Here is a 57,671-nt window from a genome sequence, read left to right as displayed (position 1 = left end):
AAAGGGACATACCGTCGGTAACCAGCAAATAATTCATCGGCACCATCGCCGTTTAAAGCTACACTAAGGTGCTGTTTTGCCGCTTTTGCTACATAATAACTAGGGATGGCGGAGTTGTCACAATTCGGTTCTCCATGTGCGGAAAGGATGTTTTCTATGTCGTTTCTAAGGTTTGAAAAGTCCAGCTCAATCAAGGTATGTTTGGTGTCGTATTTTTGTGCGACCTGAGCGGCAAGTTCCGATTCATCGTAAATTCCTGGGACTTTAACGGTAAAAGTATGCAGTTGATTGACCTGTCCGGCAGCCATTGCCGTAACCAGTCCGCTGTCAATACCTCCGCTTAAAAAAGAACCAACAGGGAGGTCCGAACTGTGCAGGCGGCGGGCAACTGCGATATTCAGCAATTCATCCAGTCTGGAAAGTGTTTCTTCCTGGTTCAGCCGACTGCTCTTTTGATAAGCTGCTTCCATATTGAACCATTGGATATCTTTTGCGGTTTGCTGCTGCGTATCGATCTCCAGATAATGTCCGTTCTCTAATTCGGAAACATTTAAATAGGGGGTAGCTGCCCTGTAATGATAACCGAGATATAAATAATCTGCCAGTGCCTGATGGTCAATTTCTGGCTTTGCAATCCGTGCTAAAATGGAAAGTTCCGAAGAAAAAATATAGCATTGACCCTTTTGGTAAAGGTACAGCGGCTTTTTTCCTGCACGGTCGCGGGCAAGGAAGAGCTTCCGGTTTTTAAGGTCATATAAGGCAAAAGCAAACATCCCGTCAAACTCCTCCAGCATTTTCATACCCATTTTTTCAAACATCATCAGGATCGTTCTGGTATCAGAGCCAGAACTAGCTTCCAACCCGTGTTTTGTTCTCAATTCCAGGTGATTGTAAATCTCTCCGTTGAATACCATCAGTAAGCCATTGTATTCCATCGGCTGTCTGCCCGCCGGACTAAGGTCCTGGATGGCCAGCCGGGTATGGTACATCACCAGCTGGTCGATAGTTTCGAAAGCCTGTTCATCCGGTCCGCGATGCGCTAAACCTTCAAATATGACTTGCTCATTTACCTGGAGCTGGTAATTTAAGGTTCCAAATATTCCGCACATGATGATTTGATAAGGGATATGATCAACTAATGATTTGATAATAGATTTCCTGATGCTTTAATCAAGGGGCTGAGAAGCCAGACTAACTATAGTTTAAGTATGGTTGATTAGATGGATCCACTGCGCCATGATCTTCTCCTTATTGAAATACTGAGCGAGGTATAGTTTTCCTTTTTCCCCGAGTATTGCCCTTTCTGCCGGACTGAGTGCCATCATTTTTCTCATTTTATCAGCCAGGTCTTTTGGATTTGTTTTCTTGGTTAACATGCCGCATCCTGCCTCAGCAAGCAGCTCCGTAATGCCGTCAATAGCAGTCGCCACAATCGGTTTTCCATGAGCCATCGCCTCCATAATGGCATTGGGCATTCCTTCTGAATGAGAGGAAAGTACAAAAGCATCTGCCGAATGGAGATATAAAGCAGGTTCATGCTGAAAATCCAATATTCTAACATATTTCTTGATTCCAAGGTCAAGTATCATTTGATAAGGCCAGGAAGCTTCATTTAAAGAGCCAATAATATCCACCCGGAAGGAACCCGGTTTCAGTAGTGCAATGGCTTCAAAAAGTGTGACATAATCTTTATTCCATCTGAAATGTGCCACACATACCCAATTGAAAACGGCATGCTTTTGTGGAACAATCAAGGAGGGGCGAGGGATGGAAATCAAATTGTGGATCACTTTACTTCCTTTTTTGACCAGGTTTAGTTTTTCAAAACTGGCCTTTGCAGCCTCAGAATTAAACACCACCTCATCATCCATTCCTTTGGATATCCTCATGAGCAGGTGCCATTTTGCCGGGATAACAGAAATCCTGATAGAAGAAATCAATTTGAATTGGTATTCTCGTTTTAACATCCTGGCAAATAAGATGGCCGCAAACATAAAGGCAATCACCAGGTCTGGTTTATAATCAGCAAACAACCTTTTTAGCCTTTTCCAGTTTCGGTAAGGCTGGCTGGTCCAACTGTTTAAAGTCACTATTTTTAAACCCATTTGTTTGAAAGTCAAGTCGAATTCATTATTGGGTTTTAAGGAAATGATCAGTAGCTGAAAACCTTTAGATTGCAAGTCCGTTGCGATTTTTAACAATTGTGTTTCTGCCCCCCCCTTGCTCAATGATGGACTGAGGAGGATAATTCTTTTTTGCGTGGTCATATCCTGAAATTAAATAGGGTATTGTGGATGGATTCTATTGTGCCGGCGGATCAGCGCCTGGTGGATTTTTTTATGATAGCAGGTACGGTAATTACGGGCTGTAATACGGATGTGGTAATTCAGCCAGAAGCTCTGTTTACATTGGTACCGGATTTGGATTTTATTTGGATGATATAGTGCCTCCTTAATCGCTTCATAATAACTTTCTACGCTTTCATCTTTACTCAGAAAACCGTTCTTTCCATGATGGATCATCTCCCGGAGTCCTGGTGCCGGACTGCAAACTGGAATGCAGCCCTGAGAAAATGCTTCAATCAGAGAGATAGGCATTCCTTCATGTAAGCTCGACAGGCAAAACGCGTCCGCTAAGTCTAAATAATCAGTAATATTGTCTTTCTCTCCAAGAAATATAATCTGCGGATCCGAAGCGGTTAATTCCTGTAAATCCTCATACAGCTGCTCATCTTTGACAGCTCCGATCAGCAGCAGCAGACATTTTTTTGGTTCCTGGATATTGAAGAGCTGTACTGCCTTAATGAGTAATTTCTGGTTCTTTTGTGGGGTAATTCTGGCCACGTTGACCAAAAGGAAGGCATCGGAATCCAGGCGATAAGTATAGAGTAGATGTTTGAATGCCGGACCTGTTTTCGATTGTGGACGGCCATTAGGAATCAAATGGTCTACTGATAAACCGTAATACTTTCTAAACGAACTGCTGCCTTCCCTGGAAACAGTGATGGGCTGCACTTTCCCATTTTTATACCAGTATTTTCGGAAGGTTTTGATCAGCATATTTCGGCATTCATGCTGGGCAATATTGTGTAGGGTGTGAAAAAATAAGGTGTTGCTGCGTTTCATCAGATTAAAAATGAGGTATTCAAAACCATTCAAATGAGAATGGACGATATCTGGCCGAGCAAAAGACAGCCAGGCATTCAGGTCTTTCAGAACTTTAAAGCTGAAACCTTTGCCTTTGTTAAAAGAATGATACCTGACCGTATGCTGGAGGTCTTTTAAAAAACTCTGACTGGGATCGTTGGTACATAAAGACAATAGTGTGATTTCACAATGTGGATCTTTCGCTAGTTCATTACATAAATCAACTACAAAGCGTTCTGCTCCACCTTTGGAAAGAGAACCAATCAGGTGAGTGATTTTTAAGATGGAAATCATTGGTGGTTAGAAGATAATTCAAATGGTGGATGGTAATTTCGGATGGTTCATCGTCCAGGTTTTTTTTAAAGCTGCGCTCTGGAAGTCGGGTTTTTGCTGTGCGGGTTCTAAACTCTGCTGCCTGCTGCGCCGGATAAAGTCTAAATGAAGAATCGCGAAATAAAGAAAAATAGTAGGCCCATTGGCGCTCAGCATCCAGGCATTGTGAGATAATGAGTTGATGGAGACAGCCAGAAATGAGCAGCACAAAGCTACCATCAAAGCATTTTCCCGTTGCCGCACTTTTTTCCAGGCATGGAAAGCAATTCGAATCACCTTCTGGTACAGCAATATCAATAATGGAATGCCTAAAAATGGGCCCAGGTACGTGAGGAACATGAGGTAAGCATTATGTGAGGTAATACCAGAAGAAAATACGCCGTTCCTATAAATTACATCTCCCCATGTTTTTCCATAAAAGATGAGCCCATATGGATAATCTGCCATGATGTTTAAATTTTCTGCACTCAGCGTAGTTCGGTTGTATTCTACTGCATTATGCTCGTTTTTAGCAACAATATTGTGGTAGCTATCGAAATTATCTTTTAATACATAAGTATATAGTAAACCAGCAGCAACAACGCCCAATACAATGATCAATACCGATTTAAATCTAAAGTACAAGCTCAAAAATAATACTGCAGTCACTAAAAAACCGACCAGTATGGAGCGCTGCATCCCCAGGTAAATGAATACCAAAGCCGCAAGTAATACCAGGATCTTTAGAAAGATGGAGGTCCTAAAAGTATAACTGGCTACAAATAGGAAGGAAACCAGTGCGGCCAGCTGATATCCGAAATTAAACTGATAAATGGCAATTCCAGAGGGACTTTGCTGCACCGGTTCGCCCATGAGTAAAGTTCTCAGGTTATTGATTTTCTCCGGATAAATAGGGTTGATGACCATAATCAGTGCCGATAACAACAACCAGCCATAGAATATAAGGATCGCGGTATGGAACCTTTCTTCTTGCCTGCCTACAAAATAATTGAAAAACAAAGCACACATTGTAATGGTCATGATGCTGGACAAAAACGGTTTATACTCCGCAAGACCAACCACGTCGTATAAGAAAATTGCAATTCCAATGATCAGCAACTCCTTTAAATAGAGAAAATGAATCTGCTCCTTTCTAAAGAATAAAAGCAGGGGCAAAGCACTCCATACCGGGATGGGGATGCGAATAGATGCCGTTAAAAACAGCCCGAAACAGATCGAATACAAAAAGATCAGCACAAAAATAAGACTTAGGTTTTTCATGGTAATTTCTTGGAAAGGTTGGATATATGGAGCTTTAGAAGCTATTGCAGGATTTCTAAAAGCTGATGAATAAATGCTTCCCCATCATGTATGGTACTCCGGTAAAGCGATTGCCCGTTTTCTGCAATTTGCTGGTAATTCTGATAGTGTTCCAGGATCAGGCAAAGCTGCTCCTCCATATCTTCCATGTCCCATCGAATGGGTACATAAGTTTCCCCTGGAATATATAGATTTGGATAGGTCTGCAGATGCTCCATAGAAGGTTTTACCAATACTGCGCCGGCTATAAAAGTTTCGAAATCGCGGTAGCAAATCTCTCCCCATCCAAAAGGACTGAGGCTAACCCTTGTCTTTCTCATTTCCTGCCAATACCTGGATTTTGGTATTTTGCCGAGTTCGGACTGTGTCCGGTTTAAACGTTCAAATAGGTGGAAAATCTGCCGCCGCTGGAAGGATAATGCCCCTTCAGGATCTTGATTGGCCGGCGACTGCGGGAGTTTCCCCCGAAAACTAAGGTCGATTGAACGTGCTTTTGTCACCGGACTAAAGGCTAGCGGGTAAAGATAATAACTCAGGTAATTGCTGAGTCTGGCCGTTTTAAAACCAAAATAACGGTAGTCGTTTAGTCCGATGTTCCAGGCTAGTTTTAATTTATGTAATTGGTGCGGTCTGCAAGGTTTAAAAGCATAGATGTCCGTATTTATAGGGTAGTCATTGAGCCAGATCCGCAGGTTGTTTGCCGAAGTATAATAATTCAGGTCTTTCATCAGCTGTTTCTTTAAAAAGACATCCACAAAATCAAGTAACAGAAAGTCGAAAGAACCACTGGAATCTGCCGCATCAAACCAAATCAGCTTTCCGGTACTTCTTTTCATTTCTGAAAGGAAGAACAAGAGCTCATATTCATTTTCAGGGTTTCGTTGATGGATATCCTGCCAGCCGCCATTGAAATACCTGGAATGTATTAAAAGGAAATCACTGTTTCGAAGGTGCTGATCCCGGTGATCAGTATAAAATTCCAGCTGTATGCCATTTTCCAGAAGTTCTGTCCTCCATTTATATAAAGGATGAGTTTCTGAATTAAAACGCTGTGCAGGCCAATCCAGGATTTTCAAAGTTCTCATTAAATCAAGCTTTTTAAGATGGATTTAAGGGTGGACAGCATAATATGCAGGTCTGTCCATAAACTCTGATGGTCGATATATTTCAAGGCCAGCTGGGTTTTCATGGGAATCAGTTCTGTTTTATAAAAATTTTCCGGGTCATCGGCTTTGGCCAAAAGCTCCGCTTCATGCATAAAATAGATAGAGGCCCAGTCTGTCAGCCCCGGTTTAACACTAAATATTCTTTGCTGCTGCTGGTTATATAAGGCCACATATTTGTTCACCTCAGGTCTTGGACCCACAAAACTCATTTCGCCATTTAGGATATTGAACAATTGGGGCAATTCGTCTACTTTATATTTTCTCAGCCAATAACCGGCCCTGGTGATACGTAAATCGCGATTGCCAACAGTGAGCAAGCCCTGCTGATCAGACCCTTCCCGCATGGTTCTGAACTTCAGGAGCTGGAAGGGCTTTTTCCCTCTTCCGATACGAACCTGGCGGTAGTACACTTTGCCGCCAGAATCCAGCCAGATCCATGCCGATAGGAGTAAAAAAACAGGTAACAGCAGCAGGATCATCAGGAAAGAAAGAGCAGCATCAAAAAAGCGTTTCAGAGCCATTGGTTTAGGGTTTTCAATAATTATCTTTCATTTTCAAAGTGTGATTTACGGTTCGGATCACAGCAGCAATGATATAATCCACTTCTTCGGTACGCAGCTGCGGATAAATCGGCAGAGAGATTTCGCAGGCATACTGCCGGTAGCTATTCGGGAAGTCGGCAATTTTATAACCGAGCAGTCTGAATAGGCTGAGCATAGGCATAGGGATGAAATGTACGTTCACAGTGATGCCCAACTCCACCAATTGTTCAATGATCTGATCTCTTTCTGTCTCATTGATCCCCCGAATGCGGAGCGGAAATACATGGTAAGAAGATTCCCTGTCCTGATCCATTAAGGTGGGGGCGATAAACCATTTATGACGGTTAAAATGACTGCAGTATTTGAGGGCAATGTGTTTTCTGGAAGGCTGCAGGAGCTCTTCATATTGACGGATTTGTGCCAGCCCAATCGCCGCACAGATGTCTGGCATGTTGATTTTTAAACCCTGATACAGGATGTCATACTTCCAGTTTGCCCCCTTTGACTTCGCATAGGCATCTTTGTTCTGGCCGTTTAGCGCAAATATTTTTAGGAATTTGTACTCTTCTTCATGGTCGAAATTACGGGGAAGATTTAAACAAATGCAGCCACCTTCTGCAGTGGTGATGTTCTTTACGGCATGAAAAGAATAGATGGTGACATCACTTTTTAATGCTGCAGGGAGGCCATGATAACTGGCGCCAATAGAATGGGCTGCATCGGCCAACAATAAAATTCTGCCCAGTGCCTGTTGTTTTTCAGAAGAAGGGTTGAAATATCCCCTTACCGACTTGCTTTCCAAAATAGTTCTGATGGCTTCATATTTAGCGGGTAAGCCAGCGATATCTACCGAAATGACAACTTTAGTTTTTGCAGTAATTGCTTTTCTGAGCGCAATCGGATCAATGGTCAGGTCGTCTGCAATGTCAACCATTACCGGTGTTGCCCCGCAATGCAACACGCATAGGGCGGTAGCACAATAAGAATAGGCAGGGATAATCACCTCATCACCCGCTTTAATGCCAAACCATTTCAGCATCATAATGGCCCCAGAGGTCCAGGAGTTGATACAAATTGATTTTTTACATTGGCTGAGCTTTGTCATTTCTGCTTCCAGTGCCTGTACTTTTGGACCTGAGGTGATCCACCTGGATTCCAGGGTGTCTACCACTTCGTCAATTACATTCTGGTCAATAAAAGGGGGGGAAAAGGCTATTTTCATCATCGTAGATTTAAGCGTTAAAACCGTTGATTTGCTGGAAAAGCTCCGTCCATTTTTCGGAGGTATTGGTGATGGAATGGCTGTGCCGGATACTTTTGGCATTGACTGATATTTTAGCTTTTAAAAGTGGATCTTTTAGAACCATAGCCATGGCCGAAGCCAGCTGATAAATGTTCTCCGATTTCACCAGTATGCCATTTTTACCGTGATCAATGAGGTCTGAGGGGCCGTACTCACAGTTGGTAGCAATACAGGGACTTCCTAAACTCAATGCTTCGAGCAGTGCATTCGGATATCCCTCATTTCTGGAAGAAAGGACAAACAGGTCTGCCTGACTATAATAATCCTGGATGTTTTCCCGGAAGCCAATCAGTTTAATCCGCTGAGCTAAACCCAGCTGCTCAATCTGAGCTTCTAAGGCTTCGCGCTGTTCCCCTTCACCGGAAATTAACAGGTGCAGGCTTTTTTCTTCCAGCCTTCTAAAGGCAGTGATCAATAGATCAAACCCTTTTTGTGTGCTCAGCCGGCCCACTGCCAATATAAACCGATGCGGGTAAACCGGACTGATCTGCGGATCCGGAAATAGGGTAATGGGGTTGTTGATGATTTCAATGTTTCTGAGCTGCTGGAAGGTCTTGCTCTTTCTAAATCCATCCTGCATGCTTTTTGAAGGTAAAACCACCGCTTTTGCATTTTTATAAAGTAAATAAGTAAGGCGTCGCATCAGCGGATTGAACTTGTTAATGGTTAGTGCAGGAGTGATGCGCTCCGATACGATATAGGGAAAGTTTAAAATAGAGCAGGTAAGAGCAGTCCATAAATTGGCAGAAGTCATAAATGAAACCACACAAAATGGTTTTTCGCGTTGTAACAGGTAGGAAAGTTTAGCAAATACCTGCATGGAATACCAGAAGCGATAGAGTAAGCCTCGCTTTCGTGTTGATTTGATCAAATTAGTAACTACAATACCAGCTGCCAGCGGATAAGCTGGTTCAGCAGGATTGAGGCACACGAGCTGGACCTCATGTCCTTTTTGATGATGATAATTGGCAAGGTTGCAAATGACCCTTTCCGCACCACCACCATGTAAGGTATTGATCACAAAAATGAGCTTTTCAGAAAGTTGATTTACCATAAGGAGCGTATGATTTGAGCGGTTTGATGAAATCGGAAGTAACGCAGGTTAAAAAGGAGGTATTGCTGGAGGTAGATTTTCAATAATGCTTTCTTTTGATCTGCGTTGTATTGGAAATGATTGATCATTAACTGGAAGTCGCTGATCGTCCTTGATTTTCTTAACTTCGGGTCAATCATGCTCCATATGCCCCCGGTATGAAGTCGGTAGCAAGCCATGACCCTTGGGATGACATAAATTTTCTGGCCCGTATTGGTGGCATAGAGCTTGAAAAACGTATCAGATCCATAGGTTTTATGGTACCAGTCTGTTGATCCGATCGCCCTTACTGCTTCGGTGTTCCGGATCATTAAGGAGCAGATTCGGGTTTCATCTCTTCTGCCCAGTAGCACGTCTTCATAAGAGAATTCTAAACTTTGAGGTCTGGGATTCAGGTATACTGTATGGCCTGTTTGATTGATCACCTGGGTATAATGACAGCAAATGACATATTCAGAATGTGCTTCGAGAAAATCAACCTGTTGCTGCAGTTTTTGTGGGTCTGTCCAGAAATCGTCCCCGTCGCACATGGCAATGTATTTCCCTGTTGCCGCCTTCATGGTGAGCACCTGGTTTTTAATGGATCCAACGTTAGCTTCTGCGCGTACAACCTTCAGCAGTTCTGGATATTTCTTTTGATAATAAGCTAAAATCTGACCGGTGTTGTCTGTAGAATGGTCTTCTCCAATGATGATTTCTATCTGGAAATTACAGCGCTGCATCAAAAAGCTTTCTACCGCCTGTGCAATATATTTCTCATGGTTGTAGGTGACACAGCACACACTTACCAATACGTTTTTTTTGACTTCCATATAGAATTAATCAGGTGAAAACAGGTAAAAGAGGTTATCCCGGAAAGGAATGCCCATTGATAGGGTTGTTGTGCTTACTGATGTTAATATTGACTTTTCTCTTTTTAATGACCACCGGTTCCTGATAGTTTTGTACACGCCACAAGATGCGGCAGATCAGGTCCAGCTCTCCGGTACTCAGGGTATGGTACATAGGCAAACAAAGGATTCTTCTGGAAACGTCTTCACATATGGGCAGATTGGCTTTAATGACATAGGGCAGTGATTCTGATAAAGGCGGATAGAAGTAACGTCTGCAGTATATTTTGGAACCTTCCAGTCTTTTCAAACACTGCAGCAGCAGGTCTTCGGTTTCAAAAAGTACGGGGAAATAGGCGAAATTATAATCCATATTGTCATTCAGCCTGGGAAACCTGACTTTAAAGTTTCTTAAGCGCTTGTAATAATGATAGGAAAGCATTCTTCTGCGTTCCAGGATTTCTTCAATATGTTCGAGGTTACATAAACCCATTGCTGCATGAAACTCCGTGTTTTTGCCGTTGATGCCCGGTCGTTTGTCGTAAGTTTCAGGACCATTATGCCCAAAATTTCTCATGCCGGCGAGTATTTTCAGCAGGTTAGGATCCTGAGTGAAAACGGCCCCTCCTTCAACGGTATGGAATAGTTTGGTGGCATGGAAACTGGTGGTACTGATGTCGCCATAGGCATAGATGGATTTGTTTTTATAGGTGGTGCCAAAACAATGGGCCGCATCATAAATTACTTTTAGTTTATGCTTGTCGGCAATGGCCTGAATGGCCTCAATGTCACAAGGATTCCCAAAAGTATGTGTAGCAAGAATAGCCTTCGTTTTTACCGTAATTGCCGCCTCTATTTTAGCCGGATCGATGTTGAAAGTTTCTGGATCAATGTCTACATAAATAGGGACACAGCCTTCCCAGGCAATACTGCTGCTGGTGGCAACATAAGAGAAGGCAGTGGTGATGACCTCTCCGCGAATACCCAGGGCTTTTATGGCCATTTGCAGTGCAATAGTGCCATTGGATACAAATAAAAGGTGTTTGATATTCAGGTATTCCTGAAGTTTTAACTCTAATTCGTTCACCAAAGGCCCATTATTGGTGAGCCATTGACGCTCCCAAATGCTGCTCACATAACGATTGAAATCTTCCATTTTCGGAAGAAAGGGTTTTGTTACCTGTATCATTTTCTGAAGATTAGTTGTTTGAATTCTGTGATGGCGCTCAGCTTAAAAAAAACGCTGGTAAAAAGGTAGGTACTGCTGTAAACCAAGCCGGTCATCAAGATCCTCCAGCCATCATTTGGTTGGAGAAAATGAACCATCAAATTGTCCAGGAAGTAGGTGGCAGCGCCGGTGATTCCGGCAATGGCCAAAATCGGTAAGAGATCTGCAACCTGTTCCTTAGCCGGATAATTGATCAGCTTCCCGCTATAAAGGGAATTGAGGTAGTACCCTAAAAAATTGAAATACAATTGAAAATATAGTAAACCATAAATCCCGAAGGAGATCACGGCAATAATCCCCAGCAGACTAACGGCCTTTTTGATCATTTCCAGCCGGAGTAAAAGATCGCTTCTACCTTTAACTTTTAAGATGTTCAGGTTATAGGCATGCAGGGGATAAATGATGCCTGCCAAGCAAAGGAGCTGAAAATAAGGTACTGCGGTCAACCATTTATCACCCAGTAAAAAACGAAATAATGGCGATGCAATAATGCTTAGAAAAATTAGTAATGGCGCATTCCAGAAAATCACCTGCTGCATGATTTTCCGGTAAATCATTTTTAATTTTACGGTGTCTTCTGCAATTTCTGAAAACATCGGATAAGTGACTCTATTGATGGCATAAGAAAGGTTTACAATCGGTAGCTGGCTCATGGCTTCTGCCCTGGCATAAAGGCCCAGCGTATTCAGACTGTAAAATTTCCCGATCAGCATGGTATATATATTTTGATGGAGGCTATCCAGAATGCTGGAAAGGGCGATCTTATAACCAAAATTAAAATGGAACTTCAGTCGCTGATGATCCATTGAAAAAGAAGGCCGCCATGAAGAGAAGGTCCAATACAGCAACACCGTTAAAAAGGCATTGCAGATGTTCATCCAGACCAGGCTCCAAACGCCATAACCCATTTTTGCCATCACTATTCCGGTTATTCCACCAAGAATGACCGCAGGAATCTGGATTTGTGTTTGCCGCCGGAAGTTCATTTCCTTGGTGAGGATGGTATGCTGAACAGCAAAAAAAGCGTTTAAAATAATCACGGTTCCATAAACACGCAGGATCGCTGTTAATGCTTCCTGTTTGTAGAATTGTGCCACAAGCGGAGCAGTAAAAAAAAGCAGGAGGTAAATCAGGCTGCTGCCCATCAGGTTGAAATAAAATACGGTAGCGTAGTCCTTTTGATCCGCTTGCGATGTCCTGATGAGAGAGGAAGTCAATCCCGCATCCATCAATACATGGCCTACAGATACAAATATGGCCAGCATCGCAATCAAGCCAAACTCTGCAGGGGCAAGGATCCTGGCCAGTAAAACCGTAATTGAAAAGTTCAGTATTTTGATGCTGAACTGCTGGGCAAGAGACCAGCAGACGGCGATGATGGTTCTTTTTCTCAGTTCCATTGAAACAGCCGTTTTCCTGACCTGTATAGATAGGTCGTGACGGGCTTTTCAAAACAGATGGTGATCAGATAAGCCAGTAGTATCATTAGCAACATCGGACCAAAGAGCAGCAAAAAGTAATTGGTCAGGCCACGGTGAATAAGGAGGAGCTGTATGCTATGGCCTATGTATTGATGGGTCAGAAACAAAGCATAAGAAATCTCTCCCAAAAATACCAGAGGAGGGAATTTTAATACACCTGTTTCTCCATAAATGAAAAAGTAAAAAATGATCAACCATACTGCCATTACGATAAAATCCATACGGTTGGGGGAAAATAAAGTAAGGAATAAACAGCTAAAAATGAGCACATGCCAGAACCATCCGCGGTCGGAGCGCCAGATCCTGTAAAATGAAATACCCAGCAGGAATAAACTCCCGTAATACCACTCGGTAATAAATTTAAAATCGTAGCAAATGAAGGCATAACAGAGTAGGTAAATAACCGCTACATATTTCATTTTACGGTGTAAACGAAGCAAGAGCAGCAGCAAAATGAAGATGTAAAAACACCATTGCACCAGTAAAGACCAGTAAACATCATCAATAGCCCTGGTACAAAATAAAGAAGGGAACATGCTGATGTTGACGTAAAATTCTTTCGCCGTTCTCTGGTAAATATCCGGGCCGAAATACAGCATAGAAACATAGGTAAGACCTAAGCAAAGCCAGAAAGTGGGGTATAGCCGAACGATGCGTCTATAGAGGAATTCTGCTGGAGAATGGACTCTTTCTATCATTTTATATATGACAAAACCGCTGATGATAAAAAACAGCTCGACACCATAACGTCCGCAGGAAAATTCCCAGACGCTGGTGCTGAGTGTAGTGTTAAACTTTTCTCCAAATTTCGTGGTATAATGGTACAGCAGCAGGGACAATATGGCAATTCCCCTAAGCCCATCTAAGGCCGGAATTCTGACTGCTGGATGTTTCATCTGAACCTAGTTATAGGAGATCGGGCTGGTATGGAAATTATTTAACATCACATTGCTGAGTGGAAAATTGCTGACCAGCGCGCAGTTTAAATGATCAAAAACAAGGATTACGTTTTTGCCCTGAACCCTGATCACGGTGCCTTCCTGATCAAAAAACAACCCTTTTTTTACTCTGATCCGATCACCGGTATTGATGTCCTGAAGGTTTACTACTTCTACATCCGGACAGTTACGGGTATATTCTTTGATTTTTTCAATCACCTGATCTTTGACTACCGCAGGCTTAGCCATGTAATAAACAAAGTTCATGACGCCCAGTGTTTGTTTTACTTTATAGGCTTCCCGTTCATTAATACGCACAAAAACGTAGGAGTTGAAGAGGGGGAGGCTGACTTGCTTTTTACGGTCTGCCCATTGATTGGTTACTGTTTTTACCGGACAATAAGATTCTATGCCCTGCATTTGTAATAGACGGTCTACTTTTTTCTCCCATCTCGGACGGGTGTAAACCACCAGCCATTGTTTGCGCCATAACGCTTGGTGTGTGTCATGTAAATCCATAATGAAACATTAAAAAAAAGAGGTGATTAGAATTGTATTTGGGTACAGCTTCGCTACCTCAGTTACATGAGTAGCGGTGTTTATTGCATTAAAGGCATTTTTATATTGGTTTGCTTGGTAATCGGTGCTGAAAAAACTAACGCTTTAACCTCAATGGATAACTATTGTAACCATATCCATAGCTTTGTTTATTGTCATTTTTGGCATCGTTAAATACCACCATTGGATTAATGAGTCTGCCATGATCGTAGATGTCACGCAGGATGTTCAGGTGGAATTTATCGGTATAATTGTACCTCACCAGATAAATGCTGGCATCCGCATAAGGAGCCAGACTGAAGGCGTCTGCTACTTGTCCAACGGGTGAAGTATCCATGATCACATAGTCAAATCTGGTCCTTAATTTTTTAATGAGCAAGGCAATTGCCGGATTCAGCATTAAATCTGCTGGGTTATCATGTGGGGCTCCACAACCAATTACATAAAGGTTTGGAGAAATTCCTGAGGGCTTAATCAGCGCTTCCAGATCAGTTTTTTCTTCATTGAGGTATTCGGTAATGCCTGGTCCCGGACTGATTTTCATCCTTTCCAAAAGGTCGGGTTTACGCAAATCAAATTCCAGCAGGACTACCTTTTTCTGAACTGCGGCAAGGGTCATTCCCAGATTCAGACTGAAAAATGTCTTGCCTTCCGCTTGCATACAAGAGGTCACGAGCAACACCTGGTTGGGTAATCCGTAGCTCAGAAAATGGAGGTTACTCCTGATGTACCTGAACAGTTCAGAAATGGTAGTCCTGCTGTTGTTCTCTAATATTTTTTTTTCGTTTTCATTGACATGGTTTAAAATCCCCAGGATTCTAACGCCAGTGAGCGCGGTGATCTCCTGAACATCTATTACTTTATTGTTCAGTACAGATTTTCCATACAATACTGCTGCGGGAATAAAACTGCCGAAAAAGAAAGCCAGAAGATAACTGAGCTGCTTTTTTGGTGAAACAGGCACAGAATGATAGGCAGGCTGATCAATTACCTGTGAAGTTGGCACTGTGCCAGATAAAGAAAGGGTAGTTTCTTCTCTTTTCTGGAGCAAATAATGATACAAACTTGTCTTTACGCCTTGTTCCCTGCTTCTTTCCAGTAAACCTCTTTCTACAACTGGAGCGGCCATGATTCTGCGGTTGAACCTTGAAGACATCGCGGCCAGGTTGCTGCGTTCAATCAGCATACCTTCTTTAATGTTTTGCAAATTCTCTTCTATATTGGCCTTTAAAGTCTGTAATTGGTCTGTTAAGTTAAGTACCAGGGGATTGTTTGGGTTTGAAGTGCGTAACATCCGGTTCCTTTCCTGCTGTGTTGCATTAAATTTGCTGCTCAATTCATTTAAAGTCTGGTTGTTGATCGTTAACGAACTGGGTACCATTTTGAACTGGTTGTCTGGTTTGGAAAGATAGTTCTGCAATGCTTCAATCACGCGGAGCTGCACTTCTGAACTCGCAGTCTGCTGCTCATATTCACCTGATTTGAGCACATTGATCTGGGCATCCTCACTGAGGTCGGTCACCATATTCGCTCTTTTATAATTTTCTACATCTCCCTCTACAACTGATAAATCTTTGCTGAGATAAGCCAGTCGCTTGTCAATAAAGTTAATGGTGTTGACTGCAATGGTGTTTTTCCTCGCCACATTTTCTTCATTATAGGTTTTGATCAGGCTGGTTAAAATGTCAATCCCACGCTGTGGAACTGCATCCTGTAAACTAAGTACAACGGTATTGGCATCTTTGATGACCGGTAAAACGCTTAATTTTTTCAAGCTATAGGCCTCGGCCATGGTATACAGGTTATTAAATTTTAACCGGATCGGATTGGAGGTTTCCCATGCAGCAGGTCCTTGCTGAACAGTAATATGGAAACCTGTTCTTCTGATCTCTTGTCCATATTTAAATTCCCATTGCTGATCACCTTCTACCAGGTAAAAAGCATCCTCATTTAAGGGGGCTATGGCGATCTTTTTCTGATAAGCAAGCGGACTGATGGCGATGACCCTAACCTTAATCGGCAGCTGACCGGCATACAGTTCTTTTTCATTCCATCGATCTTTCTGAAAATACGAAGTTTCTAAGGAAAGGCTTTTTAATACTTTGTAAATTAAGTCCCTGGAACGAAGTACCTCTATTTCATTGTCTACTTTTTTATCTGTACGAAACATGTTCAGGTCGTTAAAAGCAGTACCTTTCAGCTCTCCATCTCCTTTTTTATCATCCTGAACCAATAAAGTGCTGCTCACCTTATAACTTGGTGTGGCCGTATTCAAATAAATGAACGCAGCTGCCAGACAAACCAGTATACTGATCAGAAAGACATACCAATATTTCAGGTATTTCATCATCAAAACTTTAAAGTCCTCTGGAGATTTAGGGTTCATCATCTTGAAATTTATTAACGGATTAATGCGGTAAGCAGGACAGCAACGGCAGAGATACAAGCGGTGATAATCGGGAGTGCACGGTTGTTTGGACTGAATTCTTTTTCTTTTGACTTGTCGGGTTCTACGTAAACAATATCATTCTGTTTCAAATGAAAATATGGAGATTGGAAAACGTCTTTTTTATTGAGGTTGAGTCTGACCATACTGCGTGTTCCATTAATTTCCCTGATGACCAGTACATTTTCACGTTTTCCATAAACTGTCATGTCGCCTGCCATACCCAATGCTTCCAGCAGGTTCAGCTGTGTGCTGTTGACGGTAAATGAAGCCGGTTGGTTGACTTCCCCAATCACTGTCACCTTGAAATTAAGCAGCTGTACTTCAACAATCGGCGATCTCATATACTGGTTTAGTGATTGGGTAATCAACTTTTGCGCGTCTTCAATGGTTAATCCTTCTAATTTGATATTGCCGCTGAGTGGGAGGGTCACCATGCCTTGATGATCTACCTGATAACTTTGCACATTGCGGCTTTCTTCCGTATTGGTTCTTGTTGTTGGTTTAATAAATAACGCATTGGATTCAGGGCTTAAACTGTTCACTGAAATACGTAGCCGATCGCTCTTTTGAATCTTAAGTTCAGCCTCAGCACTGCTGATCTGATCTTTAGCCAATTCAGATAAATCGCTGAAATAAACCAGGTTTCGCTGAGGAACACATGCGCTGAAGAAGAGCACACATAACACTAGAATGTAGGGTCTTTTTTTCATGATGATACGGCTGATTATTAGAATAGTTAAAGTTATCTATTTAAAATTCAGCAGTATATCGTTTTTTTAAGTTGTAAGTAAACTGTTAATCTGGGCATCGTTATTGACAGTAATTTCAGCAGGATCTGGTGGGAATTGACAGATTGTACAAGCAGAATTACAGAAACAACAGAGGTAATTGTTTTTTCTACTCCATTAACTGAGTTAATTTGTAAGATGGTTTCAAAATTTTTATATTGGGATAACGCGATTGAAAAAACGATCGGGTTTTAAAACTCTTAGATCTATGTTTGACGAATTGAGTAAATACAAGCAGGGCAATTTCTTTTTTCAGGCAACGGACAGTTTGGTAGAAGTTTGCAATGTAGCGTCGCATAATTATGGGCTATATTTGGTGTATGCGCTAAGAAAGGGGAGGGTGGAATTGGTTTATATCAATAAATCTGGTCCACCTGAAAAATCAAAAGAGCTGAAACCCAATCCAGATATTGTGGACGATCTACGGGAGAACTTGCTCAACGGTTTTCAATTTGGGGAGATTGAACGCAAGAATTCCTGGCCTGTACAAATGATGATCGAAGACATAGAAGCTTTACACATCCATTGGTATGTGACTTATGATCATAAGAACAAGGACTTGCCTGCGACTATGAAATCGAAAATCCTGCAGATTTATCAGGGAATTTATGGTCAGTTGCCCCGATGGAATCAAGTCTAGTCCTTATTGGATATAGACCGTTTTAATGTTTACAAATTCACGAATACCAAAAGAACTGAGTTCTCTGCCATAACCACTTTGGTTGATTCCACCAAAGGGTAATCTTGAATCTGATTTTACCAGACTATTGACAAAGCAGGATCCTGCGTTTAATTTCTTCGCCGCAATTTCTTCTCCTCGTGCTTTTGAAGCTGTAAAAACTGCTGCTCCTAATCCAAACGGACTATCGTTCGCAATCTTAATCGCATCTTCCTCATCCTTTGCCGTGAATATTAAAGCTACCGGACCAAAAAGTTCTTCCTCGTACGCTGGCATTCCTTTTTTTATTCCAGTAAGAATCGTAGGGCTGTAAAATGCATGTTCACCTTTAAATTCAGGGATTTTGCCACCAAGAATACATTTTGCCCCAGCTTTAATATTGTCCATTACCTGATGATGTAACTCATCACGCAGGTCTTTCCTGGCCATAGGGCCAAGGTCAGTCTGCTGATCAAATGGGTCTCCGGTAATTTTTGACTGCATTTTTTTAAGGAAGATTTTTATGAAATCTTTTTCTATCTCTTTTACGAGAATGAATCTTTTTGCAGCAATACAACTCTGACCATTGTTGATCAGCCTGCTTTGCATGCAGATTTCCGCCGCCTGCTCCAGATCTGCATCTGCTAATACCAGATAAGGATCGCTTCCACCCAATTCCAGTACTGTTTTTTTCAAATGAAAACCTGCTTGCTGTGCAACTTGTTTGCCGGCTTCCGTACTCCCGGTTAAAGTAACCGCTTTGATGAAAGGATGGGCAATGGCTTGTTTTACTACTTTACTATTGATCAGTAAAACATGGAAAAGGTCTTTTGGAAAACCTGCTTCTTTAATGACCTCTTCGATTGCCAATGCGCAGCCGCTCACGTTGGAAGCATGCTTCAATACGCCCGCATTACCTGCCATTAATGCAGGAGCTAAAAAACGAAACAATTGCCAGAAGGGGAAATTCCAGGGCATCACCGCCAGAACCACGCCTAATGGCTGAAAGCTGACATAACTTTTACTGGCTTCGGTGGCAATGAGCTCATCTTTTAGAAAATTAGCGCCATTTGAAGCATAAAAATCGCATACAGCTGCACATTTTTCAATTTCGGCAATTCCTGCAGGCAATGGTTTTCCCATTTCTTTAGCCATTAAAGTGGCCAGTTCAGTTTTCCGTTTTAACAGTACTGCGGAAGTATTTCTAAGGAACTCTGCACGCACAGAAAAACGGGTTTCTTTCCATTTTAACCAAGCCTGATGTGTCTTTTCTATTTTCGTATTGACCTGCTTTTCTGTGTCTTCTATATAGGTTTTTATCGTTTTTCCATTCGTTGGGTTCACTGAGATCATACGCTTCTGATTTTGTATTTAGATTATAACAGCAATTAAACAGGGGGAATTGTTTTATTATTTTTTTGACAGGAATCTCCCTTAACTGTTTGGGAAGATAAATAGCTTATGGCATTAAAAAAATGGTTGGTCTAAAATCAGGTATTTGTACCTGAATTTTGTTCTGCGGGCTTACCGGGCAGGTGTTCCAGCTGCGCTTTGAGGACTTTATATTCTTTTTCCAGCACTTTGAACGCTTTGTGGTCTGGACGATGGTGATCATGGTCGGCAATTTGCTTTAAATAACTTGCAGCTACCTGGTCAAATGCAAAAGCGGCCTATGGTAAATCAGTATTGAAAAAATTAGCTCAGCAGCTTACGCTGGAGTTTGGAAAGGGCTTTGATGAGCGTAATTTGAACAATATGAGGGCATTTTATAATGCTTTTTCAATTTGGAACGCAGTGAGTACCAAATTGAGCTGGACACACTACCGCATCATTAGCCGAATTGAAAGCAATGATTTAAGAGCCGAGTACATTCGGTTTGCTGTTGAAGGAGGCTGGGACACGCGCACCTTACAGCGAAACATCAGGTCGCAGTATGTGGGGCGGGTGCTGGAAACAGGGAGGAGGAAATTCCAAATGCTCAGGAACTCATCAAGGACTCTTATATCTTTGAATTTTTAGGTTTGCCTACGGATACCAAAACTTCAGAAAGTACCATAGAAAGCATACTCATCAATCATCTGCAGCAATTTTTAATGGAACTGGGAAAAGGATATGCTTTTGTAGGAAGACAAGAACATATCGTGACAGATACTGCTGATTTTTTTATTGATCTGGTCTTCTACAACTATTACCTGAAATGTTTTGTATTGATTGACTTGAAAACAGATCAGCTTACCCACAGTGCGATTGGGCAAATGGATATGTATGTCAGGATGTACAATGACTTGAAAAAAGGAAAGGATGATCATCCCACTATTGGCATCATACTTTGTAGTGAGAAGGATGAAACTATCGTTAAATATTCTGTGCTGGCAGAGAATGAAAAATTATTTGCCAGTAAATATCGATTATACTTACCTAAAAAAGCAGAATTGAAGGAATTGATAGAACAAGATCGCATCCGGCTGGAGTTAGACCATATTATACCAGCTAAGTCATATAAAAATGACAAACAAATGAAGGCTTAAGTAGCTGATATTCTGAGTTTTCTTTGTGTGAATTATAGGGTAGTAAAAGAAAGTATCCTATCAATTTAGGTAATAAAATTAGAGTAAATGAAAATTTACCTAAAAATGGGGAGGATTTCTCCAGTCTTTACCTCATTTATCAAGGGTATTTTTTGGATTTCTGAAAATTGATGGAAATAATTCGTAAAACATCTTGTTTTCTTAAGGATTATTTGATAAGGTATTGTATTTTTGCATAAAAATTCAAATAAATGACTCGTAAGAATAGTAATTCGGAAAAAACTGCGGATGTTGTATTGATTGGAGCAGGGATAATGAGCGCCACATTAGGTGTATTACTTAAGGAACTGCAGCCGGATATCACCATAGAAATTTTTGAAAGACTGGATGTTGCTGCGGCAGAGAGTTCTGATGCCTGGAATAACGCCGGCACCGGACATTCTGCATTTTGTGAGCTAAATTATACGCCACAATTAGCAGATGGTTCAGTAGAAACTGGAAAAGCGGTAGCTATTGCAGAATCTTTTGAAGTATCCAAGCAGTTTTGGTCGTTCCTGGTTAATCACAACCTGGTAGGATCACCCGAAACATTTATTAAGAGCATTCCACATGTAAGTTTTGTGTGGGGAGAGAAAAATGTTGCGTTTTTACGTGAACGTTACGACAGATTACAGGAAAATCTTCTTTTCGAAGGAATGAAGTATTCCGAAGATCCTGATCAATTGAAAAAGTGGATGCCTTTAGTGATGGATCAACGTGATCCTAAAGAAAAAGTAGCTGCAACAAGAATGACCATGGGAACTGATGTGAATTTTGGGGCATTAACCAGAATGATGTTCGACACGCTTCAGAAAATGGAAGGGGTAAGCATGCACTTTTCTCATGATGTGAAGAAATTGAAGCAAAAGAATGGGCTTTGGGAAGTGAAAGTAAAAGACGAAGCTACTGGCGATAAACGTATAGTGAAAGCTAAATTTGTTTTCATCGGTGCTGGTGGTGGCTCATTGCCATTGTTAGAAAAATCTGATATTCCTGAAGGTAAAGGTTTTGGTGGTTTCCCGGTAAGTGGACAATGGTTGAAATGTATCAATCCAGATGTAATCGCCAGTCATGATGCTAAAGTATATGGTAAAGCTTCGGTTGGTGCACCACCGATGTCTGTTCCTCATTTAGATACCAGAATGATCGACGGTAAAAAAGCATTGCTTTTTGGTCCTTATGCAGGGTTTTCTACAAGATTCCTGAAAAATGGATCTTTAATGGACCTTCCGATGTCAATTAAGGTAAATAATATCCGCCCGATGATTTCTGCCGGACTGGACAATTTACCACTCACAAAATATTTAATCAATCAAGTGCGTCAATCTCCGGAAGACCGTATGACGGCTTTAAGAGAATACCTGCCAACTGCTAGAATGGAAGATTGGGAACTGGAAACTGCTGGTCAGCGTGTTCAGGTGATCAAAAAAGATGAGGAACATGGTGGTATCTTAGAATTCGGAACAGAGGTAGTTACCGCTGCCGATGGCTCTATTGCTGCTTTATTGGGTGCTTCACCAGGTGCATCTACTGCGGTTTCTATTATGATTACCTTAATGGAACGTTGTTTTGGAGAACAACTGAAAAGCAAAGAATGGCAGAAAAAATTGACTGCTATGATTCCTTCGTATGGCCATGCACTGAGCAAGAACATGAAAATGACGGAAGAAATCAGGTCGAATACCACAAAGACTTTAAATTTACGTGAAGCAGAATAGTGCTGATCTAATTACAAACTGGTATTAATTAAATACTGGCGTATTTTATATATAAATGGCTTTTAGTGTAAAAACTAAAAGCCATTTCTTTTTTCTTATCAGATTTATGGCGATTGCCGCTGCATTATTATTGTAAATGATTATTTATTGAGCTTCTAAGATCCATTGTTGATTGGCAGTACCTGTAGTTCCATTCATAGTATACAAAACAAGCCTTTGACCATTGGTGCTGCTGCTGCCTGGATTATCCAGGATATAATGGTTGGACATATTGCTCTGAATGACATATTTATTAGTACCAACAGACACCAGGTTCCATTGCTGGTTGATGGCATTGCTGATCGTATATTGGATTACATTGGAGCCAATGGTTTGAGTTCCTCCAGAAATGTCTATGGCTTTATTACTGTTACCATTGATCAGCACAGTTGCCCCATTTTGTGAGCTTAACTTCCATTTTTGTTCTGCGCCTGCACTGCTGATCGATTGTACAATATAGGCGCTATTTGCTGTGCTGTTTGCTTCTACAGATAAGTATAACCCACTGGATGCATTTTTCAGTCTGTACCAGGTAGCAGGTGGATCCCCCGGAACTAGTGCCGAACTGATTGCAGGAGCGACCTGGTTAAAAATATCGGTGATGGTTACCCTGGCGGTGTAAGTTCCGCTGCCAATCGTAACATTGCTGAAGGTTGCCGTTCTTTTTTGTGGAAGCACTTCATTAATTGTCTGGACAACATTTCCGCTTGGATCTAGTAATTCCACTTTTGAAGAAAATTGCGGAGTTTTTGTGGCATTGTTGGTCCAGTTGATGTAAACTGTAGTTCCAGCGTAAATTGCAGATACTGATTGAGTTTCTCCAACTGTAATCACTGGCGCAGTTCCCTGATTGGTTTGTGCAGGAAGTGCTAAAGTCCGCCCAGTGCCAAAAGCGGCATCAGGTTGTACACTGCCTCCATGTTCCATAAAATAGGCATCTTCCGCTGCATCATATCCGGAATTAAAAGCACGGTCGTAGATGCCATTTCTCCCTTCATCACCAGCATTAGCACTGAAACTTCTGCTGGTATGTTTTTGCCATACGTTAGTAGTGCTTAGGTTCCAGCAGTCCTTGAAAAAAGCTTTTCTAATGAAACTGCCATCGTAAGCTGGATTGCTGCCTGTCCAATTTTCTAGAAAGGAATCATTCCCGGAGCCTAAAAAGGTGGTGCGCTCTGGAATGGCGAGGGTGGAAGTGTGGAACCAGGTTCCGGTACTCATGTTTTGGATGAAGGTGCCAATAAATAGCTCTCCATTGAGTTTCCATGACCTAATGGCAATATTGTACCAGGTATTGAGTGCCCATTGATAGGGATTAATCGTTTTGTAGCCATCACCTTCACCACCGAATCTACCACTGAGGGTGTTTGTTGCAGTATAGGCTACTCTTGAGAACACGCCGCCTGCAGTATTCGGATCCCAATGTGAAGCAATCAGAATATTTGGTGTGCCAAATGAATTGTCTGGGGTTTGCTGTAAACCATTGTAGCCGCCAGAGTAATTGTGAACAGAAAAATATTCTGCATTAGCGGACTGTGTAATCTTAATTTTGTGAATTTTTGCAATGGCATCTGAAGGAAAAGAAAAGAAAATGTGCTGCGATGGTGCGGCATTTTCTGTACCAGCAAGCGCTAAGGTTTGATTTTGTTCCCGCTGTTGTTTCTCCATGTTTTCCGTCAGCATAGACTTTTGACAGGAAGTTAGGGAGGTAAATAGCAGCAGCAGCAGTAAAACCGGCTTTAAATAGAGGTTGGTTAATTTCATAAAGATTGGGTTTAGAGATGAATTTAATTCTCTATAAGTTCAGAAGAAGGTTTGATACTCAGTTGGTTTACTGTTGCGCAAACGTTTGTGTAGTTTGGTTTGCTCTGAATACAGATTGTAGGAAAAGTATGCTTCCTTTCTTAGTCCTGTCTCAGGACGTGGTTCAGCTTTCAGATCGCCATTTATAATTTGAAAGATATTTTATGGCTTTTTATCTTTTTGATAGCTTATGCAAACGTTTGTGTAATCTAAGGTAAAGGTGCTGGTAGAGCAGGCTTGTCTTCCGGAACTTTAGTCAGAGTTGGGAAGTATATGGTTAAGGAGATCGGATTTTTGAATTCTGACCTCCTTAACATAATCATAACATTAATTTAACTTATTTATACTGGTTAGATTCGATTTGTCATCGCTTTTAGAGATTTTGAATTCTTAAGTTTAACTACTGAAAATGAGGATTTTAATTCCGTTTTAATCTGGTTTTAATCTCATGTTAAGCCTTCTTCGTGTTCATGTTAATTTAATATTAACGTGATCCTGCCAAACTAGTTTTGATAAAAATTTAAACCTAGAAAATGAAAAAAGAATTCAGCAATTATGTGGTTTACCTGGCGTTGATGTTCCTTGTGTTTATAGGACTTGGAGTTCAGGCTCAGGTGACTACCTCCAGCATGAATGGTAAGGTTCGTGATGGTAAAGGGATGAGTATCCCCGGCGCAAGCGTACTCATTTTACACCTGCCAACTGGCACAAAATATGGTGCTGTAACGGGTAAGGATGGAGCATATCGGGTGAACAACTTAAATCCTGGTGGGCCTTATCAGGTGACTGTAAGTTATGTAGGTTATAGCCCCCAGCAGCAAAAAGCAATTACACTAAACCTGGGCGTAGACTTGCGCCTGGATTTTATGCTGCCCGAAGAAGGTCAGCAATTGAATGAAGTGGTGGTAGCAGGTACCAAAGGTGGTGCAAAACTGGGAGCGGGTACTAAAATCGGCGAACAACAAATTAAAACACTGCCTACGGTGAGTCGGAGCCTGACCGATTTAACCCGTTTAACCCCTCAGGGAAGTAAAGATAATTCCTTTGTAGGAACGAATTTCAGGTATAATAACGTAACCATTGATGGTGCCATCAATAATGATGCGATAGGATTCAGTCCTTCTCTCGGTGGTCAGAGTGGAAGCTCAGGGATGCCTGGCAGCAGTACACGTACTAACCCTGTTTCTTTGGATGCGATACAGGATGTACAGGTCTTACTGGCGCCATATGATGTGAAAATAGGAAACTTCACAGGGGGAAGTGTGAATGCGGTGACGCGTTCTGGTACCAATGATGTGAGTGGGTCCGTGTATGGATATGGTAGAAATGCAGCACTGATCGGTAGGAATAAAATTGGAGATAATTCCAAAGAACCCGCTGCCTTTCATGATTATCAAACGGGCTTTCGCCTGGGGCTTCCAATTATAAAGGATAAACTTTTCTTCTTTACCAACGAGGAACTCACCAGAAGACAAGATCCCGTTATTTTAGGTGCTGGATCGCCGGATATGAAACTCATCACCTCTGATGAGGCCAAATCGATTACTGACCACATGATCAATGCCTATGGAATTGATCCAGGTACAGCAGGAAATTACAATATCTACTCGAAATCCAACAAGTTTTTTAATCGTTTAGATTGGAATATTGATGATAAAAATCAATTGACGATTCGTAACAACACCATCCATTCAGAGGCGACAAATTTAGAAAGAGACCAGGCCAATTTCAGGTTCTCTGGAATCGACTTTAAGCAGACGAATAATCAGAGTTCTACAGTTGCCGAATTGAAAAGCAGGCTTTCTAATAATTCTTCCAATAGTTTGGTGATTGGCTATTCTAATATTCATGATTTTAGAGACCCATTAGGAAACCCGGCAGTACCGCAGATTGAGATCAGTTCTCGTGGTGGAACGATTTTCCTGGGCACCGACCGCGAAGCGAGTATCTTCAATATGAAACAAAAAACCTTTGAGTTTACAGACAATTTCACCTTTACAAAAGGAAAACACACCATCACATTTGGTACACATAATGAACTGTATAACATCACTTATGGTTTTGTGAATGCCTGGAATGGACGTGTGGCTTATGGCAGTATCGACGATTTTTTGAAAAACCAACCATCCCGTGTACGCACCAATTACAACTATACCAACAACAGTAGGGATTACATTATGACCAATCCTCCGGCTGAATTTAAGTTGAACATGTACAGTGTTTATGGAGAAGATCAGTTTCAAATCACAGATAGATTTAAGCTGACTTATGGTTTGAGGTTAGACCTTGCTGATTTGCCAAATAAACAGCCTTTAAGTGATAAGACGATTAATGCACCTGCAGATCCTAATTATGGAGCCACTTTTACCTACACAAAACCAAAAGATATCAAAAATGATTACCTCGGACAAGTTCAGGTGTCGCCAAGAATTGGCTTCAATTATGACATCAATGGTGATCAAAGAATGATTTTAAGAGGGGGAAGCGGATTGTTTACCGGAAGAGTTCCATTTGCCTGGTTAGGCTATGCCTATTATAATAATGGCGTGACCTTTGGTGCTTATGATCAAAAATATAATTATGACCCGGCAAAACCATTGGTTAAACCAGCTGCAGGATCTGATCCGATTAAAGATGCGCTGAATGGGAATGGAGAGGCAGGATATGTAGCAAAACAAGGAGTAAATGTGAATGATGCCAATGGCGCAACACAAGTCGATCTGATCGACAACAATTTCAAAATGCCTAAAACATGGAGGTCAAGTTTAGCTTTCGATTATAAAACTGATGATCTATGGAAATTTAGTGTGGAAGGGATTTTTACAAAGGTGATTCATGATCTAAAGTTTCAACAAGTGAATTTTACGGATAATCCGACCTATAATATATATGATACGGAGCATCAGCAGCCTATTTATCCGACTAGCAATAATAAAATTAACCCTTCTTATAGCAATGCGTATTTACTGTCGAATACCAGTCAGGGGTACAGATATAGTTTAACCGGACAAGTGAGCAAGTCCTTTCCTTTTGGCCTGGATGTAATGGCAGCGTATACTTACGGACAATCGAAAGATATCACCAATGGGATCAGAAACTCAATGGAATCTAACTGGCAATTGAATCAGGCTTTAAATCCTAATCATCCAGGGCTTGCTTATTCTAACTTTGATATCCGCAACCGCATCGTGTCTACTGTTAATTTTAAACATGCCTGGGATAGCCGCAATAAATATACAGCCAATTTCTCCTTGTTCTTCAGCGCGCAGTCGGGTTCACCTTATTCTTATGGATTCCTGAATACAACGATCAATGGTACTGGACAGAATGTGAGTTTAGTCTACGTTCCGAAAGCTGGAGAGACGCCGCAGTTTTTCGCGAAAACACCGGATGGGATCCAACAAGCCGCTGCATTTGATGCCTTTATAGACGGTGATCGTTATTTGAAAACCAGAAGAGGATTGTTTACAGAGCGTAATGGTGCACGTACGCCATGGAATGTACAGGCAGATTTTAGATTTTCACAGGACCTGATTGTATCTGAAGCAGCCGGACATAAACATACGCTGACTTTCACTTACGACATTGTGAACTTAACGAACTTGCTGAATAAAAACTGGGGTGTTCAGTATTTCTCTCCAAATACCTATAATTCTATGGCAAGTGTAGGTCTGAAAGCGGTGACTGCCGGAACTCCAACAAGTTATCCCATCTATACATATGATGTGAATAATACGAGTACTTATGCGAAAGATTTCTTTGCTTCCAGATTCCAGATGCAATTTGGGTTGAGGTATAGTTTTTAGCTAAAACATTTTTAGTAGTTTCGTTATTTATAGATAAACTAATCACAAAAATATGACTTCAGTAAAAGCATACGCAGCTCATAAATCAGATAAACCATTGGAACCTTTTCAGTTGACTCGCCGGGAGCCGGGTGCAGATGATGTGGAGATCAAAATTTTATATAGTGGGGTGTGTCATTCAGACATTCATACGGCAAGAAACGAATGGGGAGGTACTATGTATCCTGTTGTTCCAGGCCATGAAATTGTAGGAAAAGTGAGCCGGGTAGGGGCTAATGTCAGTAAATTCAAAGTAGGCGATACCGTAGGTGTAGGCTGTTTTGTAGATTCCTGCGGTCATTGTAATAACTGTAAAGACCATCAGGAGCAGTATTGCGAAAACGGACACTCACAGACTTATAACTCTTTTGAGCAGGATAAAAAAACGATCACTTATGGTGGTTACTCCACGCATATTGTCGTAACGCAGGGATTTGTTCTGAGCGTTTCAGATAAGCTACCATTGGAAAAAGTGGCGCCATTGCTTTGTGCAGGGATCACTACTTACTCTCCTTTGAGACATTGGGGCGTAAAAAAAGGTCATAAACTAGCAGTAGTGGGCTTGGGCGGTTTGGGTCATATGGCTGTAAAACTTGCCGCCTCTATGGGCGCTGAGGTGACGATGTTGAGTCGCTCTCCAGGAAAGGCAAAAGATGCAGAAGAGTTAGGTGCTCACCATTTTGCATTGACTACCGAAAAAGAGACGATGAAAGGTCTGGCGAATACGTTTGATTTTATCATTGATACGGTTTCTGCAGAACATGATTACAACGAGTATCTTGCTTTATTGCGCACTAATGGAGTGATGATTTTGTTGGGTGTTCCTCCAACGCCTTCGGAAGTACATGCGGTTCAATTAATTTTTGGTCGCCGCAGTCTGGTAGGTTCTTTGGTGGGTGGCATCAAGGAAACACAGGAAATGTTAGATTATTGTGCAGAGCATGGCATCACTTCTGATGTGGAAATGATCAGAATGGATCAGATCAATGAGGCGTATGAGCGTACCCTAAAAGGTGATGTTCGTTATCGATTCGTTATTGATATGGCTACTATAGATTAATTGTTTTAACGTTTTTTGCAACCCGGTAAGTTTAGACTTACCGGGTTTTTTTATAAATTGTAGTAATTGTCCTGCAAACCAGTTTGGTGCCAAACAATTTGATAGTTAAAAACGTTAGCTTTTTACACATGGAAAAAATGCCTCGCTGGTCTAAAATTACGCTTAGAATATTTATTGGTTTAGTCGCTCTTGTTGCTCTCGTTTTTGTTGGACTCGGTTTGTATGTAAATGCAAATAAAAAGACCTTGCTAGCTACAATAACAGAACAATTAAATAAAAACCTCAATGGATCTTTAACCATTGGCAGTATGGATCCCACCTTTTTTAAAGGTTTTCCTGGGGTATCTATCAGTCTCAAAAATGTAGTGATTAAAGATAGTCTTTGGAAAGTACACCAGCATACTTTATTAGAGGCGCAGGATTTTGAAGTCTCAGTAAATACAATGGCTTTGTTAAAAGGAACTATTGAGATCAGGAAGATAGGTATTAATAATGCTAAAATAGATTTGTTTACAGATACATCCGGCTATAGCAATACCGCCGTTTTTAGGAAAAAGGATAAGAAGAAAACAGATTCGACTAAGGGCAGTACGGATGCCCAATTGAAACAATTCAGCTTAAATAATGTGAATTTTATTGTTGACAATAGGAAAGGGCATAAATTGTTTCATTTTGAAGTCGCGGATCTGGATGGAAAGATGGATTATTCATTTTCAGGCTGGGAGGCAAATTTGAAGTTAAAGACGCTGGCAAAGAGCATGGCCTTTAATACGAGAAGAGGCAGCTTCATCAAAGATAAGGTGCTGGAAGGTCCTTTTAAGATCAATTACGATGAAGATACAGGGATTATCCTGGTCGCGCCTAATCAATTGAACATTGGGAACGATCCGTTTATCATCGGTGCTCAATTCGACACTTCAAAAGAGAATACAACTTTTAAAATTGACATTAAGGCACCTTCGATTTTATGGAAAAATGCGGCTAATTTACTGGCACCAAATATTACGGAGAAGCTGCTGATGTTTGATTTGAAAACACCAATAGATGCCAGTTGTATTCTTAACGGGGACATGGGGCCAGGTGGTGATCCGGAAATTAATGTGACGGCGATTGTAAAAGACAACGTTTTAAAGACTCCAGGAGCCATTATTGATAGCTGTAACTTTAAAGGTACTTTTACTAATAATTATGAAAAGGGTAAAGGCTTTACTGATCCGAATTCTGCGATTAAGTTATATGGATTTACAGGTTCCTATACAGAAATGCCTTTTTCAATTGATACGATGATGATTCTTGATTTGGAGAAACCTATTGCTACAGGAGTGTTCAAGTCGAAATTTGCCGTAGCAAAGCTGAATAAAGCTATTGGGACGGAAACCTTGAAATTTGGAAAAGGAACAGCAACAGTGAAGCTGGCTTATAAAGCAGATATCGTTGATTTTAAACTCCATAAACCATTGGTGACCGGTGTAATTGATGTAGTGAATGCGGATGTAAGCTATGTACCGAGGAAGTTGAACTTTACGAATACTGCTGTGTCTTTGAATTTTACTACGGATGATCTGTTTATTAAAAATATCCGTTTGCAGAGTGGAAAGAGTATCGTAATGATGGATGGACAGATTCGTAATTTCCTGAATTTATATTATAACGATCCAGAGAAGATCTTGCTGAACTGGCAGATTAGAAGTCCGCAGTTACATTTAGGAGAGTTTTTAGGTTTCCTGGGGACAAGAAAGCCTGCTAGAGCGACGAAAAAATCTTCAAAAAATACCAGTTTCTCGGAAGATGTGAATGATTTATTTGAGAAGAGTAAGGTAGATATGCATTTAAGAGTCGCCAAAGTATATTATAATAAGTTTATCGGTACGGATGTAACCGCAGATCTGTTTCTTTCTGAAGCCGGTATAGGTATGAAAAATATTTCTGTGAAACATGGCGGAGGTGCTATGAAAGTAAATGGGAATATCTCCCAAAAAGGAAATATGAATCGTTTTTTGGTAAATACGTCTTTATCTAACGTAGATATTAAAAACTTCTTTTATTCTTTTGATAACTTCGGTATGACTACGCTTACTTCTAAAAACTTGAAAGGTTTTCTTTTTTCTAAGTCTACGATTGGGGGGTTGATTACCGATCAGGGAAGGGTGGTGACCAATTCCTTAGGCGGTAATATCGTTTTTGACTTAAAACAGGGGGCATTACTGCAGTTTGAACCGGTAAAAAGTGTGGGTAAATTTGCTTTTCCATTCAGGGACTTGGACAATATTACCTTTAGTAACCTGAATGGTAAGTTTGATGTTCGTGGGCCGCTGATTACGATTGCCCCAATGCAAATCAATTCTAGTCTCTTGAATATGGATGTATCTGGAGTATACTCTATGTCGAAAGGGACGAATATTGCAGTAGATGTGCCGCTTAGAAATCCGAAAAAAGATGCGGATATTACTGATAAAAGGGAAATTCAGGAGCGCAGAATGAAGGGGATTGTACTTCATTTACTGGCAACTGATGGGGAAGATGGTAAGATTAAGATCAAGCTGAATAAAAATCGGAATAAAGAGAAATAGTTATATTTTTTTGTGTCGTTTGACCCTGTTAAGGAATTTCTTTATACCTAATTTGTATAGGTGATAAAGGGCGTTCCGAAAACCCAGAATAGAGTAGGATGGATTAAAGTTTTTATTGCTTTTTGCTGGATTAAAGTAATGATGTTAAGGCCTATAATTATTTTGCTTCTCTTTATTTTATTCGTTTATGGTTTTAAGTGCAAAGCTTAAATGGACATAAAATCTTTCAAAATTTAAATTTATGATGTTATGCCTTTTGTAGCTACGAAGATCCAAAAGATTTCGTAGCTATTTTTTTATACGGTTATCAGAATAAGATCAATTGATCTCAATTTCAAATATTGCCAATACAATGTTTTCATAATGCTTAGGCAATACTTCCGATGCTTCCGGGACAATATTCCCCAGATAATTGAAGCCACATTTTTCGTAATAAGCGATAAGTTTTGGATTATCTCCCCAGGTGTCTAACCTAATGTATTTCTTCTCTTTTTTAGCGCCATATGCTTTGGCCCATTCAATGATGATGTTCACAAAATGATAGCCTCTGAATGCTGGATTCGTCACAATGCGGTGGATATAGATGGAAGGATCTGCATCTTTTTCTTTCCAGATGAGCGGATCATTAAAGTCGATGGCAAAAATGCAGGCTGTTTGTCCTTCGATGACGATTTTCCATTGTCTGCCTTCCTGAATTTCTCTTTCAATTAAGCTGCGTTCAAATCCCTGCCAGTGTTTTTTGAATACCGTCTTTTGATAAGCAATTGCATCATCGTAGAGTTCAAAAATGCGATCAATATCGTTTGGTTCGGAAGGAATAATAGTCAGGTCTTTTAACATTTTACTTAAATTGAATTAACCCTAAAAGTCGTAATTTTATTCTAAGCGCAATGGGTACAGATTTAATTATTTTACCCACACAGATTACAGAATTCCAATTGAAAGCCAGGTTAAATTGATAAATTGCATTGAACCAGAATGATTCGATATTAAGTCAGGATGATTTGCTATCCATTAGCAGCAAAATAACTGTAGAACTATAGATACACTATTAAACTTTATAACCTCCATAAAACAATAAATTATGAAACGTAATGCAACAGCCGTTTGGAATGGCACAATCAAAGAAGGTGCTGGTCACCTGAGCACAGATAGCAAAGTTTTAGATCAGACCCAATACTCTTTTAACAGCAGATTTGCTGATGGTATTGGTACGAATCCTGAAGAGCTGATGGCGGCTGCGCATGCGGGCTGTTTTACGATGAAATTAAGTCTGGACTTAACAGAGGCAGGTTTCACACCTGATACACTGGAAACTAAAGCGACAATTTCGCTAGACAATGGCGTGATCTCCAGTTCTCATTTAGTTTTAAAAGCAAGTGTTCCTGGGATTACTGAAGAACAGTTTCAGGAAATTGCAAAGGGAGCCAAAGCAAATTGCCCGGTCAGCAAAGCTTATAACCTGGAAATTACTTTAGATGCGAGCTTAATCACTTCATAAAGCAGCCACTAAGCTGTAAAAGAGAAAACTGCTGGAGGTAATTGAAGTACATCCAGCAGTTTTTTTTGTTTCTTTCTGCTTTATTTTAGATCATCATCTTTATTTTGAAAATATCATTACTAAACTGACTGTAGATAAAGTATTTGATGAGAAAAATAAGGTAAAATTTCTATTTTAGGGCTTTTAATTGGGGATTCTTAAAATCATAAAGGATTCTTCATTTCAATAGAAAGCTATCAAAATCAATAGAAAACCATCACAATTCAATAGAAAACAACAAATTCAATAGAAATGAATAAGCCGATACTTGTTTTGAAATTAGGTACTGCCTCCATTACTACCCCAAAAGGGGAGTTGGATGAGGGTGTAATTGCTGATGTAGCGGCACAGGTTGCCCAACTGGCGGAAGGACATAGATTAATTCTGGTTTCTTCAGGTGCCGTTGCTGCTGGAAAGCAATACATTAAAAATTATAAAGGGAAAATCTCCGAAAGGAAAGCTGCTGCGGCTATCGGGAACCCCATATTGTTAAATACCTATTCAAAACATTTTTACCCCTATGGCATTCAGATGGCTCAGAGTCTTTGTGAGCGTCGTCATTTCTCTAATAGAACGCAATTTCTACAGCTTAAAGAAACCTATGAAGAGCTGTGGAAAAATGGGGTCATTCCAATTGCAAACGAAAATGATGTGGTGAGCGATCTGGAATTGAGATTTTCTGATAATGATGAGCTGGCCACCCTGCTAGGTGTAGGTTTTGGCGCTTCACTGATCTTGCTGGGGACTTCCGTTCCTGGCGTATTGGATAAAGACGGAAAAGTAGTAGAGAAAATAGATTCCATCAATAATGAGGTGTTCTCCCTTGCCGATAAGAAAACTTCTGATCTTGGATTAGGCGGGATGGTGTCCAAGCTGACCTTTGCCCACCTGGCCTCTACTATGGGGATTAAAGTGGTCATATTTGGAATTAGAACGCCAAATGGCATCCTGGATGCAGTAGCCGAAAAAACGGGTACCGTGTGTGCCCCTAAAAATTGCTCTATACCAGCCAGAAATAAATGGCTGGCGAGTGGAAGTCTGGTGACTGGCAGGTTAATGGTAGATGAAGGCGCTGTAGAGGCCATTAGAGCACGTAAAAGTTTACTGGCTGTAGGTGTGGCTGCAGTAGTTGCCCCATTTGCAAATGGAGAAATATTTGAGCTGGTCGATGCTCAAATGAACATCGTTGGGGTGGCAAGGGCTAAAGCCTCCTCTGAAAATATTGAAAATAATTTAAAACAACATAACCTGGAGATTGCGAACGCCAGTGATATCGTTATCTTATAACAAACATGGAAGCTATAGAAAATCAGTTAATAAATGCTAAGAAAGCCAGGCATTCCATCGCTTCTTTAAGCGATGAAGGAAAGCAGGCATTGCTCCATAGTTTGGCAGCGGTAATTTTGGACCATTCTACTCAGATTATTGAAGAGAATCTAAAGGATCTGGAAAAAATGTCTGATGCCGATCCAAAAAAGGATCGGCTGCTATTGAATGCTGATCGGATTTCAGGTTTGGCCAATAGTTTAAAGGATGTCGCGTTGTTGCCGGATCCAACTAATCAATTGATTTCCAGTAAGCAAATGGAGAACGGTCTGCTGATTCAAAAGAAAACAGTAGCCTTAGGAGTGGTGGGTGTCATTTATGAATCCAGACCTAATGTGACGATCGATGTTGCTTCTTTATGTATCCGGTCAGGAAATGTTTGTTTGTTACGTGGCGGACAAGATGCTTTTCATACCAATCTCTTTCTAGTTTCCTTGATCCAGGGAGTTTTACTGGAATCAGGATTGGATCAAAATATTGTGCAGCAATTGCCAGCGGATAGGAAATATATCCTGGAAATCCTTCAGGCAGAAAAATATATTGACGTCATCATTCCCCGTGGCTCCAATGAACTTATTTCTTTTGTGCGTAAAAACGCCCTTGTACCCGTTATTGAGACCGGAGCAGGTGTGTGTCATACTTACGTTGCGGAATCGGCAAAGTTGATTGCAGCAGCTGAAATTGTTCAGAACGCCAAGGTTTCCCGTCCTTCAGTATGTAATGCATTGGATACGGTGTTAGTAGATAAAACAATTGCTGCTGACTTTTTAGAATTGTTGGCGCCGTTACTGGCTGAGCATCAGGTTGAAGTGTTTGCGGACGACCATGCTTTTAGCCTTTTAAAGGAGTCGGATTACCCGTATTTGGTCCATGCAGCATGCGAAGATTTTGGAAGAGAATTTCTTGATTATAAGTGTTCTGTTAAGGTCGTGGAAAATATCCAGGAAGCATTAGGTCATATCTCCGAATATTCTTCGAAGCATTCTGAGGCCATCATCACGGAAAATTCAGCAGAAGCGGAACAGTTTTTAGAAGAGGTAGATGCTGCCGTAGTTTACTGGAATGCCTCTACTCGCTTCACAGACGGACAGATGTTTGGATTAGGTGCTGAGATTGGAATTTCTACGCAGAAGCTTCATGCAAGAGGACCTTTCGCATTGGAGAAATTGGTCACAGAAAAATGGATCGTAAAAGGGGATGGGCAAATAAGGAATTAACTTTGAGTTCCCCAATTCCCTGTTTGGGAAAAAAGAAGGACAATTTTTTTTCGCTTTCCTGCAAAAAATTGATTCCTATAGGTGTTTTTACGGGTAATTTAGCGTGGCTTGACTTTTGAATATTGTTCAGGAAAATTACTAGCTTTTCCATGCAGAACAATTTAAGTCAACCTCAACCCTTACTTTTAAAAATATTGGGGGAAATCGAGGATTATGCGATTTTATTTCTTGATCAGCATGGATGTGTCAGCAGTTGGAACAAAGGAGCGGAGATGATCAAAGGATATAGCTCTGAAGAGATGCGGGGCATGGATTTCAGGTTGTTTTATACCGAAGAAGCCAGAGTGAATAAAATCCCTGATCATTTGCTGGAAGAGGCGTTATTGAATGGTAAAGCGCATCATCGCGGTTGGCGCATCAAGAAAAATGGGGAGCAATTCTGGGCACATGTGACCATTACCACTGTTTATGATGACGAGAATGAGGTGATTGGTTTTTCTAAGTTTACCAGAGACCTTACAGATAAGCTGAATTCAGAAAAAGCCCTGAAGGAATATGCGAGGGTGCTGGAATTCAGAAATAAAGAACTGGAACAGTTTGTATATATTGCGTCCCACGACTTGCAGGAGCCGCTATTGACTGTTAAAAACTTTACGGGCTTATTGAAAAAGGAGTATGGTGAACAGTTTGATGAGAACGGCGCTTTGTACCTGGATTACATTGCTGAATCCGCAGAAAAAATGAAACACCTGATCAAAGGCGTTTTGGATTATGCGCGTTTGGGGACCCATGAGCCAAAGGAATTATTGGATTGCAATGATTTAATGGCCTCGCTTCAGCTAGAGTTTGCTGAAGAAACGGAGTCGCTCCATCTGGAAGTTGATTATGAAAATTTACCGCGTGTTCCTGCTTATGAAAAGGCGTTGAAGCAGCTTTTCAGACACTTATTCAGCAATGCTTTAAAATTCAGGAAAAAAGAAGGTATATTGAAAATTCAGGTGACCGCCTCCTATGCCGAGCAGCATTGGAATTTTGAGTTTAGCGACAATGGAATCGGAATCGAAGAGCGCTATAAGGAAAAGATATTTTTGATTTTTCAACGTCTAAATTGCAAGGAAGATTATGCAGGACATGGAATTGGACTTTCGCACTGTAAAAAGATTGTGGAACTCCACGGCGGGGAGATTTTTGTAAAATCTGCCTTGAATGAAGGCAGTACATTTTGTTTTAGCCTTAAAAATGATAGATAAAGCATGAAAAAATTTAAGGGTCTTAATTGTGTATTACTTGTTGACGATGACATTCCCACCAATTATATCCACAAGAAAATAGTTCAGAACACGAATATAGAGGTGAATATTATGGCGATCACCTCAGCGAGGGAAGCTTTGGATTATTTGACTTTTTCAGGGAAATATGAAAATGATGTGGACGTGCAGCGACCCGGTCTCATTTTCCTGGATATAAACATGCCAGGTATGAGTGGCTGGGACTTTATGGAAGAATATCGGAAAATAGATGTCGCGCATAAATCGAAAACGATCGTCGTGATGCTGACTACTTCTTTGAATCCTGACGACGAATTGATGGCTTCTGCAAACGAAGAAATTAGGAATTACTTACATAAACCTTTAAATGAAGATGCCTTTGTTAAAATTGCAGGTAAATACTTTGAGGAGATTAACAATTAATTCTCTAGATTGCCTGTAAATTATATTACAAATGAAACCTCCATCTATTAAGGATATTGCAAAAAAAGCAGAAGTATCCATCACCACAGTCTCCTTTATCTTAAATGGCAAAGCCGAAAAGATGCGCATCAGCAAGGAGGTGATCAAACGCGTAGAAGGGATTATTCTTGAGCTAGGCTTTAAACCGAATCAGATCGCAAGAAGTCTGCGGACAGGGAATACCAAAACTATCGGTTTGATTGTAGAAGATATTTCCAATCCGTTTTTCTCGGCTATAGCAAGACGGATTGAGGATAAAGCATATAAAAAAGGCTATAAAATCACTTATTCCAGTACAGAGAATGACCCGGCAAAAGCAAGGGACTTAATTGAGATGTTTAAATCAAGAAAGGTTGATGCTTACATCATCGCACCGGTTCCTGGGATTGAAGGTGACATCAAACAGTTATTGGAGGATAAAATACCGGTCGTTATTTTCGATAGGAATCTGTCGGATCTTGATGTGAACTACGTGGTCGTAGATAACTTCAAAGGTGGTTATTCTGCTGCCGAATTTCTAATCAAGAAAGGAAGAAAGAACATTGCTTTCGTAACCGTAGATGTGGATGTGGACCAGATCAATAACCGTTATTTAGGTTATGAGCAGGCATTGAAAGACCATGGGATCCCTGTAAATGAGCAGACTTTGGTTCGAATTCCTTTCGATAGCACGGAAGAAGACACCAATGAGCGCTTAAAAGCTTTGTTTGAAGAGAATCCGAAGATTGACGCGGTATTTTTCTCTACTAATTACCTTGCGGTAAGAGGCTTATTCTTCCTAAAGAAAATTAAGAAGCCTATTGATGATGGTTTTATGATTGTTGCTTATGATGATCAGGATGTTTTCAAGATCCATACACCTCCCATCAGCGTGGTTGATCAACCCATAGAACAGATCGCTGAAAAGATTATTGATATTATTCTTCAGGAACTGTCTGCGGATAGATCATTACCCCAAACTGAAAGAAGTAAGGTAATATTACCTACTAAATTTATAGAAAGGTGATTTAGAGGCTTAAGCCTCTAAATCTTTCATGACTGCTTTAATCTTGTCGCCAAGTTGGGCGTCAGTTTCTTTAAAACTTGCTTTGTCTTTTAAAGCGGTATTTACGCTGCAATAGAATTTAATCTTAGGCTCAGTTCCCGATGGTCTTGCAGAAACAATGCTACCATCTTCGGTGATAAACTGCAGTACATCCGATTTAGGGAAGTCTAGTTTTGTTTTCTCACCAGTGCTCAGGTTAGTTTCAAAGCCCAGTTCATAATCTTTTAATAAAGCTACTTTAGCACCTCCAAGTGTTGCTGGTGGGTTGCTTCTGAATTTCTCCATCATCGCTTTAATTTCTTCTGCACCAGTTTTTCCCTTTTTAGTGATCGATACCAGTTCTTCTTTATACAATCCGTATTCTACATACATATCTAACATGGCATTGTATAAACTGCTGCCTTTATCTTTGTAGAAAGCTGTCATTTCTGCAATGAAAGCACAGGAAACCACTGCATCTTTATCCCTAACCAATTCTCCGATCAGGTAGCCATAGCTTTCTTCACCACCACCGATAAAGGTTTTCTTACCTTCAAGGCTAGTCATCAGTTGACCGATGAATTTAAATCCGGTTAAGGTATTATAGAAGGTTACGTTTTTCTTTTTAGCGATCTCCTCGATGATATTGGTCGTCACAATGGTTTTAACAATGTATTGGTCACCAGTGAGTTTTCCTTTTTCTTCCCATGCACTCAATAGATAGTTGATCAAAAGACTACCAGTTTGATTGCCGTTTAGCAATACGAATTGTCCATCGTTATTTTTTACCGCGATACCGACTCTGTCAGCATCTGGATCCGTAGCCAAAACAAGATCTGCATCAATTTCTTCGGCTTTTTTAAGGGCTAAAGTCAATGCTTCTTTTTCTTCTGGGTTAGGATAAACCACCGTTGGGAAGTTACCATCTGGAGTGCTTTGCTCTTCAACAAGAGTCAAATTGGTGAAACCGAATTGGGCTAATGCTTGAGGCACTAAGGTAATTCCTGTACCGTGAATAGGTGAGAAGACGATTTTAAGGTCTTTCTGACGTGCAATCGCCTCAGGTGAAACTGATAATTCTGTGATTTTATCCAGGTATAACTGATCAATTTCTTCTCCAATCAGTTCAAAATTACTTTCAATGCGGTCAAATTTTACCTCATCAATGTTTTTGATTTTGGCCACTTCGTCCATGACCATGCTGTCATCTGGGGAGGTAAACTGTCCGCCATCAGCGCCATAAGCTTTGTATCCGTTATATTCTTTAGGGTTGTGGGATGCAGTAAGCATCACGCCACTTTTGCAGCCTAATTCTCTGATTGCGAAAGAAAGTTCTGGTGTTGGTCTCAATGCTTTGAAGAAATACACATGAATCCCATTGGCCGTGAACACATCTGCAGTGATTCCAGCGAAATAATCTGAGTTATTGCGACTATCATGCGCAATGGCTACTTTGATTTTTTCATTCGGATATTTGTTGTTCAGGTAGTTGCAAAGCCCTTGTGTGGCCGTTCCAATGGTGTACTTGTTGATTCTGTTAGATCCGGCACCCATGATGCCTCGAAGGCCTCCTGTTCCAAATTCCAAACTTCTATAAAAAGAGTCGGTCAGCTCAGTAAAAGCTTCTTTATCTAATAGTTGTTGGATTTCTTCTTTCGTTTTACTGTCGTAATTGCCGTTAAGCCATTGATTGATGGTACTTAGGGTTGCTGCTTCTAATTGCATATGATTGTGTATGTCTTTTTAACTCTTGCAGGAATAAACGTTTAATCTTTCAGCTTGTTTTGTGAGAATAGGATTAAAATGTGCAATTCCAAATTTTATTTTGTGTAATTAGCGTTTATTATCGCCGATTTTTTTAATTTCACGGCCACTATACAAGTATATAGCCAATTTATCAAAAAATAAAATTCTTACCTCAATTAAATGAAGATATTAAAGTTTGGAGGAACTTCTGTAGGAAGCCCTGAGCGCATGAAAAAGTTGCTGGATATCATTAATCCGGCCGAAGAGCAAATTGTGGTCCTATCAGCTGTGTCTGGTACAACCAATAGTTTAGTGGAAATTTCAGGCAAACTTTTAAAGGAGGATAAACAGGTGGCGTTAAGCTTAATTAACGCATTGCACCAGAAATATAATGAGTTCATTATTGAACTATTGCCTGAAGGAGAGTTTCGCGAACAAGGACAAGAAGTAGTGGAGTACCATTTTGGTTTTCTAGCTTCTTTAGTGAATGATATTTTCACTCCAATTGAAGAAAAAGTTGTGCTGGCACAGGGTGAACTGTTGTCTACCACCTTATACCATATTTACCTGAAATCGATCGGCGTACCATCGGTATTGCTTCCTGCATTGGATTTCATGAAAACTGATGAAGATAATGAGCCGGATGTTCCGTATAGCACGAAACATTTAACGCCTTTATTGGAGCAGCATAAAGGAAATAAATTGTTCATTACCCAAGGTTTTATCTGTAGAAACAGCTTTGGTGAGGTGGATAACCTGCGTCGTGGTGGAAGTGATTATACGGCTTCTTTAATCGGCGCTGCCATTCTTGCGGAAGAGGTTCAGATTTGGACGGACATCGACGGGATGCATAACAATGATCCAAGGATTGTTAAAGGTACCAAGCCGATTTCTCACCTTTCTTTTGATGAAGCTGCGGAGCTTGCCTATTTCGGTGCAAAGATTTTACACCCACAGTCGGTATTCCCTGCACAGAAATATAAAATCCCTGTAAGGTTATTGAATACCATGGAGCCTTCTGCTGCCGGTACTTTAATCTCTGCGGAAAGTGAAAAAGGAAAGATCAAATCTATTGCTGCCAAAGATGGTATCATCGCGATTAAGATCCAGTCTAGCCGTATGTTATTGGCTTATGGTTTCTTAAGAAGGGTTTTTGAGATCTTTGAACGTTATAAAACACCAATCGATATGATTACTACTTCTGAAGTAGCAGTTTCATTGACGATTGATTTTACGGACAACCTGGATAAAATCGTGGAAGAACTTCATGCTTTCGGTTCCGTGGAAATTGATAAGAACCAAAGTATTGTTTGTGTAGTTGGTGATTTCAGCGCGCAAACGCATGGTTATGCGGCAAGAGTTTTAGATTCTATCAAGCATATTCCAATCAGAATGATTTCTTATGGAGGCAGTAATTATAACATCTCTTTATTGATCAATACTGATGATAAGACGGAAGCTTTAAAAAGCTTACACAACCGTTTATTTGAATAAGAGAGGTTACCTCTTTCTTAGCCAGATCATAGCGGCAACAAGAATTACAACGAGTAGGATAAAGAGTTTAACTCTTCTATCGTACTCGTTTCTACTCAATCTGTTGTTCTTGAAATCGACATAATTGCCGAAATAGATAAAACTCAGAACAACAATAAAAAATATAATCAGATACTTGAACATTATGTTTTCCGAAAAAGATATAGCACGTTTCGCGAATTTAGAAACACCCTTTTATTATTACGACCTTAACCTGCTGCAAAATACATTGAATGATTGTGCAGCGGCGGCAAAGGTATATAATTTTCATGTGCACTATGCTATGAAAGCAAATTTCAATCCTGCAGTATTAAAAAAAATTAAGGAGGTAGGTTTTGGGGCCGACTGTGTAAGCGGCGGCGAAGTGAGCAAGGCGATTGAACTAGGATTTGATCAGAAGCAGGTCGTTTTTGCGGGTGTTGGGAAATCAGACAGAGAGATCAATGAGGCTTTAGACCAGGATATTTTCTGCTTCAATGTAGAGTCTATCCAGGAATTGGAAGTGATCAATGAATTGGCTGGTAAGAAAGGGAAAGTAGCAAGAGTAGCAATTCGCATCAACCCGAATGTAGATGCACATACGCATCATAACATCACTACAGGATTAGATGAGAATAAATTCGGTGTAAATTCATGGGATTTACCTGCTTGTGTGGATACTTTAAAAGAGAGTGCAAGCCTGGAATTTATCGGCGTGCATTTCCATATCGGCTCGCAGATCACCAACTTAGACGTTTACAAAAACCTATGTGTGCGTGTAAATGAATTCGCAGCCTGGTTTGAAGAGCGTGGATTTATTGTGAAAGTCCTGAATGTTGGTGGTGGTTTAGGTATTGATTATCACAATCCAGAACAGCAGATTCCTGATTTCGCAGCTTATTTTAAAGTTTTCCAGGAGTTTTTAGAGGTAAGGTCTAACCAGGAGGTTCATTTCGAATTGGGAAGAGCATTAGTTGGGCAATCTGCTTCATTAATCAGCAGGGTGCTGTATGTGAAAAATGGAAAGAAAAAGAACTTCATCATTTTAGATGCTGGAATGACAGAATTGATGAGACCTGCTTTATATCAGGCTTACCATAAAATTGAGAACATCTCTAAACTTGATGTTGCAGATGCCGTAAAATATGATGTGGTTGGGCCTATCTGTGAGAGTACCGACTGTTTTGGTAAAGAAGTAGAGCTTCCGGAAACTTTCCGTAGAGATTTGATCGCTTTACGTAGTACAGGTGCGTATGGAGAGGTAATGGCTTCCCATTACAATTTAAGAGAGAACATCGTTTCTGTTTACGATACAGAAGCATAAGTTATCTTTATATATAAAAAAAGCTTGTTGAAACGCTTGAGATTCCATGGTTTCAACAAGCTTTTTTTATGGGCTTTCCTGCGATTATTCAGGATGCGTTCCCGGATCTGTTATATGCTTAGTCTTCTTCGAAAAAGTCGATCAGGCCTCCAAAGTAATATTCTGTTAATCCAGCAGTGAAATCATCATAGTCTTCATCAGGAATATTCGTCTGCACGAACTCAAGAGAAGTTCCTTTTTTATCTTCATGGAATTTAATGGTCACGATAGAAGGCTCGTTGTCTTCTCCGAAATACCATTGCTGAACCAGTTTTTTGCCAGGTTCGAATTCCAGGTTTTTACCTACGATATCGCCATCCCAGAATGAAAATTCTGTGCCTGGTTCTTCTGTAAATTCTACTTCTGCGCCAGTCCAGAGTTGGATACTTTGTGCTTTTGTCATCGCTAAATACACTTCTTCAGGAGGTGCAGGCAGCTGGTAATATTTTTTAAATGTCTTCATGCGCTGTTAAAATGCAAATATATCCAAATAAGCAAGGAAAATGGTCCTTTTATAAGGTTTAAAATGAGTTTCTATGATAACTAGTACTATTTGAATGCGTTTATTCCAGTAATATCCATTCCTGTAATGAGGAGGTGGATATCATGTGTTCCTTCGTAGGTGACTACAGATTCCAGGTTCATCATGTGTCTCATAATCGAATATTCGCCGGTAATCCCCATTCCGCCTAGCATCTGACGTGCATTTCTGGCAATGTCCAATGCAATTTCTACACTGTTTCTTTTGGCCATGGAAATCTGTTCTGCTGTTGCACGGTTTTCAGATTTAAGTACACCTAAACGCCATACTAAAAGTTGAGCTTTGGTAATTTCGGTGACCATTTCTGCGAGTTTCTTCTGCTGCAATTGGAATCCGCCGATTGGCTTGCCAAACTGTACGCGTTCCTTGGAGTAGCGCAGTGCGGTATCATAGCAATCCATAGCAGCGCCTAATGCTCCCCATGCAATGCCGTAACGAGCCTGATTTAGGCAACCTAATGGTCCTTTTAATCCAGTAATGTCAGGGAAAATATTTTCTTTAGGAACCTTTACATTGTCGAATACCAGTTCTCCGGTTGCAGAAGCCCTCAAGCTCCATTTGTTATGCGTTTCTGGAGTGGTAAAACCTTCCATACCGCGTTCTACAACCAGGCCTCTGATTTTGCCAGACTCGTCTTTTGCCCAAACCACTGCGATATCGGCAAATGGGGCGTTTGAAATCCACATTTTCGCACCATTTAGCAGGTAATGATCTCCTTTATCTTTTATATTGGTCACCATTCCACCGGGATTAGAGCCATGATCTGGTTCTGTGAGTCCAAAGCAGCCCATCAATTCGCCTGTGGCTAATTTCGGTAAGTATTTTTTACGTTGTTCTTCTGTGCCATAAGCAAAGATTGGATACATGACCAATGAGCCTTGTACGGAGGCGGTAGACCTGATTCCAGAGTCTCCACGCTCAATTTCCTGCATTAATATGCCATAAGCGATATAATCTAAACCTGCACCACCATATTCCAGAGGAATCGTTGGGCCAAAAGCGCCAATTTCTCCTAATCCTTTGATTAGATGTTTCGGGAATTCTGCTCTTTGTGCGTAATCTTCGATGATTGGGCTGACTTCTTTTTTAACCCAATCTCTGGCGGAAGAACGGATCAGCTTATGTTCGTCACTTAGTAATTCATCTAACTGATAGTAGTCAGGAGCTTCATAGAGGTCTTTTTTTGCAGATTTACTCATAGGTCAGGAGATATTTGGTCTTTGTTTCTCGCCTGATTTTTTAATCAGGCTCATTTCAAAGTTAATGATTTCGAGGAATGATTTAATAATTTAAAGGAATGGCTGGTAATAACCGTTCAAAGATTTATTTTTGTCAAATGAGCAATGCTAAAAGCTATATTCAAACGGTTGCATTAAGGGATGTAAAATGTTATGCTTTTCACGGATATTATCCTGAGGAGCAGTTAACAGGAATTTATTTCATGGTAGATGTTGTGGTTACTTTTGTCCATACTGGAGATACAGAAAATTTGAGCCATACAGTGAATTATGAAGTACTGAACACTATTTTGCTGGAAGAGATGGCGAATACACAGAAAATGCTGGAGACGGTGGTGCGGAGAATTTTGGATCGTGTGATCGATAATTATCCATTTGTGCGTACTGGGAAAGTGGGTATTCGGAAATTGAATCCACCTATGCCTGGAGAAATCGGCCATTCTTTTGTAGAGTTGAGCTATGAAGCGCCTCAATAATTGCCTTGAAATTTATCTATTATTCTTTTAAAAAGCCTAAACTTTTATGACCATGGAATTTACTAAAATTACTGTCGACCTGCTGGACCTGATCAAAGCTGCTGTTGGTGCAGATAGTGTTTTTACTGATGAAGAAACTTTGAGTATTTATTGTCATGATGAGACTGAAGATTTGAAGTATTACCCGGAAGTGGTGGTGAAACCAAAAGATACGGAATCTGTATCCGCCTTGCTTAAGATTTGCCATCAATATGTAGTTCCTGTTACCCCTAGAGGTGGAGGGACGGGTTTAAGCGGCGCGGCCTTGCCAGTTTTTGGCGGCGTATTGTTGTCTATGGAACGCTTTAAAAAGATCATCGATATTGATACCGAGAATCTTCAGGCCATTGTAGAGCCAGGCGTGATTACACAGGAATTTATGGATGCAGTGGCGGAGAAGGGCTTGCTTTATCCGATTGATCCTTCGAGTAAAGGTTCATGTTTTATAGGTGGCAATGTGGCCCATGGTTCAGGCGGACCAAGGGTAGTTAAATATGGCACCATCAGAGAATATATATTAAACCTGGAAGTGGTTTTGCCTAACGGTGAAATCATCTGGACAGGTGCAAATACGCTTAAATATGCTTCTGGCTATAACCTGACGCAGTTGATGATCGGTTCTGAGGGAACTTTGGCGGTGGTAACTAAGATCGTAACGAAATTGATTCCCAGATCAGAAAATAATGTGCTGATGCTGGCTTCATTTGCGGAAAATGAACAGGCATGTGCTGCGGTATCTGCTATTTTCCGTGCGGAAGTGATTCCTTCTGCCCTGGAGTTCATGGAGCGAAGAGGAGTGGAGTGGGTGATTGAATTCGATCAGATCAAGTTTAACCTTAAAGATGGCATCAATGCTTTTCTGTTGATAGAATTTGATGGGAATGATATGGATAGTATTTTCAAGGATTGTGAAAAGGTGAATGCGGTATTAGAGCAGTTTGGTTGTACAGATGTGCTGTTTGCCGATACTGCTCAGCAAAAAGAAGAATTATGGCGTATGAGAAGGATTATGCCGGAATCGGTGAAATCTAATTCTATCTATAAAGAAGAAGATACGGTGGTTCCTCGGGCAGCTTTGCCGAAATTGATCAACGGCATCAAAGAGATCGGTTCCAGGTATGGTTTCGAAAGCGTATGCTACGGCCATGCTGGTGATGGAAATCTACATGTGAATATCATTAAGGCGGGAATGAGCGATGAAGATTGGCATACTAAACTTAAAGACGGTATCGTTGAGATTTTTGAATTGACGAGCGCTTTGGGTGGTACAATTTCAGGCGAACATGGGATCGGTTTGGTACAAAAAGACTTCATGTCGATTAAATATTCGGAAGTACACCTAAATTTAATGAGGGGAATTAAACAGGTGTTTGATCCTGCAGGAATTCTAAATCCAGGAAAGATATTTTAATTGATCTAATGTTGGTTATTTGATCTATTATTGGTTGGTGACCTGTTATGAGTAGCTAATATACTATTGGCGTCTTGCTTTTAATCTTTCAAAGAAATTTAAAAGCAAGAGGCTGTTTTTTTACAATGTTTAGTTTCCTAAAGCTGTTCAAATGAAATCATTTTTGTTCTTTCATTATCAGGAATAGCGGAGGAGGTTTTAGTGCTATAATCAAATGCGACGCAGACGGTTTTTCCTTTACTGCAGATGACTTCTTCTCCATGTACTAATTTAACCAGTAAATATTCCAGATCGAAACTGCTTTTTCCTATTCTTGACGTTCTTACGTACATGCTGATTTTATCCTCTGGATAGATTGGGGTATGGTAGTCCAGCTCTGCTTTGGCGATGACTACCCCGGTTTTTCTCCAATCCCATTTTACCGCCGTATTCCAATACTTTACTCTGGCCATCTCCATGTAGGTAAAGTACACCGCATTATTCACATGGCCCATCATATCAAAATCTGCAAAACGGGTTTCTATCTGCGTTTTATACTTAAAACTGTCGAAATGGTTGACTATGTCTGTCTTTTTGTCTGTTGTTTTTGTTTTCTTGCGCCAAAATGTCTTAAATATCATAGATAATTGAATTGGTATAAGTGTTGATTATATTGAATTATAAAATTAAAACTTAAAATAAAAGGAGAATAAGCGATGACACTAGTAAATTTTAATAACAGAACCAGAAACACTGCACCTTATTTTAACAATGTATTTGATTCTTTGTTCAGTGAGGCGTTAAATAAAAACTTAACGATTAACAAGATTCCAGGAGTAAACATTTTGGAAACAGCTGCAGAATACAAAATTGAATTGGCTGCACCTGGTCTAACTAAAGAAGATTTTCAAATCAACCTAAAGAAAGATACTTTGTCGGTATGGGCAGAGAAAAAGGTTGCGGAGACAGACGAGAAAAAAGATTATACACGCAAAGAGTTTGATTACTTCTCTTTTGCAAGATCATTTGTGTTGCCTGAAAGTATTGATGCAGAGAAAATCACTGCGGAATATACCAATGGAATTTTAAACATCACAATTGGTAAAAAAGACGAATCAAAATCTGCTGCGAAAGAGATTAAAGTTTCTTAATTAAGAAACAGAAGAGTTTTCATAATAAGTTTGGTTTAAGGTTGGGGACGCACCGGGGGGTGCGTCCCTTTTTTTGCCTAAAAATCAGGGCGAAAAAAAAGCGTGTGTCTTTTGGACACACGCTGTATAATTTGTTTAGGATCCGGTTTTAAACGTAACCCAGGATTTTTAATACTTGTTTACTGTTTTGTTCCTCTCCGAACACTTCAAAGTTGAAAGTTTCATCTCTGTTTCTACGGATAATTACATGCTTCGGACTCGGCAATAAACAATGGTGAATACCACCATAACCGCTCAATACTTCCTGATAAGCTCCGGTATTGAAGAAGCCCAGGTATTGTACTTTACGTGTTTTCGGCATAAATACACTGTTCATATGTGCTTCCTGATTGTAATAATCCTGACCATCACAAGTGATGCCTCCTAAGTTGACACGCTCATACTCAGCATCCCAGTTGTTAATCGGCAATAAAATGTATTTCTGGTTTAACGCCCAAACGTCTGGAAGATTGGTGATGAATGAACCATCCAGCATCAGCCATTTCTCTCTGTCGTTCTGTTGTTTACGTCCCAATACTTTGTATAAGATACCAGATGCTTCAGCAACGGTATATTTTCCAAATTCAGTAATGATATCTGGTTCTACTACATCGTGCTCAGCACAGATTTCTTTAATCCTTTTTACGATCTCATTTACCATGTATTCGTAATCGAAATCGAATACTAAAGAGTCTTTGAACGGCATACCACCACCGATGTCTAAAGTATCCAGCTCAGGATTGATCTTTTTGAACTTGCAATATAAAGTCACATATTTTTCAAGTTCGTTCCAGTAATAAGGAGAATCTGTAATACCTGAATTGATAAAGAAGTGCAATAGTTTTACTCTGAAGTTTGGATTTGCAGAGATCTTATTGTTGTAAAACTCAATCACATCTTCCATACGTACACCCAGTCTTGAAGTATAAAACTGCGAGTCTGGTTGTTCTTCAGCAGCGATTCGGATACCCAGGTTACAAGGTGTATCTAATTCTACCTCATCATCAAAAAGGTTAAACTCCTCTTTGTTGTCCAATACTGGAATGATGTTTTTGTATCCGTCGTGCAACATATCGATGATATATTGTTTGTACTGATAAGTTTTAAATCCATTACAGATTACCGTAATGTCTTTGGTTAGGGCACCTTTTTTCTCCAAAGCCTCAATCATAGGCATATCAAATGCTGATGAGGTTTCCAGGTGAATGCCATTCTTTAAGGCTTCTTCAACAATGTGCCTGAAGTGCGAACTTTTAGTACAGTAACAATACTTATAGTCCCCACGGTAATTGTTCTTGATGATAGCCGTTTGAAATAATAATTTGGCTTGTTGGATTTTCTTAGTTATCATTGGGAGATAAGTGAAACGTAATGGCGTACCATAGGTTTCAATCATTTCCATCAGATTGAGATCTTGAAAATACAATTCGTCGTCTATAACGCTGTAACCTTCCTGAGGGAAACCAACACTTAGATCAAGAAATTCGGAGTAACTCTGCATTTTTTATATTTTTGAACAATTATTTAAAGGGGTAGCTAATTAAATGAGTTAATTTTCGGCTCAAAGATAATCACTTTATAAAATACACTTGTATTTTTTTTTATGACTAAGACTTTAAAAATTATTGAGGTAAAATCCGAGATTGGCGCCGGTACACGGGGAGCTAGTTTAGGAGTGGATGCAATTAAGATTGCAGCGTTGGATTTTGGGAGTAGATTCTTCAAAAAACATAAATCTATAGAAGTGCCAAATGAGAATCATTTGTTGCTTGAAGGCACCGGGAGTCCGTATGCGAAACGGATTTCAGGGATATTGACCATGGTAGAGCGGGTGAGTGATCAGGTGCGGACTACCTTAGAAGAGAAAGAGTTTCCGGTAGTTTTAGCAGGAGATCACAGCACTGCAGCGGGTACGATTGCGGGGATAAAAGCGGCTTTTCCAAAGTCGAAATTAGGGGTGATTTGGATCGATGCGCATGCAGATATCCATTCTCCGTACACTACTCCTTCCGGAAATATGCACGGAATGCCCTTAGCGATGTCACTTGACGAAGATAATTTAGAGTCGAAAGTGAACAAGCTGGATCAGGAAACGATCAACTACTGGTTTCAGCTAAAAAACGTTGGAAATATAGCACCTAAGATTAATTATCGCGATCTTGTGCTGATTTCTGCGCGGGATATGGAGAAGCCGGAAGAATACTTGCTGAAGAAAAATAAAGTCAAGATCTTTACGACGGCTGATGTCCGGAAAAGAGGGGTAGAGCGGACAGTGATTGATACCTTGGTGTATCTTGATCATTGTGATCTCATTTATGTTTCATTTGACGTGGATTCAATGGATCCTACGGCATCCAGGGGAACGGGAACACCGGTTGCTCAAGGATTGACAGAAAGAGAAGCAGGTAAGCTGATGTCTGGCCTGATCACCAATCAGAAAGTATGCTGCTTCGAGATTGTAGAAGTGAATCCAACTCTCGACAGGGAGAATCAAATGGCAGAACATGCTTTTGAAATTTTAATTAAAGCGACTAACGCTTTTAGAAACGAGTAAATTATGAATATCGAACAACATATCACCACAGCAACGATTGCTGCGGTAAAGCAATTATACGGTCAGGATCTTCCAGAAAACCAAGTAAGTTTACAAGATACCAGAGCTGAATTTGAAGGACAGATCACTATTGTGGTTTTTCCTATCGTGCGTTTCTCTAAAAAATCTCCGGAAGTAACAGCAGCGGAACTTGGAGAATACTTGGTGGCAAACATAGAAGAAGTTACTGCATTTAATGTAATTAAGGGATTTCTTAACTTATCAGTAGCAGATAGCTATTGGCTGAGCCTTTTCAATCAGGAGCTTTTGAGCCCTGAATTTGGAGCAATTGCACCGAATGGCAAAAAGGTAATGGTAGAATATTCATCACCAAATACCAACAAACCTTTACACTTAGGACACGTTAGAAACAATCTGTTAGGTTATTCTGTGGCGGAATTGCTAAAAGCAAGCGGTCATGAAGTCATCAAAGTGAACCTGGTAAACGACCGTGGTATTCATATCTGTAAGTCTATGCTGGCCTGGCAGAAATGGGGAAATGGCGAAACTCCGGAAAGCTCTGGCTTAAAAGGGGATCACCTGGTAGGAAAGTACTATGTGATCTTTGATAAAGAGTATAAAAAAGAAATTGAGGCTTTAAAAGAAGCGGGTCAGACAGAAGAGGAAGCTAAGAAGAATGCGCCATTAATTTTAGAAGCACAAAAAATGCTTCAGGATTGGGAAGCAGGAGACGAGGCGGTCATCAGCTTATGGAAAACGATGAACAGCTGGGTTTATGCTGGTTTTGAAGTGAGTTATAAAAACCTTGGTGTTGATTTCGACAAGTACTATTACGAGAGTAATACCTATTTATTAGGAAAAGGAACGGTAGAAGAAGGTTTAGAAAAAGGCGTGTTCTTTAAAAAACCAGATGGTTCTGTATGGATCGACTTAACTGCCGATGGTTTAGACCAGAAATTGGTTTTACGTGCTGATGGGACTTCGGTATACATCACTCAGGATTTGGGAACTGCTCAAATGAAACATGACGATTTCGGAATGGATGAGTCGATTTATGTGGTAGGAAATGAGCAGGATTACCATTTCAAGGTATTGTTCCTGATTTTAGAAAAATTGGGTAAAACCTGGGCCAAAGGCTTACACCACTTGTCGTACGGCATGGTGGATCTGCCAAGCGGCAAGATGAAATCCAGAGAAGGTACCGTAGTTGATGCCGATGATCTTGTTGCAGAGATGATCGAGACGGCGAAACAAAAAACGGAAGCGCTAGGAAAAGTAAATGACTTTAGCGAAGAAGAGAAAAGTGCTTTATATAACAATATTGGTTTAGGTGCTTTGAAGTACTTCCTCCTGAAAGTAGAGCCTAAGAAACGTCTGTTATTTGATCCTTCGGAGTCTATTGATTTTCAGGGAAATACAGGTCCTTTTATTCAATACACCCATGCCCGTATAAAATCTCTGTTAAATAAAGCTGGTTATAATGCTGGAAAAGGGGCTGCTGAAGTAGCGATCACTGCTACAGAACGTGAAATGATTATGTTACTTGCTAAATATCCTGCGGAGATTGTTGCTGCGGCGAAAGTGTTTAGTCCGGCAAGTTTGGCGAATTATCTATATGAGGTGGCTAAGATGTTCAATAAATTCTATCATGAGGTTCCACCGATTGTGAAAGAAGAAGATGAAGCGTTGAAACATCACCGTTTAAGTATTAGTGCGGTTACTGCGAATATTCTTAAAGCGGGTATGAAAATCTTAGGAATCACAGTTCCGGAAAGAATGTAATCATCAATTTTAACTGCCTAAAAAAGGTCCTGAGCATGATGTTCAGGACCTTTTTCTTTTACTCCGTATGATGCTTAATCAGGTTTATTCCTTTTGCACATGAAGCTGCTACGTAATGCCAGACAATTCGTAGGCCTTGTTGATTCGCGGCTGCAAAACCCAAACACCAATAAGTGGATAAATAATGGTGAAATCCAGTAAGTTGTAGTCGCTGCGGTCTACAGGGCGCTGTAATTCTATTACTTTTAACGTTTTTATCATAAAGTAGGTAGATTGGATAAGGCAGATGGCAGGATACACCAGGATTAGTCCTATTAAGACGGCTAGCGCAAAGAAACCAGATCCTCCAATTCCTTCGGTCTCCCGGTACAAGGTAACTGCTAAGAGGATAAAGGATGGGAAGAACGCGAATCCTACATTTCTTTTGAACTTTTTAATATTCATTGTTACATTAGCTGGTAATAGTGGATACAGATTTAGAGTACTGAAATATATCCAACCGCAAAATAAAGTCAGCAGATAAATTAAGGAGCACAGCTCAATCCAATAGCCACTAAAACCAGGCGTTCTAAAGGAACTGAAAAGATAGGGCAATACATAAGGTGCCAGGAATAAAGTAAAGAGCTGCCAGTGTTTTACGTTTAGTATCCAGCTAGCCTTTGTGTTCTGTTCCATTTTTTCTTTCAGAATGAAGTATTTAATTTGAGCATGATGCATTTAAGCTTAACTCAGGAGTTATTTTTGAGTTCCTGCCGAAGTCGGTACGCTTTTCTTTTTCCTGAAAGAGGCAAAGGTCATTGGGCTTTTTGAAGGCCTTTCATCACCAAGTAATACGCCCCATTGCTTAAACATTTCTGTTCTGTCGAAGATAACTTTTAATACAGCGATGATCGGCATAGATAGGAACATCCCTGATACACCGGCTATACTTCCACCAATGACGACCCCTAAAATGGCAAATAAGGCATTTATTTTCACTTTCGATCCTACAATCCTAGGCATCAGAATATTGTTGTCCAAGAACTGAACTCCGGCAATAACAGCAAGTACAGTGATGACCGGCCATAATTCTGTAGAAGAAGTCAGGGTAAGTAAAACACCGATAATGTTTCCTATTAATGCCCCTACATAAGGGATCAGGTTTAAGATCGCGAAAATTACACCAATCAGCAGCGCATGTTTAATGCCGATAAGCAAAAGGATTCCTCCCAGTAAAATGGTCATATAGGTTACCTGAATTAATAAGCCTACCAGGTAGTTTTTTATGATGGATTCAGTCTCATAAATAGCTTCTTTCACCTTTGGGTGATGATCTGGCTTGAACCACATGAACACAAAGCGCAATAGAATATCTTTGTAAAACAGCATCAGGTAGATGTAGATGGGCAATAGACCTACAAATACAAACAGTGAACTTAGGGTTACTGCTGCACCACTGGCCGCTTTACCTCCCATCGCCAGGAGGTCATCACTTTTTTCTGTAATGAACTTCATTTGCTCAGTAGTAGAGATATGACTGATTTTACCAAACCATTCGCTGAGGGTTTTTAAGTGTGCGTTCACATTGGATTTAATTTGTGGGAAGTCGTTTGCCAGCACACCTATCTGCGCGGAGAAGAACCATACAATGGATCCGACAAAGATGGCCACTAAAAGGATCGGTAAAATGATGGCCGCTATTTCCGGGAATTTGTATTTCCTTAAAAATCGAAATACGGGCAGGAGCATGATGCTGATGAAGAAGGCCATGATGACCGGCATGATGATGTCTTTTCCAATGACAAGTATGGTTCCTACAAGAACGATTCCGAGTAGTTCAATGGATCTTTTAACGGTAAGGGGCATGTCTTTCATAAGCGTCTGGCTAAATTAATGGGTCACATCAATGGTAACAAGATCAGATTTGAACTTGTTTTGATGGACCAGTAAGGATTTAATTGTAGTTTATTTGTTTTTTCAAAAACTAAACACGGTAAGGTATGAAATGTTTGGCTAGTTTTGTAAATAATAAAAACACAGAATATTTCTTCTTATGATCAGTAATGAAACTATAGTTGCCTTATCTACTCCTCAAGGAATCGGTGCGATCGGTGTAATTCGTCTTTCAGGTAAGGATGCGATCACGATCACGAACTCCGTTTTTAGTAAGGATTTGCTAAAACAAGATTCCCATACCTTACACTTTGGCTTGATCAAAGACGGTGATGTGGTGATTGATGAGGTGGTAGTCGCACTATTTGTAGCTCCAAAGTCTTATACAAAAGAAAATGTGGTGGAAATTAGCTGCCATGGTTCAAATTATATCATTCAGCAGATCATTTCTTTGTTGATTAGAAAAGGTGCTTCGGCAGCGAAACCTGGAGAGTTTACTTTAAGGGCGTTTTTGAATGGTTCTTTAGACTTATCGCAGGCAGAAGCTGTAGCAGATTTGATTTCTTCGGATTCTCAGGCTGCACATAGCGTGGCGATGAACCAGCTTAGAGGTGGTTTTAGTACGGAATTGAATGTGTTAAGAGAACAATTGATACATTTTGCTTCTATGATTGAATTGGAACTTGACTTCTCTGAAGAGGATGTGGAGTTTGCAAATAGAGATCAGCTGCAGGAGTTAATCAATAAGATCACATTGGTGATCAATAAACTGATCCGCTCGTTTGAGTTAGGAAATGTGATTAAAGAAGGGATCAACACGGTTATCGCCGGTAGACCAAATGCAGGAAAATCAACTTTGTTAAACGCGCTGTTAAATGAAGACCGTGCGATTGTAAGTGAAATTGCCGGAACTACACGCGATACGATTGAAGAGGTTTTGAATATTAATGGCATTAATTTCAGATTGATTGATACTGCAGGTATTAGAGAGGCTACGGACACGATTGAAGTGATTGGAGTAGAGAAAACAATGCAGAAGATTAGTCAGTCGGCAGTATTGGTGTATCTTTTTGATGTCGTGAATCTTTCTGCAAGCGAAATCAGAGATGATATTCAAAGTTTACACAAACCAGGAATTGCTTTTATCGCAGTGGCGAATAAAATCGATCTTTCATTTACAGATAGAGTGAAGGAATTAGGATTGCCTTCAGATATTAGCTTTATCTCTATTTCAGCGAAAGAAAATCAGCAGATTGAGGAGTTGAAACAGTTGCTGTATGATACTGCAGTAGGAGATAAGCTTTCTACGAACCATACAATGGTGACGAATATCAGACACGTGGAAGCGTTGCAGAAAACCAAAACGGCGCTGGATAGTGTGGTGAGAGGGCTAACAAATCCTGTGACTTCAGATTTCTTAGCGATGGATATTAAGCAAGCGCTTTATTATTTAGGTGAGATTACTGGGCAAGTGACTACGGACGACTTATTGGAGAATATATTTAGTAAGTTCTGCATTGGCAAATAATCCATGATAATTACTGCATAATTACGCTAAGTAATGACAAGTATATAGCTTATTGTTAACAAGTTATGTTAATTTCTTTTGTCCATATTTTTGGAAATATCACTTTGTTTTTCTGACTTTTGTAGCGCATTTGTAGCTTTTTTCTCCTAAAAATCAGGTGTAAAAATCATCTGGTAGATTATGGCGACTAACGACATCTAATGACACTTAATAACACTTATCGACGCTTAATGACACTTAAAAAGGCGAGATGACTACAGGTGTTTTTGGGTAGAATTTGATCAAAAAGTGACTGTGCATTTGACTAAATGCAATAAAAGGATGAGTTCGAATATTAAGGTAAAAAGGATTTGTGAATTCTGTGGAAATGCTTTCATGGCAAAGACAACGGTGACTAGATTTTGCAGTCATATATGTAACAGCAAATACGGAAAACGAAAGGCCAGAGAATTGAAAATCGAGGCTTCTGAAAAGCAAGTTGTGGAGACTATAGCCGCGACCACTGCGAGTACAGTAGTGGCCGAATTTTTAACGGTTAAGGAGGCTGCCAGATTATTGAATACTTCGGTCAGGAGTATTTACAATATCATTCAAAGTGGTAGAATAAAAGCCATTAGGTTTACACCTCGAAAAACACTGATTAAACGAGTTGATCTTGATCAGATGCTGGTGCTCCCAGAATTCCAGGTACCTGTACTGAAGGCGCGTAAAAAGAACCCACATCCAAAGTTCTGCTATTCCATGTCGGAGGCTCAAGAGGCACTTAATTTTTCTGAGAGAGCATTGTGGGATCTGCTGAAGCGGAATAACATCCCTAAATATCGAGATGGTAAGTACACTTACGTTTTAAAGTCTGATCTAAATAAATTTTCTAACCAAAACGATTAGTTATGGCTAAAGTGAAAATGAGAATGAGAACTATCGTGAATAACAGAAAAAGCATCGTGCTGGATTATTCACCACCGCTTAAAAACCCGGCTTCAGGTAAGTTCCATCGATTTGAAACCCTTAAATTGTATATTTATAATGATCCCGCTGATCAATGGGAGCGGCAACATAATAAGGAGACGATGATCTTGGCCCGTACCGTTTGTGCGCAGCGGCAACTGGATATACAAAACCGTAGGTTTGGCTTTCTTTCAGATGCCGTAAGAGATTCTAGTTTCATTGATTTTTTCAAACTAGAAACCCGCAAAAAGCAACAATCGCTTTCAGATGATTGGGCTATGGGTTTGAGATATTTTATCGCTTTTGCAGGCCATGATCTTAAGTTTCCTGAAGTCAATGACCATTTGTGTGAAGATTACAAAATCTACTTGCTTAGCGGTCCGAGTATTAGCAGAACAGGAAGACCGATCAAGAGAAATACAGCTGTTTGTTATTATGCGAAGTTGAGGCATGTTTTAAGAATTGCCTATAAAAAGGGTATTATATCACAGGATTTACATACGATTGTAAAAGCCATTCCAGCTAAAGAGACACACAGGGAGAGGCTTACATTAGAAGAGTTCCAGCATTTAGCAGAAACTCCTGCCGAGTCAGATTTGATGAGAAGGGCTGCGCTCTTCTCTGGGCTAACCGGGTTGAGATTTTCTGATGTAGCAACATTGAAGTGGTCAGAATTACGTGGAACTGCCGGGAAATATGAACTTCAGTTTTCACAGGAAAAAACTGAAGCTGCAGAGGTTATGCCAATCTCCGATCAGGCAGTCTTTTTTATGGGGAATCAAAATACGGAGAATATTCTTGTTTTTCAGGGATTAAGGTATTCCAGACTAAAGACTTTCTTTACACATTGGCTTGCAGCAGCAGGTATCAATAAGAATATAACATTTCATAGTTTCCGGCATACGTTTGCTACGCTGCAACTGGAACTCGGAACGGATATTTATACGGTTTCTAAAATGTTAGGACATAAGGCTTTTAAGAATACGGAGATCTATGCCAAAATTGTAGACAAGACCAAACGTAATGCTGCAGACAAGATTATGCTGAAAATGCCGGAAGAAACTGTCAAGGTGGAATTGGATGAAAACTTACCGCCGAAATCATTTAAGTTTATTGTACATCGGAATGAAAAGTAGTTTTCTAAAGCTCATAATTATTTTTAGGGTATAAAATAGCAAGTAGAATAAAAGCACATTTCCGATGTTATATTTGCATTATGAGTTTACCGATGCGCACCAACT

General features: G+C 40.3%; 48 protein-coding genes and 1 pseudogene (2 of these 49 running past the window's edge). 24 read left to right on the top strand and 25 right to left on the bottom strand.

Annotation, left to right across the window (positions count from 1 at the left end):
- The 15 genes and pseudogenes from asnB to K7X70_RS11035 all read right to left on the bottom strand — a co-directional run.
- A pseudogene (gene asnB / locus K7X70_RS11105) lies at positions 1–1,109 on the bottom strand (asparagine synthase (glutamine-hydrolyzing)) (it extends 739 nt beyond the left edge of the window).
- 93 nt (positions 1,110–1,202) lie between these two features.
- The gene (locus K7X70_RS11100; protein ID WP_222537126.1) at positions 1,203–2,267 is read right to left on the bottom strand and encodes a glycosyltransferase; all 1,065 of its coding nucleotides are present in this window, start codon (positions 2,265–2,267) and stop codon (positions 1,203–1,205) included.
- Positions 2,268–2,276: 9 nt separating this feature from the next.
- On the bottom strand, positions 2,277–3,440 hold the full coding sequence (locus K7X70_RS11095; RefSeq protein ID WP_222537125.1) for a glycosyltransferase: 1,164 nt from the start codon (positions 3,438–3,440) through the stop codon (positions 2,277–2,279).
- A gap of 18 nt (positions 3,441–3,458) precedes the next feature.
- Positions 3,459–4,739, bottom strand: a complete 1,281-nt coding sequence (locus K7X70_RS11090) for an O-antigen ligase family protein (protein WP_222537124.1) — start codon at positions 4,737–4,739, stop codon at positions 3,459–3,461.
- A gap of 41 nt (positions 4,740–4,780) precedes the next feature.
- On the bottom strand, positions 4,781–5,863 hold the full coding sequence (locus K7X70_RS11085) for a glycosyltransferase family protein (protein WP_222537123.1): 1,083 nt from the start codon (positions 5,861–5,863) through the stop codon (positions 4,781–4,783).
- A complete protein-coding gene (locus K7X70_RS11080; protein ID WP_222537122.1) occupies positions 5,863–6,465 on the bottom strand; it encodes a sugar transferase in 603 nt (200 codons plus the stop codon). The genes K7X70_RS11085 and K7X70_RS11080 overlap by 1 nt, the downstream gene beginning before the upstream one ends.
- Positions 6,466–6,478: 13 nt before the next feature.
- The gene (locus K7X70_RS11075; protein WP_255607082.1) at positions 6,479–7,810 is read right to left on the bottom strand and encodes a DegT/DnrJ/EryC1/StrS family aminotransferase; all 1,332 of its coding nucleotides are present in this window, start codon (positions 7,808–7,810) and stop codon (positions 6,479–6,481) included.
- Positions 7,719–8,843 carry a glycosyltransferase family 4 protein gene (locus tag K7X70_RS11070; protein ID WP_222537121.1) on the bottom strand — a complete coding sequence of 375 codons (1,125 nt, stop codon included), beginning with the start codon at positions 8,841–8,843 and terminating at the stop codon, positions 7,719–7,721. The genes K7X70_RS11075 and K7X70_RS11070 overlap by 92 nt, the downstream gene beginning before the upstream one ends.
- Positions 8,837–9,694, bottom strand: coding sequence for a glycosyltransferase family 2 protein (locus K7X70_RS11065; protein WP_222537120.1), 858 nt, complete (start codon positions 9,692–9,694; stop codon positions 8,837–8,839). Before K7X70_RS11065 ends, K7X70_RS11070 begins: the two co-directional genes overlap by 7 nt.
- A gap of 34 nt (positions 9,695–9,728) precedes the next feature.
- Complete coding sequence (locus K7X70_RS11060) at positions 9,729–10,901, bottom strand: DegT/DnrJ/EryC1/StrS family aminotransferase (RefSeq protein ID WP_222537119.1); 1,173 nt, start codon at positions 10,899–10,901, stop codon at positions 9,729–9,731.
- The gene (locus K7X70_RS11055; protein ID WP_222537118.1) at positions 10,898–12,340 is read right to left on the bottom strand and encodes a lipopolysaccharide biosynthesis protein; all 1,443 of its coding nucleotides are present in this window, start codon (positions 12,338–12,340) and stop codon (positions 10,898–10,900) included. Before K7X70_RS11055 ends, K7X70_RS11060 begins: the two co-directional genes overlap by 4 nt.
- Complete coding sequence (locus K7X70_RS11050; RefSeq protein ID WP_222537117.1) at positions 12,331–13,317, bottom strand: acyltransferase family protein; 987 nt, start codon at positions 13,315–13,317, stop codon at positions 12,331–12,333. Before K7X70_RS11050 ends, K7X70_RS11055 begins: the two co-directional genes overlap by 10 nt.
- A gap of 6 nt (positions 13,318–13,323) precedes the next feature.
- The gene (locus tag K7X70_RS11045) at positions 13,324–13,878 is read right to left on the bottom strand and encodes a UpxY family transcription antiterminator (RefSeq protein ID WP_222537116.1); all 555 of its coding nucleotides are present in this window, start codon (positions 13,876–13,878) and stop codon (positions 13,324–13,326) included.
- A gap of 136 nt (positions 13,879–14,014) precedes the next feature.
- Positions 14,015–16,306, bottom strand: coding sequence for a GumC family protein (locus K7X70_RS11040; RefSeq protein WP_222537115.1), 2,292 nt, complete (start codon positions 16,304–16,306; stop codon positions 14,015–14,017).
- A gap of 11 nt (positions 16,307–16,317) precedes the next feature.
- Positions 16,318–17,076, bottom strand: coding sequence for a polysaccharide biosynthesis/export family protein (locus K7X70_RS11035; protein ID WP_222537114.1), 759 nt, complete (start codon positions 17,074–17,076; stop codon positions 16,318–16,320).
- A 286-nt stretch (positions 17,077–17,362) separates the two neighbouring features.
- On the opposite strand from K7X70_RS11035, the gene K7X70_RS11030 reads away from it, so the two are divergent.
- The gene (locus K7X70_RS11030; RefSeq protein ID WP_222537113.1) at positions 17,363–17,794 is read left to right on the top strand and encodes a hypothetical protein; all 432 of its coding nucleotides are present in this window, start codon (positions 17,363–17,365) and stop codon (positions 17,792–17,794) included.
- Between the two features lie 3 nt (positions 17,795–17,797).
- Here the strand turns inward: K7X70_RS11030 and K7X70_RS11025 are convergent, their stop codons facing one another.
- Positions 17,798–19,165 carry an NAD-dependent succinate-semialdehyde dehydrogenase gene (locus K7X70_RS11025; protein ID WP_222537112.1) on the bottom strand — a complete coding sequence of 456 codons (1,368 nt, stop codon included), beginning with the start codon at positions 19,163–19,165 and terminating at the stop codon, positions 17,798–17,800.
- Between the two features lie 333 nt (positions 19,166–19,498).
- Between K7X70_RS11025 and K7X70_RS11020 the strand changes: the two genes are divergently transcribed.
- From K7X70_RS11020 to K7X70_RS11010, 3 genes are all read left to right on the top strand, one after another.
- Positions 19,499–19,831, top strand: coding sequence for a DUF1016 N-terminal domain-containing protein (locus K7X70_RS11020; protein WP_222537111.1), 333 nt, complete (start codon positions 19,499–19,501; stop codon positions 19,829–19,831).
- Positions 19,832–19,833: 2 nt separating this feature from the next.
- Positions 19,834–20,340, top strand: a complete 507-nt coding sequence (locus K7X70_RS11015; protein ID WP_222537110.1) for a PDDEXK nuclease domain-containing protein — start codon at positions 19,834–19,836, stop codon at positions 20,338–20,340.
- A gap of 251 nt (positions 20,341–20,591) precedes the next feature.
- Positions 20,592–22,097, top strand: coding sequence for a malate:quinone oxidoreductase (locus K7X70_RS11010; RefSeq protein WP_222537109.1), 1,506 nt, complete (start codon positions 20,592–20,594; stop codon positions 22,095–22,097).
- A 144-nt stretch (positions 22,098–22,241) separates the two neighbouring features.
- On the opposite strand, the gene K7X70_RS11005 is transcribed toward K7X70_RS11010, so the two are convergent.
- Positions 22,242–23,900, bottom strand: coding sequence for a DUF3472 domain-containing protein (locus K7X70_RS11005; protein WP_222537108.1), 1,659 nt, complete (start codon positions 23,898–23,900; stop codon positions 22,242–22,244).
- Positions 23,901–24,472: 572 nt separating this feature from the next.
- On the opposite strand from K7X70_RS11005, the gene K7X70_RS11000 reads away from it, so the two are divergent.
- The 3 genes from K7X70_RS11000 to K7X70_RS10990 all read left to right on the top strand — a co-directional run bounded on the left by K7X70_RS11000 (position 24,473) and on the right by K7X70_RS10990 (position 31,414).
- Positions 24,473–27,745: a TonB-dependent receptor gene (locus tag K7X70_RS11000; protein WP_222537107.1), complete on the top strand. Its 3,273-nt coding sequence runs from the start codon at positions 24,473–24,475 to the stop codon at positions 27,743–27,745.
- A 52-nt stretch (positions 27,746–27,797) separates the two neighbouring features.
- Entirely contained in the window at positions 27,798–28,844 is a 1,047-nt protein-coding gene (locus K7X70_RS10995) for an NAD(P)-dependent alcohol dehydrogenase (RefSeq protein ID WP_222537106.1), read from the top strand.
- Between the two features lie 128 nt (positions 28,845–28,972).
- The gene (locus tag K7X70_RS10990) at positions 28,973–31,414 is read left to right on the top strand and encodes an AsmA family protein (protein ID WP_255607080.1); all 2,442 of its coding nucleotides are present in this window, start codon (positions 28,973–28,975) and stop codon (positions 31,412–31,414) included.
- Positions 31,415–31,732: 318 nt separating this feature from the next.
- Here the strand turns inward: K7X70_RS10990 and K7X70_RS10985 are convergent, their stop codons facing one another.
- Positions 31,733–32,254, bottom strand: a complete 522-nt coding sequence (locus K7X70_RS10985; RefSeq protein WP_222537105.1) for a GNAT family N-acetyltransferase — start codon at positions 32,252–32,254, stop codon at positions 31,733–31,735.
- Between the two features lie 244 nt (positions 32,255–32,498).
- On the opposite strand from K7X70_RS10985, the gene K7X70_RS10980 reads away from it, so the two are divergent.
- The 6 genes from K7X70_RS10980 (at position 32,499) to K7X70_RS10955 (ending at position 38,233) form a co-directional block, all read left to right on the top strand.
- Entirely contained in the window at positions 32,499–32,915 is a 417-nt protein-coding gene (locus K7X70_RS10980; RefSeq protein ID WP_222537104.1) for an OsmC family protein, read from the top strand.
- Positions 32,916–33,206: 291 nt separating this feature from the next.
- Complete coding sequence (gene proB / locus K7X70_RS10975) at positions 33,207–34,241, top strand: glutamate 5-kinase (protein WP_222537103.1); 1,035 nt, start codon at positions 33,207–33,209, stop codon at positions 34,239–34,241.
- 5 nt (positions 34,242–34,246) lie between these two features.
- The gene (locus K7X70_RS10970; protein ID WP_222537102.1) at positions 34,247–35,497 is read left to right on the top strand and encodes a glutamate-5-semialdehyde dehydrogenase; all 1,251 of its coding nucleotides are present in this window, start codon (positions 34,247–34,249) and stop codon (positions 35,495–35,497) included.
- A gap of 149 nt (positions 35,498–35,646) precedes the next feature.
- Positions 35,647–36,747, top strand: coding sequence for a sensor histidine kinase (locus K7X70_RS10965; RefSeq protein WP_255607079.1), 1,101 nt, complete (start codon positions 35,647–35,649; stop codon positions 36,745–36,747).
- 3 nt (positions 36,748–36,750) lie between these two features.
- Entirely contained in the window at positions 36,751–37,188 is a 438-nt protein-coding gene (locus K7X70_RS10960) for a response regulator (RefSeq protein WP_222537101.1), read from the top strand.
- Positions 37,189–37,219: 31 nt separating this feature from the next.
- Positions 37,220–38,233, top strand: coding sequence for a LacI family DNA-binding transcriptional regulator (locus K7X70_RS10955; RefSeq protein WP_222537100.1), 1,014 nt, complete (start codon positions 37,220–37,222; stop codon positions 38,231–38,233).
- Positions 38,234–38,242: 9 nt separating this feature from the next.
- Here K7X70_RS10955 and K7X70_RS10950 read toward each other — a convergent pair whose 3' ends face one another.
- Positions 38,243–39,976, bottom strand: a complete 1,734-nt coding sequence (locus K7X70_RS10950; RefSeq protein ID WP_222537099.1) for a phospho-sugar mutase — start codon at positions 39,974–39,976, stop codon at positions 38,243–38,245.
- A 201-nt stretch (positions 39,977–40,177) separates the two neighbouring features.
- Here K7X70_RS10950 and K7X70_RS10945 point away from each other — a divergent pair, with 201 nt between their 5' ends.
- Positions 40,178–41,491 carry an aspartate kinase gene (locus K7X70_RS10945; protein ID WP_222537098.1) on the top strand — a complete coding sequence of 438 codons (1,314 nt, stop codon included), beginning with the start codon at positions 40,178–40,180 and terminating at the stop codon, positions 41,489–41,491.
- A gap of 184 nt (positions 41,492–41,675) precedes the next feature.
- Positions 41,676–42,833 carry a diaminopimelate decarboxylase gene (gene lysA / locus K7X70_RS10940; RefSeq protein WP_222537097.1) on the top strand — a complete coding sequence of 386 codons (1,158 nt, stop codon included), beginning with the start codon at positions 41,676–41,678 and terminating at the stop codon, positions 42,831–42,833.
- A gap of 118 nt (positions 42,834–42,951) precedes the next feature.
- On the opposite strand, the gene K7X70_RS10935 is transcribed toward lysA, so the two are convergent.
- Positions 42,952–43,335, bottom strand: a complete 384-nt coding sequence (locus tag K7X70_RS10935; RefSeq protein ID WP_187668289.1) for an SRPBCC domain-containing protein — start codon at positions 43,333–43,335, stop codon at positions 42,952–42,954.
- An 86-nt stretch (positions 43,336–43,421) separates the two neighbouring features.
- Positions 43,422–44,612 (bottom strand): acyl-CoA dehydrogenase family protein, encoded by a 1,191-nt coding sequence (locus K7X70_RS10930; protein WP_222537096.1) that lies wholly within the window; start codon positions 44,610–44,612, stop codon positions 43,422–43,424.
- Between the two features lie 137 nt (positions 44,613–44,749).
- On the opposite strand from K7X70_RS10930, the gene K7X70_RS10925 reads away from it, so the two are divergent.
- Both K7X70_RS10925 and K7X70_RS10920 read left to right on the top strand, forming a co-directional pair.
- Positions 44,750–45,127 carry a dihydroneopterin aldolase gene (locus tag K7X70_RS10925; protein WP_222537095.1) on the top strand — a complete coding sequence of 126 codons (378 nt, stop codon included), beginning with the start codon at positions 44,750–44,752 and terminating at the stop codon, positions 45,125–45,127.
- Positions 45,128–45,179: 52 nt separating this feature from the next.
- On the top strand, positions 45,180–46,577 hold the full coding sequence (locus K7X70_RS10920) for an FAD-binding oxidoreductase (protein ID WP_222537094.1): 1,398 nt from the start codon (positions 45,180–45,182) through the stop codon (positions 46,575–46,577).
- A 137-nt stretch (positions 46,578–46,714) separates the two neighbouring features.
- Here the strand turns inward: K7X70_RS10920 and K7X70_RS10915 are convergent, their stop codons facing one another.
- Positions 46,715–47,197 (bottom strand): acyl-CoA thioesterase, encoded by a 483-nt coding sequence (locus K7X70_RS10915; RefSeq protein WP_222537093.1) that lies wholly within the window; start codon positions 47,195–47,197, stop codon positions 46,715–46,717.
- Positions 47,198–47,272: 75 nt separating this feature from the next.
- On the opposite strand from K7X70_RS10915, the gene K7X70_RS10910 reads away from it, so the two are divergent.
- On the top strand, positions 47,273–47,707 hold the full coding sequence (locus K7X70_RS10910) for an Hsp20/alpha crystallin family protein (RefSeq protein ID WP_222537092.1): 435 nt from the start codon (positions 47,273–47,275) through the stop codon (positions 47,705–47,707).
- A 148-nt stretch (positions 47,708–47,855) separates the two neighbouring features.
- Here K7X70_RS10910 and K7X70_RS10905 read toward each other — a convergent pair whose 3' ends face one another.
- Positions 47,856–49,247: an arginine decarboxylase gene (locus K7X70_RS10905; RefSeq protein WP_062549353.1), complete on the bottom strand. Its 1,392-nt coding sequence runs from the start codon at positions 49,245–49,247 to the stop codon at positions 47,856–47,858.
- Positions 49,248–49,349: 102 nt separating this feature from the next.
- Between K7X70_RS10905 and K7X70_RS10900 the strand changes: the two genes are divergently transcribed.
- Positions 49,350–50,300, top strand: coding sequence for an arginase (locus K7X70_RS10900; protein WP_222537091.1), 951 nt, complete (start codon positions 49,350–49,352; stop codon positions 50,298–50,300).
- A gap of 3 nt (positions 50,301–50,303) precedes the next feature.
- A complete protein-coding gene (gene argS / locus K7X70_RS10895; protein ID WP_222537090.1) occupies positions 50,304–52,082 on the top strand; it encodes an arginine--tRNA ligase in 1,779 nt (592 codons plus the stop codon).
- Between the two features lie 108 nt (positions 52,083–52,190).
- On the opposite strand, the gene K7X70_RS10890 is transcribed toward argS, so the two are convergent.
- Both K7X70_RS10890 and K7X70_RS10885 read right to left on the bottom strand, forming a co-directional pair.
- Positions 52,191–52,757, bottom strand: a complete 567-nt coding sequence (locus K7X70_RS10890; RefSeq protein WP_222537089.1) for a hypothetical protein — start codon at positions 52,755–52,757, stop codon at positions 52,191–52,193.
- 60 nt (positions 52,758–52,817) lie between these two features.
- Positions 52,818–53,936, bottom strand: coding sequence for an AI-2E family transporter (locus K7X70_RS10885; protein WP_222537088.1), 1,119 nt, complete (start codon positions 53,934–53,936; stop codon positions 52,818–52,820).
- A gap of 178 nt (positions 53,937–54,114) precedes the next feature.
- On the opposite strand from K7X70_RS10885, the gene mnmE reads away from it, so the two are divergent.
- From mnmE to K7X70_RS10865, 4 genes are all read left to right on the top strand, one after another.
- Positions 54,115–55,482 carry a tRNA uridine-5-carboxymethylaminomethyl(34) synthesis GTPase MnmE gene (gene mnmE, locus K7X70_RS10880; protein WP_222537087.1) on the top strand — a complete coding sequence of 456 codons (1,368 nt, stop codon included), beginning with the start codon at positions 54,115–54,117 and terminating at the stop codon, positions 55,480–55,482.
- A gap of 375 nt (positions 55,483–55,857) precedes the next feature.
- Complete coding sequence (locus K7X70_RS10875; RefSeq protein ID WP_222537086.1) at positions 55,858–56,370, top strand: helix-turn-helix domain-containing protein; 513 nt, start codon at positions 55,858–55,860, stop codon at positions 56,368–56,370.
- Between the two features lie 2 nt (positions 56,371–56,372).
- The gene (locus K7X70_RS10870) at positions 56,373–57,566 is read left to right on the top strand and encodes a site-specific integrase (protein ID WP_222537085.1); all 1,194 of its coding nucleotides are present in this window, start codon (positions 56,373–56,375) and stop codon (positions 57,564–57,566) included.
- A gap of 80 nt (positions 57,567–57,646) precedes the next feature.
- Positions 57,647–57,671: the 5' portion of a hypothetical protein gene (locus K7X70_RS10865; RefSeq protein WP_222537084.1), read on the top strand. It continues 206 nt past the right edge of the window; 25 of the gene's 231 nt are visible here — the first part of the coding sequence; its start codon is at positions 57,647–57,649; the stop codon falls past the right edge of the window.

Source organism: Pedobacter polysacchareus (assembly GCF_019802255.1).
GTDB lineage: Bacteria > Bacteroidota > Bacteroidia > Sphingobacteriales > Sphingobacteriaceae > Pedobacter > Pedobacter polysacchareus.
Note: the sequence above shows the minus strand (reverse complement) of the source record. Positions and strands in the feature narration are given on the sequence as shown.

Excerpts from the sequence above, each read along its gene's own strand:
- K7X70_RS11100 (WP_222537126.1), bottom strand. The coding sequence starts at position 2,267 with ATGACCACGCAAAAAAGAATTATCCTCCTCAGTCCATCATTGAGCAAG.
- K7X70_RS11095 (WP_222537125.1), bottom strand. The coding sequence starts at position 3,440 with ATGATTTCCATCTTAAAAATCACTCACCTGATTGGTTCTCTTTCCAAA.
- K7X70_RS11090 (WP_222537124.1), bottom strand. The coding sequence starts at position 4,739 with ATGAAAAACCTAAGTCTTATTTTTGTGCTGATCTTTTTGTATTCGATC.
- K7X70_RS11085 (WP_222537123.1), bottom strand. The coding sequence starts at position 5,863 with ATGAGAACTTTGAAAATCCTGGATTGGCCTGCACAGCGTTTTAATTCA.
- K7X70_RS11080 (WP_222537122.1), bottom strand. The coding sequence starts at position 6,465 with ATGGCTCTGAAACGCTTTTTTGATGCTGCTCTTTCTTTCCTGATGATC.
- K7X70_RS11075 (WP_255607082.1), bottom strand. The coding sequence starts at position 7,810 with ATGCCAAAAGTATCCGGCACAGCCATTCCATCACCAATACCTCCGAAA.
- K7X70_RS11070 (WP_222537121.1), bottom strand. The coding sequence starts at position 8,843 with ATGGTAAATCAACTTTCTGAAAAGCTCATTTTTGTGATCAATACCTTA.
- K7X70_RS11065 (WP_222537120.1), bottom strand. The coding sequence starts at position 9,694 with ATGGAAGTCAAAAAAAACGTATTGGTAAGTGTGTGCTGTGTCACCTAC.
- K7X70_RS11060 (WP_222537119.1), bottom strand. The coding sequence starts at position 10,901 with ATGATACAGGTAACAAAACCCTTTCTTCCGAAAATGGAAGATTTCAAT.
- K7X70_RS11055 (WP_222537118.1), bottom strand. The coding sequence starts at position 12,340 with ATGGAACTGAGAAAAAGAACCATCATCGCCGTCTGCTGGTCTCTTGCC.
- K7X70_RS11050 (WP_222537117.1), bottom strand. The coding sequence starts at position 13,317 with ATGAAACATCCAGCAGTCAGAATTCCGGCCTTAGATGGGCTTAGGGGA.
- K7X70_RS11045 (WP_222537116.1), bottom strand. The coding sequence starts at position 13,878 with ATGGATTTACATGACACACACCAAGCGTTATGGCGCAAACAATGGCTG.
- K7X70_RS11040 (WP_222537115.1), bottom strand. The coding sequence starts at position 16,306 with ATGATGAACCCTAAATCTCCAGAGGACTTTAAAGTTTTGATGATGAAA.
- K7X70_RS11035 (WP_222537114.1), bottom strand. The coding sequence starts at position 17,076 with ATGAAAAAAAGACCCTACATTCTAGTGTTATGTGTGCTCTTCTTCAGC.
- K7X70_RS11030 (WP_222537113.1), top strand. The coding sequence starts at position 17,363 with ATGTTTGACGAATTGAGTAAATACAAGCAGGGCAATTTCTTTTTTCAG.
- K7X70_RS11025 (WP_222537112.1), bottom strand. The coding sequence starts at position 19,165 with ATGATCTCAGTGAACCCAACGAATGGAAAAACGATAAAAACCTATATA.
- K7X70_RS11010 (WP_222537109.1), top strand. The coding sequence starts at position 20,592 with ATGACTCGTAAGAATAGTAATTCGGAAAAAACTGCGGATGTTGTATTG.
- K7X70_RS11005 (WP_222537108.1), bottom strand. The coding sequence starts at position 23,900 with ATGAAATTAACCAACCTCTATTTAAAGCCGGTTTTACTGCTGCTGCTG.
- K7X70_RS11000 (WP_222537107.1), top strand. The coding sequence starts at position 24,473 with ATGAAAAAAGAATTCAGCAATTATGTGGTTTACCTGGCGTTGATGTTC.
- K7X70_RS10995 (WP_222537106.1), top strand. The coding sequence starts at position 27,798 with ATGACTTCAGTAAAAGCATACGCAGCTCATAAATCAGATAAACCATTG.
- K7X70_RS10990 (WP_255607080.1), top strand. The coding sequence starts at position 28,973 with ATGGAAAAAATGCCTCGCTGGTCTAAAATTACGCTTAGAATATTTATT.
- K7X70_RS10985 (WP_222537105.1), bottom strand. The coding sequence starts at position 32,254 with ATGTTAAAAGACCTGACTATTATTCCTTCCGAACCAAACGATATTGAT.
- K7X70_RS10980 (WP_222537104.1), top strand. The coding sequence starts at position 32,499 with ATGAAACGTAATGCAACAGCCGTTTGGAATGGCACAATCAAAGAAGGT.
- proB (WP_222537103.1), top strand. The coding sequence starts at position 33,207 with ATGAATAAGCCGATACTTGTTTTGAAATTAGGTACTGCCTCCATTACT.
- K7X70_RS10970 (WP_222537102.1), top strand. The coding sequence starts at position 34,247 with ATGGAAGCTATAGAAAATCAGTTAATAAATGCTAAGAAAGCCAGGCAT.
- K7X70_RS10965 (WP_255607079.1), top strand. The coding sequence starts at position 35,647 with ATGCAGAACAATTTAAGTCAACCTCAACCCTTACTTTTAAAAATATTG.
- K7X70_RS10960 (WP_222537101.1), top strand. The coding sequence starts at position 36,751 with ATGAAAAAATTTAAGGGTCTTAATTGTGTATTACTTGTTGACGATGAC.
- K7X70_RS10955 (WP_222537100.1), top strand. The coding sequence starts at position 37,220 with ATGAAACCTCCATCTATTAAGGATATTGCAAAAAAAGCAGAAGTATCC.
- K7X70_RS10950 (WP_222537099.1), bottom strand. The coding sequence starts at position 39,976 with ATGCAATTAGAAGCAGCAACCCTAAGTACCATCAATCAATGGCTTAAC.
- K7X70_RS10945 (WP_222537098.1), top strand. The coding sequence starts at position 40,178 with ATGAAGATATTAAAGTTTGGAGGAACTTCTGTAGGAAGCCCTGAGCGC.
- lysA (WP_222537097.1), top strand. The coding sequence starts at position 41,676 with ATGTTTTCCGAAAAAGATATAGCACGTTTCGCGAATTTAGAAACACCC.
- K7X70_RS10935 (WP_187668289.1), bottom strand. The coding sequence starts at position 43,335 with ATGAAGACATTTAAAAAATATTACCAGCTGCCTGCACCTCCTGAAGAA.
- K7X70_RS10930 (WP_222537096.1), bottom strand. The coding sequence starts at position 44,612 with ATGAGTAAATCTGCAAAAAAAGACCTCTATGAAGCTCCTGACTACTAT.
- K7X70_RS10925 (WP_222537095.1), top strand. The coding sequence starts at position 44,750 with ATGAGCAATGCTAAAAGCTATATTCAAACGGTTGCATTAAGGGATGTA.
- K7X70_RS10920 (WP_222537094.1), top strand. The coding sequence starts at position 45,180 with ATGGAATTTACTAAAATTACTGTCGACCTGCTGGACCTGATCAAAGCT.
- K7X70_RS10915 (WP_222537093.1), bottom strand. The coding sequence starts at position 47,197 with ATGATATTTAAGACATTTTGGCGCAAGAAAACAAAAACAACAGACAAA.
- K7X70_RS10910 (WP_222537092.1), top strand. The coding sequence starts at position 47,273 with ATGACACTAGTAAATTTTAATAACAGAACCAGAAACACTGCACCTTAT.
- K7X70_RS10905 (WP_062549353.1), bottom strand. The coding sequence starts at position 49,247 with ATGCAGAGTTACTCCGAATTTCTTGATCTAAGTGTTGGTTTCCCTCAG.
- K7X70_RS10900 (WP_222537091.1), top strand. The coding sequence starts at position 49,350 with ATGACTAAGACTTTAAAAATTATTGAGGTAAAATCCGAGATTGGCGCC.
- argS (WP_222537090.1), top strand. The coding sequence starts at position 50,304 with ATGAATATCGAACAACATATCACCACAGCAACGATTGCTGCGGTAAAG.
- K7X70_RS10890 (WP_222537089.1), bottom strand. The coding sequence starts at position 52,757 with ATGGAACAGAACACAAAGGCTAGCTGGATACTAAACGTAAAACACTGG.
- K7X70_RS10885 (WP_222537088.1), bottom strand. The coding sequence starts at position 53,936 with ATGAAAGACATGCCCCTTACCGTTAAAAGATCCATTGAACTACTCGGA.
- mnmE (WP_222537087.1), top strand. The coding sequence starts at position 54,115 with ATGATCAGTAATGAAACTATAGTTGCCTTATCTACTCCTCAAGGAATC.
- K7X70_RS10875 (WP_222537086.1), top strand. The coding sequence starts at position 55,858 with ATGGCAAAGACAACGGTGACTAGATTTTGCAGTCATATATGTAACAGC.
- K7X70_RS10870 (WP_222537085.1), top strand. The coding sequence starts at position 56,373 with ATGGCTAAAGTGAAAATGAGAATGAGAACTATCGTGAATAACAGAAAA.